Below are 56483 nucleotides of genomic sequence, written 5' to 3'. Positions count from 1 at the left end.
GCTCCGGCCAGCAAGAACGTACGTCGTTTCATCATGTGTTCCTTTTTGAGTTACCCGAGACCCTAGAACTGTGTTTTCGAGAGTCCAGAGGCTGTTCCTGCTTGTCGGCGTGAGGGCGGATGTATCCAGGGCGTGTCCGCTTGCTGGCCCGCGAAGGGGCTGGATCAACATCCTGTCGACCCAGAGGTCGCGCGTCGTGCGAAACTGCTCGATACCGATCGTCATTCCCTCGTGGCCCTTCGCGGGCTGGGCTACGTAAGTACCCATGAGGCGGTCCCACCACGGCAGGTTGAAGCCGTAGTTTGAGTTGGTTTCGCGCGGATCGACAGAATGATGCACACGTTGCATGTCGGGTGTGACGACGATCCATCTGAGCCACCGGTCGACCGGTCTCGGCAGGTTGATGTTGGCATGGTTGAAGAGGGCAGTGGCGTTGAGGATGATCTCGAACAACAAAACCGCGACGGCGGGCGGACCAAGCGCTGCCACCAGGGCGAGCTTGATCGCCATCGAGATGAGGATCTCAATCGGATGGAAGCGTAATCCAGTGGTTGCGTCGAAGTCGAGATCCGCATGGTGCATCCGGTGCAGGCGCCACAGGGCCGGGACGGCGTGGAACATGACATGTTGCAGATAGATCGCCAGATCGAGCAGCAGCATGGACAGGATCACAGCCAACCCGAAAGGAGCCTCGATAATGTTGAACAGGCCCCAGCCCCGCTCCTCGGCCAGGACCGCCAGACCGACGGCCAGGATTGGGAAAGACAACCGGAGGATCGCGGTATCGATCACGACAAGTGCCAGGTTGTTCGACCAACGGATGACACGCGGAATGTCACGCCGCCGACGCGGGGCGGCGAGTTCCCAAAGCGCCATGGCGGCCAGCACACTCAAAAACGCCGTCAGACGAATCTCCGGCTCTGCGGCTAGTATTATGTCCATCACAGTCTACGGCCCTTCTGTGTTAGGGCTTGGGTGCGGATGCGCATCTCGCACATCAGTCTTTTCTTGCGCAGCCTTTGCAGCCGCTATCTGGACTATATCAAGATCCCGCGCGTGGCGCTCGTCGAGACACTCTGTTTCGAGCTGCAGCGTGACCATGTGAAACCCATGCTGTTCCGTCAGCCGCCGATAGGCCCTGTTCAGCAAATCCGCGGCCTCGGCGGGTGACTGATGGCGGATATGGGCGGAAAACGCGTGTTTGCCGCTGGTCAGCGTCCAGGCATGCACATGGTGAACATCCAGAACCCCGTCCTGCCCGTTCAGGTCCGCTGTTACAGCGTCGAGATCCGTTCCCTCGGGCGTGCCTTCCATGAGAATGTGGACCGCTTCCTTGATTACGCCCACAGAGGCCCAGAGGAGAACCACCCCGAACGCTATGCCGAGAATCGGGTCAATCGCCAGAAAGCCGGTGAACTCGATCACAAGGGCGGTGACGATGATCAGGAGGCTGCCGACAAAGGTCTGGATGATGTGCCAGAGCGCGCCACGGGCATTCAGATCGTCCTTGCTCGATTGCCACATCAGCGCCAGAGAGACCACTTCCGTGACCAGGCCCCCGAAGGCGACCCAAAGCATGGGGCCTGTGGCCAGGTGGATCGGGTCTCCGAGCCGCATCGCGCCCATCCAGATCACCAGAAGCGCCATGCCGAGAAGAAAGCCGCCATTCACCAGCGCCCCGATGATTTCGGCGCGGTACCATCCGAAACTGCGCGTCGAATCCGCTGGACGGCGCGCAATCCGCTGCGCGGAGATGGCCACGAGAACGCCGCCAACCGCCGACAGGGTGTGAAACGCATCCGACAGGACGGCAATCGAGCCAGTCCAGAGCCCGACGGCCAGTTCAATCACGAAGTAGACGCCGGTGAGCCAGGCCGAAATCACAAGGGCCTTGCCGGAACTCGGCATGTGCCCGGCGTGAGAATGACTGGCCATATCAGCTCTCCTCCCCTTGTGTACCGGTCTTTCGCGTCGCGGCGAAGAGAACCGACAGGCCGGTAAAGCCACCGAGCGCAAGCGCGGTCCATGTGGCAGTGCGGGCATCTCCGTTCATCGCCTGGTTGCCCATGTGAGCGAGCAAAAAACTCGCTGGAATAATCCCGGCCATCGTGGCCAGCGCGAACCTCCAAAGATGCAGCTTGCTCAGACCTGCGGCGTAACTGATCATATCGAAGGACAGAAACGGCAGCAGGCGACTGCCGAAGACCAAGAAGGTCAGAGTGTTCTGCGATCCGAACAGGCCTGTGTTAATCTTCTGACCGAGATGACGCTCAACGAAGGGACGACCGAGACCGCGGGCCAGACCAAAAGCGGCAAGCGCACCGAGTTCCGCGCCAAGAACGACAAAGAGTGTCCCGAACGTGTGCCCATAAGCCGCTCCGGCGGCGAGTGCGATCGGCGCCGAGGGCAGGGGGCTTGCGACGATAGCGATTGTCATAAGCGCCACGATAACAATTGGTCCGGCAAGACCTGCCGCCTCGATCCAGCGGTCAATTTCCGCGCGATCAGGCAGGCGAATGTCAACGCCAAGGACGTCCGGGAAGGCCAATGCGACGACTCCCATCAGGAACACCGCAATAAGAAGGATGCGCATCATCATGGATCAAAACACGGCATAGAGCAGAACGAAAAACGTCGCTGCCAAAAGGTCAAAGGCCACGCAGAATGGAATATACCAGTTCGGAATCCGGGCGAGACGATAAGAATTGTGGTGTGACATGTCCCAAAGGGCGTGCAGGGCCAAGCCCAAGGGAAGGAAAGCCCAATGCCATATCAGCCCCAAAAAGGCTGCCGAGCCGAACAAAAGGGCGACGGCGAGCTCTGCCCAGAACACGCGCGCTCTGCCGTCCGCGGCGCCAAAGCCGATATAGGCACCGCCAATCAAAGCAAGCGTGATCGAAGCAAGAGCTATCGAGCTCTTTTCATCCAAAAACAGGTGAGCCGGCATTGTGAGCAAGACAAACAACACACCAACCCATACGGGAGATTTCAAGATATCCCCGTGTCGATGGTGCGATACGTGATCGCCTGTCTTTTCGAAAATCTGTGCCATGGCTTTGTACCTAGGGATTCCAGCAACTGGAAGGTCAAGGGCTATTCATCCACGCGCGCAACGCAGCGCTCACTCAACCGTTCCACGGTGAGGTCAAAGGACCGATATCAGGACGTATTTGACGCTGACGCCAAGCTCATGTCCGACGCGCGTGGCGATTTTCAGTCATCTTTCGCCTTCTGCCAGACTTGCTGGCAGGCTGAGTAAAGAAACGTCGCTGACCAGGTCAGCAACATGAAGCCCAAAAGCGATTGCAGCATCAGCAACAGTCGAAAGGGCCCGACCACCTCTATGGACGAATAGCCAAGGGTCGAGAACGAGATGCCCGTAACATAGAGAACATCCTGAAACATCGGCGGGCTGTTGCTGAACGATTGCGGCAGAACGCTTGCCACCACCATCGTGTTGAACACGGCGAGCGTCACAAGTTCCAATACGTGCAGTAACAGCAACGCGGAAAACGTCAGGATGATCCGAAAGCCGGAGCCATCCGACCGCTGCGGGGAAAACTTCAGAATGCCCGACAACGCATAATGATGGACAATTCCCATCACGATCGCCGCGCATATTCCGACAAACATGGCCATCAACTCGGTCATACACCCAAACCCGTCTTCCTATTCAAACAGGTCAATTTGACCATACATCAGGCTTTTAGCACAACGGGACCTATTGGTTCTTCACAGGTCAGGCCAACGCGGGGGGCAACCCGTTCAGGGCGACATCCACTGGAACGGTCGGCAAGTTCGATGCGATCCAGCCAGGCCCTTCGCCTGATCCCAACATCCCTTCCGAGATATCGGCGTAGCCCGAATAACCAGCTTGTCTTAACGCTCGAAGCAGCGATGCGGAGCGTCCGCCAGTGGCGCAGATCAGTCCAACAGTGCGATCACCGCTCAGTTCCTTCGCCCTGAACAATCGGTCCGGAAAACCGGACGCGTGCATGCTTATCGGCCATACACCAGCACCTACGCCGGTTTCTTGCCACTCTTCGCGCGTTCTGACATCGATGATCCGCGCCGTATCCGATAGAAGCGCGTCAAAGGCATTCTCCGCCGACCAGACAGATCGGCTCTGCGCGAGCAGCGGTGACGCCGCGACGGTCAGCACCGTCATATGAGCACCCAGAACGAAACGGCGCCGGTTCAAATCAAGAGCCATATTCGAAAACCTCATCCTTTGATCGGTTGCGATCCCAAAGGTCACATAACATACGCGCGACGCTACCCGGGAGCACGACACGGTGCAGGCACAGATTTGTATCCATCTGTAGCAAGGGACTGACCTGATACAAACGGCTACAATTCTGCCCATGAAACACGATGCAACGATGATCTAGGAAGGACGCCATGGGACCGCCACTTCATATCCTTATCGTGGACGACCACGCTCAGATTCGCGAAAGCGTCGCGCGCTTTCTGGAGAAGAATGGAATGCGCACGACCGTCGCCAGGGATGCCGTGGAGATGGATGCCAAGCTGGCCACCGGTCACTTCGACCTCCTCGTGCTCGATGTCATGATGCCGGGCGAGGACGGTTTGTCGGTTTGCCGCAGACTTGCGCCAGAGGGTGATCTTCCTATCATCATGCTGACGGCGCTTGGTGAGGAAACGGATCGGATCGTGGGGCTGGAAATCGGTGCGGACGATTATCTCGCCAAGCCGTTCAATCCACGAGAACTGCTCGCCCGCATCAAGTCGGTTCTTCGGAGAAGCAACCGCGACGAACCTGTGGCCGGAAGCCTCGCTGGGAGGAAAGTCTCTTTTGCACACTGGATACTGGATACCGACCGGCAGGTGCTGATTGACGAGTCCACCACCGAGACCCCATTGACGACCTCCGAGTTCAAATTGCTGGCGGTCCTGCTGGAACGCGCGAGGATGGTGCTTAGCCGTGACCAGTTGCTTGACCTGACCGCTGGGCGGACGGCAGGCCCGATGGATCGCACCATCGACAATCAGATCAGCCGCCTCCGCCGCAAAATCGAGCCGGATGTACTTAGGCCCAGTGTCATCAAAACGGTGCGGAACGGCGGATACTGTCTGGCTGCCGATGTCGAGGATGCGCCGTGATGCGCCGTGCGATGAGGTCTCTGAGCGGCCAGTTGATCCTGCTTGTGGTCGCGGCACTTGTCGTGGCCCAGGCGATCAGCCTGTTCCTGTTCGCTGACGAGCGCAGCCTTGCGATTCGTGCCGCATTGGGGTTCGAGGCGGCGGGTCGCGCAGCAAATGTCGCGCGGTTGATCGAGGAGGCTCCGTTGGATCTGCAGGACTCGATCCTTCGCGCGGCAAATTCGCCTCTGATCCGGTTCGATCTGTCGGACGCTCCGATCGTGGATCACACCGGTCATTCGGACGGCGGTATCGTGGAAGCGCGCATACGCGCCCTGATGGACGACAGCTACAGCCGGGATATTCGCGTTGAATTGCACGAGGTCGAGGGCGAGTTGCGGCCTCTTCCCAATCTCTCGGACGAGATGACGGAAATGCATCTCGCGATGATGCGCGGAGAGTTGACAGCGGTTGAAATGAATCTGTCGATCGCCATCAAGAGAGCGCGTTGGCTGAATGTCGGAACGCGGTTCGAGCGTCCGCCAATCCAATGGCCTTTCTATTCGATGCTGACCTTTGGAATTTCCGCCGGACTGCTTCTGGTGGCGATCTTCTGGTTTGTCATGACGCGCCTGACGCGTCCTTTGCGGCACCTCTCCAAGGCCGCGGACCATCTTGGCCGGGGCGAAGATGTGGGCGAATTGGCGGTCACAGGGCCGACCGAGGTCAGAGATCTGACCGTCGCCTTCAACCGCATGCAACGACGGCTGACCCGGTTTGTCAGCGATCGTACACGTATGCTCGCAGCCCTTGGCCACGATTTACGCTCGCCGTTGACTGCTATGCGTGTCCGCGCGGAGCTGGTTGACGAAGAAGAGACGCGGGACAGCCTCATCGCATCGGTCGAAGAGATGCAGAGTATGGTCGAAGCGACGCTCACCTTTGCACGCGGCCTTACCGGATCCGAGGGTGCTGAAGTGGTCGATCTGCGCAATTTTCTGGACAGCTTGTGCAGCGATATGGCGGCACACTGCACCTTTGCCCCGAGTGATGATGTTGCCGTGCGGCTTCGACCCAACGCGTTCCGAAGGGCACTGAGGAACTTGCTTGAGAACGCCGTTCGCTACGGTGGTGCCGCAAAAGTCAGCTGGGCGACCCACGGTTCGAACCTCGTACTCAACATCGATGACAATGGGCCCGGCATTCCCGTCGACCAGTTGGAAAAGGTCTTCGATCCCTTCTATCGCCTCGAGCAATCGAGGTCTTTGGAAACGGGCGGTTATGGGCTTGGGCTCTCAATCGCGAGGACAATCGTCCAATCCCATGGCGGCGATATCCAGCTGGTCAACCATAACAGCGCGGGTTTGCGCGCTGTTGTCACCATCCCACTGGATGAAAGCGAACTAATCGAAGGAGAAACAGATGAAACTGAAAACGCTCATTCCAACGTTACTGGCCAGCTTGCCCGCCAGCATGGCGCGAGCTGATGGTCCAGGCTCCTGGACAGGTCACATGTGGGGCGGAGGCTATGGCTTTATGGGCGGCTTCATGATGCTCGCCTTCTGGGGCGCCGTGATCGCATTGATCGTGTTTCTGGTGCTCAGGCTGCGGGACAATGGCACCCGTCCCCCGGACTCGGACGCGCAGGAAGCGCTCCGGCGCCGCTTTGCGAATGGGGAAATCGACGAAGAAGAGTTCCGTCGCCGCAAAGCAACGCTCGACGAATAGACCCCGCCGCGGACGCCAAAGCCGTCCGACGCGACGCCCACCGACGCTGAATAGGAAAGAACGCCATGGTCCCGGAAATTGGTCACTTCGTACTGGCCCTCGCGCTGGCCCTCGCACTTGTTCAAAGCGTTCTGCCGATTGCAGGTGCGTCGCGTGGAAACGCCGTCTGGATGAAATCCGCCCAGGCGACGGCAATAGGACAAGTGCTGTTTGTGGCCATAGCCTTCGCAGCGCTGATGCAGGCCTTCATCGTCAGCGACTTCACCGTCAGGAACGTCGTCGAGAATTCCCATTCGCTCAAGCCGATGCTCTACAAGGTGGCCGGGACCTGGGGCAGCCATGAGGGTTCGCTGCTGCTCTGGATCCTGATCCTCGCGGTGTTCGGCGCGGGCGTCGCCTGGTTCGGATCGAACATCCCCGCCGAGACCAAGGCGCGCACCTTGTCGGTGCAGGCGTGGATCAGTGTCGGCTTCCTGTCCTTCCTGCTGCTGACGTCGAACCCGTTCGAGCGGGTGTTTCCGCCGCCGCTCGACGGCAATGACCTCAACCCGTTGCTTCAGGACATGGGTCTCGCCATGCACCCGCCGCTCTTGTATTTCGGGTATGTCGGCTTCTCCATCGTGTTTTCCTTTGCCGTTGCGGCTCTTTTGGAGGGTCGCGTCGATCCGGCGTGGGCCAGATGGGTCCGCCCGTGGACATTGGCCGCGTGGGTCAGCCTTACGGCCGGTATCGCTCTTGGATCGTGGTGGGCCTATTATGAACTGGGCTGGGGTGGCTGGTGGTTCTGGGACCCGGTCGAGAATGTAAGCTTCATGCCCTGGCTTCTTGGCACCGCGCTGCTGCATTCGGCCATCGTCACGGAAAAGCGCGATGCGTTCAAAAGCTGGACCATCCTGCTTGCCATCCTGACCTTCTCGCTTTCGCTGCTCGGGACGTTCATCGTCCGGTCCGGCCTGCTCACATCCGTGCATGCGTTCGCCGTCGATCCAGAGCGCGGAGTTTACATTCTGGGTTTACTCGCGGTGTCCATCGGTGGGTCGCTGGCGCTCTACGCCTGGCGGGCGCCCGAAATGGAGCCGGGTGGTTTGTTTCGCCCGATCAGCCGCGAAGCCGGGCTGCTCGTGAACAACCTCATTCTGGCCGCCGCTACGGGAACCGTTCTGTTCGGGACGCTTTATCCGCTGATCCTCGAGGCTATCACGGGGGACAAGATCTCGGTGGGTCCACCTTTCTTCAATGCGGCTTTCATTCCGATGATGCTGGCGCTGGTCGTGTTCATGGGTCTTGGTCCATTCCTGTCGTGGAAGCGGGCTGATATCGCCGGGTTGCTCGATCGCATTCGGTTCGTGGTCGTTCTGGCGTTCATCGCAGCTTTGGCCGCATGGTATCTTCTGAACGGTGGGCCGATCATGGCCTATCTTGCCATCCTTGGCGCAGCGTGGCTGCTTTTTGCAACCCTACGGGAATGGGCGCTACGCATCCGCCTGTTCGAGGTTCCCCTTGCAGAGAGCGCGAGACGCGCGCGCAACCTGCCACGTGCGTCACACGGCATGACGCTCGCCCATGCCGGCGTCGCTGTGTTGATGATGGGGATGATCGGCTCGACCGGATGGAAGAGTGAGGAGATCGTCTTTGCCGCCCCCGGGACCGAAGTCACGATCGCGGGGTTCGACATCACCTTCGAAGGGGCCACACAGGTTCAAGGGCCGAACTACATCGCGGATCGCGGCACCCTTGTGGTCCGTCGGGATGGCGAATTGGTCACGACACTGTTCCCGGAACGCCGGTATTACCCGGTCGCGGAAAGCCAGACGACGGAGTCGGCCATCCGCTCTACATTGGCGGGTGATCTCTATACGTCGATTGCAACGCCAGCCTCCGATCAAGTGAACAACGCCGGAGCATGGACCCTTCGGATCCTCTATGAACCGCTCGTCAACCTGATCTGGATCGGCTCGATCCTGCTGGTGATCGGTGGCTGTTTGTCCTTGTCGGATCGCCGTTTGAGGGTCGGGGCGCCGCGCCGCGCCAAACAGCCAGCCAGCGATGCTGTTCCTGCCGAGTAGGAGAGAAGATGAAACGTCTCATTGCCGGGCTGCCGTTTATTGCGGCGGTCATATTCGGGGGTTTTTTTCTCTGGGGGCTCAATCCCGACCGGGATCCCAACGAGATCCCTTCCGTCCTGATCTCGCAACCGGCCCCGGCGTTCGACCTCGATCCCGTGCCGGGGTTGGAGACACCCGGCCTGGCCCGAAGCGATCTTGTAGGCAACGAACGACCGGTCGTGGTCAATGTCTTTGCGTCCTGGTGCGTGCCCTGCCGCGCGGAACATGCCGTGTTGACACGCTTTGTCGAACGCGAGGGCATGCGGTTGTTCGGCATCAACTACAAAGACAAACCAGAAGATGCCGTGAAGTGGCTCAATGACCTCGGCAATCCCTACGAACGGATCGGGTCCGACCTTTCAGGCCGGACAGGGATCGAATGGGGCCTTTCAGGCGTGCCGGAAACCTTCATCGTCGATGGCGATGGTACTGTTCTGTTTCGCTATGTCGGGCCGGTCGTGGGTCCGGACGCCGTCGAACGGTTCACGCAAGCCCTGAAGCAGGCAGGCGCACTGCCAAAGGGAGCAGCATCATGAGACAGTTGATTTTCGCGTTTTGCATCGGGCTCCTTCCCTTTGCCGCCAATGCGGTCGAACCAGACGAAATGCTGGCCGACCCGGTATTGGAACAGCGTGCGCGGGAGATTTCCAAGGATCTGCGATGCGTCGTCTGTCAAAACCAGGACATCGACAGTTCGAACGCGGGTGTGGCGCGGGACTTGCGTCTGCTCGTACGCGAGCGACTGGTCACCGGAGACAGCGACGCGGAGGTGATCGAATACATTCGGGCGCGGTACGGGGATTACGTGCTGCTCAAACCGCCTCTGGAGCCTGCGACCTACGCGCTTTGGTTTGCGCCGATCGCTTTCGTTCTGATCGGGGTTTTCGTTGGTGGCGGGGTACTGATGAGTCGGCGAAAGCAAGAGGCTTTTGAAGATTTGGGCGCGGAGGATGAGAACACCGTGTCCGAGATTCTCAGACAAAACGAAGCGGGGGATGCGTCATGATCTGGGGTATTTTCGGTCTTCTGACGCTGGTCGCGATCGGAATAGTCCTCTACCCGCTGCTGCTGTCCAAATCGAACACTCTCACCAGAGGAGATGCGGTACCGGCCATCCTCGCCGATCAGATGCAGGAAATCGAACGAGACATGGACCGCGGTTTGATTTCTGAACAAGAAGCTCAAGCAGCCAGACTCGAGATCAAGAAACGGATCCTCGCGACGACCCGCAATTTGGAAGCAAAAGCCGGATCGTCCCGTAGTGGTGGCAGAGGCACTCTTGTTGTCGCGGCGGTCCTCGCGCCGGTTATTGCCGCGGGCTACTATCTGACAATGGGATCGCCGGAGGTGCCTTCAATGGCCTTCGCTGCCCGTGCAGAGGAGCGCGCACAGACTGATGAAGTGACGGCGCTGGCAATACAACTTCGCGAAAGGCTTATATCCGATCCGACCGGCGGCCCCAGCGAAGGGTGGATGCTGTTGGGCCAGACCTATCAGCGCATGGGCAGAACAGTTGATGCTGTCGAAGCATTCGAAGTTGTCGCCAAACGGGAGGATGCCACCTCCGCGACATTCTCCATGCTGGCGGAGGCTGTCGCGGTTGCCAATGATGGCGTTGTTATTCCACGGGCGAAATTGGCCATTGATCGCGCTTTGGAACTTGACCCATCCAATCCTGCGGCAACCTATTTCGAGTCTCTCTACCATCTTCAAAAAGAAGAGACGCGTAAGGCCTACGATCTGCTCGTTTCCCGGCTGAACCAGGAAAAGACGTTCGTGCCCTGGATGGAAACATACGTTTTGCAGATCAACCGGATTGCAGCGGCAGCTGACCTCCCGGTCGTCAATCTACCCAGCGGGCCGACATCCCCACCCGGCCCGAGTGCGGCAGATGTCGCGGCGGCGTCGGAGATGAATGACGCGGACCGCGCGGAGTTCATCCGATCGATGGTCTCGCGGCTGGCCGAGCGTCTTGAGGATGAACCGGACGATCTGGATGGTTGGATGCGGCTGGCAAACGCCTATACGGTCCTTGAGGAGCCCGATCGCGCCGTTGAGGCCTACCGCAAGGCTGAAGCGCTGTTGGAGCAGCAGCCCGCCAGTGATCCTCGGCGTGCGGCGGTCCGTGCCGCGCTTGAGCGGCTCGGCGGCTGACTGCTGGTCGGTGTCCCGCCCGGGCAGGTCACTCCTGTCCGGCAACCTTTGCGGAAACATCCCGACCGCTGGCTTGCGCCAAGGCGTCCATCACGTCTTCGGTTGTTAGCAATTCGGACAGCACAATGCCGTTCGGTGCCGATGGTCCGTAGACGGCATTGAAGGGGATGCCGTATCTGCCGAAACTCTCAAGGTAGCGGGAAATGCGCGTGTCCGGGCGTGTCCAATCTGCCTGCATCGCCGTGACTCCAGGCGCTTCAAGCGCGCTCCGGACTGGCTCCCGGTCGATGACAAGTGTCTTGTTCGCTTTGCAAGTCAGGCACCAGTCAGCGGTCACATCGACAAAAACGACCTCTCCTGCGGACACGCGTTTCGCTATGTCCGAACGATCAAATGCGATCCAAGCCATTGCCAACTGCGGCGTCGAACGCGCAGGTGCTGATTGCTGCAAGAGAGGACCTGCGGCAATGGCCAGGACAAGGCTGGCTATGGCAATAGACCACCTGAACTGGGACTGCACATTCGGGAGAGATAGTATCAGAACGGCGAGACCGGACAACGCCGCGACCGCGATGACAGACACAAGCCCGGCGACACCGTCGAGCACCCAGAACAGCCACACGGCGGTTGCAAGCAACAAGACCCCCATGACGCTTTTGATGATCAGCATCCATCGACCAGGCTTAGGCATGAATGCGACCAGACGCGGGAACGCGGCGATGACGAGATAGGGCAGGGCGAGGCCGAACCCGAGGCTCGAAAAGACTATGAGGATGTCCAAGCCACGCCCGGCCAAAGCAAAGGCCACAGCGGTGCCGAGGAACGGTGCCGAACAAGGCGTCGCCATGACGGCACCGAACATGCCAGTGAAAAAGTCGGCGGAATACCCGTTGCGTCCACCGGCCCCTGCAAGCCGCGTTTGAATGCCGTGTGGAAGGGCGAACTCGAACGCTCCGAACAGATTTGCCGAAAAGACGAGCAGGACAGCGATCATCACCGCAAGAAACAGCGGGCTTTGAAACTGCAGACCCCACCCGACGCTGAGGCCTGCCGTCTGGAGCGCCCAGAGGACGAGCGCCAGACCCCACATGAACGTCATGATGCCGGCGCTGGCAGCGACGAAACCGAACCGGACACGGGTTGTGTCGTGATCGGTGTGTTTGAGCACAGACGACACCTTGATGGACAGCACCGGCAGCACGCAGGGCATCACATTCAGGATCAATCCGCCCAGCAGCGCGATCGCGGCAATCCAGATCAGTTCCATCATGTCCGGTGTCGTGGCGGCCAGCTCAAAGGGTGGTGCTATTCCTTGCGCCACGCGATCCGCGATGATCGTGAAGGCCCGGTTCTCGCCGTCGGTGACGGTAATCGACGGAGCCACTGTCACATCCGTATTCGACGAGAGGATCGGCAAGCGCGCCCAAAGCAAACGATCCTCTTCTCCCAAACGGATATCGGGTTTGCCAAGCGCAACACCCATACCCAGTTCGGGAAACACATCCGGCGACTGGAGTGGTTCATCGACGCGAAGGCTGACGATCAACTCCGTGAGGTCTTCGTCGATGAAGGCATTTGCCTCGCTGACGCCGCTCGTCTTGGCCCCTTCGGGGACGCGCTCGGAAAACGTACCGATCAGCCCAGCCGAAGTGCTGTCGATGACGTTGCCCCGTCCGAGGCGAAGTGACAGGTCAAACTCTTCCGGGACACAGACATTGGAGCACACCAGCAGTTTGACCTGCGCGGAAAGAGTCACAGGTGCGCCGGGATCTTCGAGCGTTATGCGCAGCGGAAAGACGACTTCACCCGCATAACCAAAATTTTCGATGCCGAAGGCGGTGAAGCGCGTCGGGGCGGGCCACATGAATTCGACATCTGCGACGTTTTCGGAACCGCTCCATTCGACCGAAGGCGGTATTCCCACCTCGCCCGCCGACCGCCAATAGGTCTTCCAGTTTTCGTTCAGTTGAAGGTGAAGCCCGGCTGACAGAGTCTGTGTGTTCTCGGGAACGCCGTCCTGTACACTAATGAGATGCGCGGTGAGTGGCGCGCTCTGGTATTCAGCAGAGGTTGCTGCCGCGACACTTCCAGAGACAAGGGCCAGGAGCACGAAGGGAATAAGCAAAACCCGTCGCAGGATCAAAAGGCAATCGATCAAGATACCTGCTTCCTTCCCTTATTTTTACCGCAGATTTCGCCAAGACGGCGGAGGTCGCCTCAACGGAAACCTACGGCAAAACCCTGACGACCATCCGCGCAGTCAACTCGCGCGACGCCAGTCGCAGAAGTTGAAAGATACCGACACCCATCCGGCAGAAGGTCTGACGCTTGCTTCGTGGACACGATAGCGCCGCGATCCGGGCAGTCTTCTAGACTTCCTGCACATCCCCCAAGCAAGAAACCCGACAACAGCAACGCGCCTACGCGTACCTTCCCGCGTACATCACGGCCTGTCGCGGACCACGACTGGAATCGCGGAGGTCATGGGCTCGGTCGTTTCCTCGATAGTATCCTTTGCCTTGTCGGAATGGCACGATTTCCCCATGAATTTGTGCATCGCAAGATGCGCCCCCACGCACAGCAGGAGCGGGGCGAAAGCCGCTGCATTGCCCCACATGCCCGCCAATGTGCCGCCGGCAAGAAAAAATCCCGCAACGGGCAGCAGCATGACGGCGCAACACGCCATCATTCCGTAATGCATGAGCCTGTCCGTGATCGGCTTTTTTCTGTGGTTCTGGTGGTCCATGACACCCTCTTTGTCTCGTTTCCCGCGTCATTTGCGGCCCTCCAGCAGGGTAAGGTCAAGGATACAAATGGATACACTTCTCGCGGCCTTGTCAGGTTGCCAGATGCCGGGTCTCGCGTAAAAGACGTGTGACAAAACCGAGGCTGGGAGTGTGTCATGACGTCTTTGCCGAATAACAAGATTAACCGACGACGCCTATTTGGTTTGGCGGCGGTTGCTTTGGCTGCCCCAAGCGTGGTTCGGGCCGAAGTCATTCGCCGCAATATCTCTTCTTTCCGAGTTCACGAGTGGCAAGACCATTTCGATACGCTTGGAAAGGGTATCATTATCTCGGACACGGAAACACGGGCTCTGCAGCATTGGACAGCAGATGGGTCAATGCGGATCTATCCGACATCCGTTCCTCTGACCGATGAACTCACAAAACGCGGTTATACCGAAGTCGTGGAAAAGCGCAAAAACCCCAGCTGGGCGCCGACGCCCTCCATGCGGGAACGCAATCCAGAATGGCCGGCACGTGTCGAGGGAGGCGATCCTGCCAACCCTCTGGGTACCCGCGCATTGTATCTGTCCTGGCAATACTACCGTATCCACGGAACACAGGACACGCGAAAAATCGGCCGTCGGTCATCAAATGGCTGCATCGGTTTGTTCAACGAACAGGTTGAAGAGCTTTACGAGCGGGTGCCCGTCGGCACTCAAGTCAAACTCATCTGACCCAAGAGACAAGGCGGAAGATACAGGCATGGACAAATTGACCGCGCTTATTGGAGCCGTAGTTATAGCTGGCGGGGGAGTTGCAACTTGGCAGTTCATTTCTGCGGAAGATACAGCGATGGGTCATTCCATGACGCCTCCTGACACGAGTAGCATAGAAGCAGGCGACCCAATCGTTCAGGTCCAACTGCCGGCAGAATTCTCGGAGCAAGCCACGATTGGGAAAACCATATTCGAGGCTAAGTGTTCCGAGTGCCATGGAGCAAACGCAGCGGGACAAAACGGGATTGCCCCGCCTCTTGTGCACAAGATTTACGAGCCGAGCCACCATTCAGACATGGCCTTTGTTCTGGCCGCTCAAAATGGCGTGCGTGCGCATCACTGGAAATTCGGTAATATGCCCAAGATCGAGGGGCTGACCCAAGGAGACGTCAAGATGGTGGCTGCCTATGTCCGAGAACTACAGCGGGCCAACGGGATCAACTGATGCGTTGGTCGAAGACGAACAGATGGATCCTGTCGATCGTTTTTGGCCTGTTCCTTGTGGTTCTCGGTGTCCCTGAGGCACCAGCGTTCCATGATAGAGCGTCTTTGGCGCAAGAATCACACAGTCATGAAAATGTGGGGCCATCTACGAGCGAGACCTCTGGTCACTGTCATCCGGGACTCGACTGTTCTGTTCCGGCAGCGTTGTTGTTCCCAGAAACGGTGGTTTACGAGCCTCATTTTATGAACGCCGTCATGCAAGACGGCGCGACCCAACGAACCGAATTGCGCCCCGACAGCGATCCTCCACCCCCACGGAAGTGGGTCTGATTTCACACCCCTCTTAGAGCAGACCCATTAAAGGATCGAAGACATGAAAAAGACGACTATCGCAGCGGCAGTGTTGATTGCAGGAACCGCGGTCGCGGCATTTGCGCATAGCGGTGCCACGGGCATCGTAAAGGAACGCATGGATGCCATGGCCGCCATGGGAAAGGCAGTCAAAACCGTAGCCCCGATGATGCGGGGCGAAACGGCCTATGACGCAGAAATAGTGGGCGATGCAGCGCGCCTGTTCCAGCAGCACGCCGGTGAGAGCATGACAAAGCTGTTCCCAGAGGGCACAGGTGGCATGCCCTCGGAAGCCAAAGACGAAGTGTGGACCGATTGGGACCGCTTCGCAGCACTGGCAAATCAGCTGGAAGAATACTCTGAAGGCCTGAAACGCGCAGCCGACAATGGGCTAGGCGGCATGGGCGGCAATACCTCCACGGATGGCGCCTCGATGATGGGCGGCGGATCCATGATGGGAAGCGATACAACCATGATGGGCGGGAGCACGATGATGGGCAGCGGCGGCATGATGGATGCTGCCGCCATTGCCGAAATGCCCGCCGACGCGGCATTCGCGATGACGACACAGGTCTGTTCCGCATGCCATGAACGCTTCCGGGCGGAAGAAGACTAACCATGCGCCGGTTTTTGAAACTCGTCACCGGGGTCGCCGTGCTGGGCGCGGCCGGCCTCGGCGTGGTGATTGCATGGCCTGTCGGCAGTGCAGTGACTCCGATTGCAACAGAGGGCAATGTCGACCGGGGCGCATATTTGGCGCGCGCCAGTGGGTGCATTGCCTGTCATACCAATTTTGAAGCGGGCGGCGCACCACTTGCCGGAGGGGCGCCGCTCGAAACCCCGTTCGGAACGTTCTATCCGCCCAACCTGACGACCGACCCCGAACATGGCATGGGCGAATGGACGGCAGAACAGTTCGCAAAAGCCGTGCGGCAGGGGATCGGCCCCGATGGAACGCCCTACTATCCATCTTTCCCATATACGTTCTATGCGGATTTTTCTGACCAGGATATCGCTGACCTCTGGGCGGCGTTTCAAACCGTGCCGCCCGTGGACGAACCTGCACCAGAAAACGATGTCAGCTTCCCATTCGATCAACGATGGGGGCTGAAGCTCTGGCGAGCGGCGTTCTTCTACGATCCGGATACCGAACCGGTTGAAGGGCGAAGCGGCGCATGGAATCGCGGACGGGAATTGGTGCGCGGTGCGGCACATTGCGGAGCCTGCCATACGCCGCGCAATCTTGCAGGAGGTCGCGATATCGGTGCTTCCTTTGCAGGCAACGCCCAGCTTCCCGGTGGCAGCAAGGCACCCGCGATACGGCCAAAAGACCTGGCCAAAAATGACTGGACGGTTTCAAACCTCGCTTATGCGCTCCAGACCGGCATCATCCCTTCGGGCGATGCTTTCGGCGGCAGCATGGCGGAAGTGGTTCGCGAGGGAACTCGGTTTCTGACACCTGCCGATCGCGAAGCGATGGCGCTTTTCCTGCTGAACAAGGACACGGTCGAGGCGGAGAACCCCGCGTCGAACTAACACCACGCGGGGGCAACAAGCCCCCGCTTTCTCGAGGATCGAAATGAGACAAACACGTCGGGATTTCTTGCGCCATGCAACACTGGCGGCCTGCGCGGCGGCCATCCCGCGGTCGGCTTTTGCCGCAACCCCGTTCGAGGACGTGGTTGCCAAGGTTGCACGTCAACAGCTTCTTCCGGACACCTACCCGGAAACAGAGATCTGGGGCTATGACGGCCTTGTTCCGGCCCCGGAAATCCGGGTCGCTCAAGGCGATCGGGTGCGCCGCAGGTTCCGCAACGAGGTACCCGATCCCAGTTCGGTTCACTGGCACGGAATCCGGATCGATAACGCGATGGATGGCGTTTCAGGGCTGACCCAAGAGCCCGTGGCACCTGGTGAAACCTTTGACTACGACTTCGTCGTACCGGACGCCGGGACCTATTGGTACCACGCGCATAATCGCTCATACGAGCAGGTCGCGCGTGGTTTGCGCGGTGCTTTGATCGTCGAAGAGGCCAATGGACCGGACATCGACCGCGAGGAAGTCATCGTTCTGGAGGACTGGTTGCTCGATCCCGAAAGCGGGCAGCTTTTCGACAATTTCGAGCAGCCTATGATGATGAGCCACGGTGGACGCATCGGCAACTTTATCACGACCAATGGGCGCTATGACCTGACCTTGTCCGCGAAGCGCAACGAACGCATTCGCTTGCGGATCATCAACGCAGCAAGCGCGCGGATTTTCCCGCTGACGCTCTCGGGGTTGAGTGGCTGGAGGGTGGCCGTCGATGGAATGCCAATCGGCCAACCCCAGCAGATTGACGGCGAGTTGATCCTCGGCCCGGCACAGCGCGTCGACTTAATTGTCGATGTGACCGAAGACGAAGGCGGCGTGGCCCATTTGCTGCGCATCGGCGATGACGATCAACCGACCCCGCTCGTGAGTTTTCCGATCGACGGCACAGCCAGTTCAGTACCAAGAGGCAAGCCACTGCCGTTGCCGCCGAACCCCGCAGCAAACGCCCCGGACCTTGCCGATGCGCGAGATTTGCGACTGGTCATGTCCGGCGGTGCAATGGGGCGGATGCAGTCCGCGTTGCTCGGTGGGGAACGTCTTGGATTCCGTCAGCTTGCCCAAGCGGGCAAATTCTGGGCCCTGAATGATGTCGCCGATATGACCGACACGCCACTGGCCGATCTATCCCTGAACGAGCCGGTGCGCTTGAAGATCGAGAACCAGACCGTGTTCCCACATGCGATGCACCTGCACGGGATGCATTTCCGTGAGCTGCGCCCCGACGGCGCGTTCGGGCCGATGCGGGACACGATCCTGTTGGCCGGCAACGAGTCCCGGGAGATCGCCTTTACGGCAGACAATCCCGGCAAGTGGCTGTTCCATTGCCACATGCTCAGCCACGCCGCGTCCGGCATGACAACCTGGATACGGGTCACATGAGGTATCTCGTTTGGTCCGTTCCGATCACTGTCGCAGCAGCCGCCTTCACGTATTGGCTCTCGACCAGTGCATCCTCGGATGTCGGCAGCGCGTCCAAGGCGGAGAGCTACGACATCGAAGAAGGCGCGTTGCTCTACGCAGAAAACTGCGCGTCTTGTCATGGCGCGGATCTGGAAGGCCAGCCGGAATGGCGAACGCCGGGCGCGGATGGGCGCCTGCCAGCACCACCGCATGATGAGACGGGTCACACCTGGCATCATCCTGACAGCCTGCTCTTCGATTACACAAAACTGGGGGGTGCAACGCTTCTGGCGCGTCAGGGCGTCGAATTCGACAGTGGCATGCCCGGTTTCGCAGACGTGCTGACCGACCAGCGAATTCACAACATCCTGGCCTTCATCCGGTCCACCTGGCCAGATCGCATCCGCGAAGTCCAGGCCGCGCGGACAGAAGCCGACGAACAACGGGGAGAGAACTAAAATGCGTTTCAGACAAGCCTTCACGACGGTCGCGATAGCTGCCTTGCTTCCGCTACCGGCACTCGCCGACGAACTGTCAGAGTCCCGGGTCAAGGAACTTGTGCTGGAAGCAATCCGCGAGAACCCGGAGATTGTCATGGAGGCCGTCGCCATCCTTGAACAAAGGCAGGCGCAAGCGCTGGAGCTCAGTCAGGCCCAAGTTCTGAATGACCAGCGCGATCTGATCGAGAACGATCCGAATGCGCCGGTTCTCGGCAACGCGGAAGGGGACGTCACCGTTGTGGAATTTTTCGACTACAACTGTCCTTATTGTCGGCGGGTCAAACCCGAGGTGCGGGCTTTGATCGAAGACGATCCAAACATTCGCCTCGTCTATCGTGAATGGCCCATTCTCGGAGACGGATCGGTGTTCGCCGCGAAAGCGGCCTTGGCAGCGCGCAAGCAGGACAAATACGAAGAGTTTCACTGGGCGATGATGGGGCTGGAAGGCCGCGCGGAAGAGGCCTCCGTGCTGCGCGTTGCCGAGGAGATCGGCCTGGATATCGCACAGTTGCGCAAGGACATGGAGGCCCCCGAGGTCGAAGAGCACATTGCGACATCCATGCAACTGACCCAAGCTCTGGGCTTTAACGGCACGCCGTCTTTCGTGATCGGTGACGCGCTGGTCCCGGGCTTCGTCGAAAAGGCGCAGCTTGTCGACTTGGTCGAGGAAGCCCGCAAAGTCGAAGACTGAAATTCTGTGCCCGGACCGCCCTTGGGTGGTCCAGGCACTGCATCAAGCGGCCGCAGGTTCCACGTTGTAGCCCGCATCCCGAATGATCGCTAGGACTTGATCGGCTGGTAACACGCTGGCGACACGCACATGTCGGGCAGAAAGGTCACATTCTACGCCTGCATTCGGATCTGCGCTCTTCACCGCGCTTTCGATTGCTGCGGTGCAATGTCCACAGCTCATGTCCGGAACGCTGAACTTCATCGGAACCACTCCTTGATCTGATTTCTGTCGGTGACATGGGGCTTCCCCCCGCTGGAAGGTCAAGTGAAGAAATTTATTTGGCGCCCTCCCATTGACCCTCCAGTAACTGGAAGCCTCATATTCCACTTCGAATGGAAAAACAGGTGACACATATGCCCGAACCCAAACAGATCAGCCTGCCGATCGAAGGCATGTCATGTGCGTCCTGCGTTGGCAGGGTCGACCGCGCATTGAATGCAATCGACGGCGTAGAGGATGTGTCGGTGAATCTTGCATCCGAAACCGCGCGTATGAGCGTGGACGCGCTCAAGCGCGTTCCGGAAATCATCGAAACCCTTCGCGAGCTGGGCTACCCCGCGCGGACGGCCAAGGCCGAACTCACGATTGCAGCCATGTCCTGTGCCTCTTGCGTCGGGCGGGTCGACAAGGCGCTTTCCGCGGTGCCTGGAGTGGTCGAGGTGAACGTCAACCTCGCCTCCGAGACGGCGACGGTGGTTTACGTCGAAGGTCTTGTCACGACATCCGATCTGGTAAATGCAAGCGGCGCGGCAGGGTATCCAGCAACCGTGGCAACGGCCCAAGCCGGTGACGACAGGGTTGCGCGCAAGGAGGAAGAGGCTCAGGCGCTTGCCAAACGGGTCACCTTTGCAGCCATCCTCGCCTTGCCGGTCTTTTTGATCGAGATGGGTGGCCACGTCATTCCGGCCGTTCATATGCTTATCGAGACCACGATTGGTCAGCAGACGAGTTGGCTTCTTCAATTCGTTCTCACGACAATCGTTCTCTTCGGCCCGGGCCGGACGTTTTACACCAAGGGTTTCCCGGCCTTGTTCCGGGGTGCCCCCGACATGAACAGCCTCGTCGCGGTCGGCACCGGGGCGGCTTACCTTTATTCCGTGGTTGCGACATTCGTACCGTCGGTCCTGCCTGACACGCTGCGCACCGTCTATTTCGAGGCGGCAGCGGTCATCGTCGTTCTGATCCTTCTGGGGCGGTTTCTTGAAGCGCGCGCCAAGGGGAGAACGGGCGCGGCCATCCAGAAGCTATTAGGGCTTCAGGCGCGGACTGCACGCGTGATGCGGGACGGAGAAAGCGTCGAGATCGAGATCGATGCGCTGGTTCAGGGTGACATCGTCATCGTGCGCCCTGGTGAACGCATCGCGGTCGATGGCGAGGTCATCGAGGGGACCAGCCGCGTCGACGAAAGCATGCTGACAGGCGAGCCGATCCCCGCTGAAAAAGGTGCCGGAGATACGGTGACCGGCGGGACGGTCAACGGCGCCGGAAGCCTGCAGTTCCTCGCCACGCGGGTCGGCGCCGACACGACCCTGGCGCAGATTATTCGCATGGTCGAAGAGGCCCAGGGCGCCAAACTGCCGATCCAGGGATTGGTCGACCGGATCACCTTGTGGTTCGTGCCTGCCGTGATGGCGATCGCGGCGGCGACCGTGCTGGTCTGGCTGTTTTTCGGGCCTGATCCGGCCCTGACGATGGCGCTGGTCGCCGGTGTGTCGGTGCTCATCATCGCGTGCCCCTGCGCGATGGGGCTTGCGACGCCGACCTCGATCATGGTCGGGACGGGACGTGCTGCGGAAATGGGCGTCCTGTTCCGCAAGGGCGACGCCTTGCAGCTACTTGATTCCGTTGATGTGGTCGCCCTCGACAAGACAGGCACGGTGACCGAGGGGCGACCCGCACTGACTGACCTTGTGCTGGCGGAAGGGTTCGATCGTTCAACAACGCTCTCGAAGATCGCCGCCGTGGAGTCGCTCTCCGAGCATCCTGTCGCGGACGCCATCGTCCGCGCCGCCCGGGGCGACGGCGCCCCGCTTGTGGGGGCCGAAGGTTTCCAGTCGGTCACCGGTTACGGCGTGCGCGCCTTGGTCGAAGGCGCGGAGGTGTTGGTTGGGGCCGACCGCTACATGACGCGGGAAGGCATTGACATCTCGGCATTGGCACCAGAGGAAACGAAGATCGCGAGCAAGGGTCGGACGGCGCTTTACGCTGCCATAGATGGACGTATCGCCGCCGTGATCGGCGTCGCCGATCCGGTCAAACCGGCAAGCCGCGCAGCCATCGCAGCGCTGCACGAAAAGGGTCTTGCGGTTGCGATGATCACCGGGGACAAACGCGAAACCGCCGAAGCCATCGCCCGCGAAACCGGCATCGACCATGTCGTCGCCGGCGTTCTGCCAGACGGCAAGGTCGCGGCGCTCAACAGTTTGCGCGAGGGCGGCAAGCGCATCGCCTTTGTCGGCGACGGGATCAACGACGCCCCGGCGCTGGCGCATGCCGATGTGGGCATCGCCATTGGAACCGGCACCGATGTGGCCATCGAATCTGCGGATGTCGTCCTGATGTCGGGCGATTTGCGCGGCGTGGTGAACGCCTTCGAAGTATCGCGGCGGACCATGCGCAACATCCGGCAGAACCTGTTCTGGGCCTTTGCCTACAACGTGGCACTTATTCCGGTCGCTGCCGGGGTGCTCTATCCGGCCTTTGGGTTGCTCCTGTCACCAATCCTTGCGGCGGGTGCGATGGCGTTGTCCTCGGTGTTTGTCCTGACCAATGCCCTGCGGCTGCGGCGCATCGCGCCTGCGATGGACGAGCAGCGCGCAATCCCGGCAGAGATGGCAGCCGCCACTCCTGCTCCAGCAGAATAACGGAGGTCCGACATGAACATCGGAGACGTTGCCCGACAATCGGGTGTGCCCGCCAAGACGATCCGCTACTACGAGGACATCGGTCTGATCCGCCCGAACCGTAGCGAGAACGGCTATCGCGCGTTCACCGAGAACCATGTTCACAAGCTGGCGTTTCTGGGTCGCGCACGGGCCTTGGGGTTCACCATCGAAGATTGCAGGACGCTCCTGTCGCTCTACGAGGATGAAAACCGCGAAAGCATGCAAGTGAAGGCGGTTGCGGAAGACCATCTGCGCCAGATCGAGGAAAAGATCGCGAAACTGCAATCCATGCGCGCGACGCTCGCCGAACTGGTGGAAAAATGTGCCGGGGATCACCGGCCCGACTGCCCCATCATCGAGGATCTGTCGCCGGAGCGGTTGGCCAAGTGACAGGCAAGAAGGGGCTGTACCTCAGAACCAGATCGCGCGGACCGGCATCCAGATACCCATGAAGATCATCATCAGGTTTTCCGTCAGCGAAATGAACCCCAGCGGGACGGAACTGTCACCGCCGACGCAGGCGCATTTCAGCTCTCTCTTGTCGATATAAACAGCCTTGAACACGCTGACAGCGCCTACCGTGCCGATAAACAGGGCGACAGGCGCCGAGAGCCACAGCAGCGCGCCGGCAGTCATCAGGACACCTGCCAACGCTTCGCCGAACGGGTAGACCTTGCCGTATCGCACCCATTTGCGCGCCAGCAGATCGTAGTTGAGGAACATCGTCGAAAACCCTTCGACATCCTGCAATTTCTGGATCGCGAGAATGGTCATGGACAGCGAAATGAACCATTCGAACCCCCGCAAGGTAAGGACCGACCCGTACTGGTGCCAAGACAGGCCCAATGCCAACAGCGCGGCAACGGAAAAGATCGCGATGACCGGCTGGTAGGTCGTGTCGCTTTGCTCTTCCTCGGGTGGGTCAATGTCGAAAAACACCCTGAGATCATCGTAACCGCCGATCCGTTCGTCCCCGATGAAAGTCTGCGGCGTCGTCTCGACCCCGTGCTTCTCCATGAAAGCATCGGTGTCTTCACGGGTGTCAAGCGGATGGTCTTCCACCTCGAAGCCTTGCCGCTCCAGCAGGTCTTTCGATTTCAGACCGTAGGGGCAGACATGGCCCGGCATGACCATGCGATAAAGCTGCGCGGATTTACTGTCTGTGTCGCGGGGCATGTCCTTTCCTCCTTATCCGCTGCACGTAAGTTGACCACGGAACCCGGCTTCGTAGTCGGTTCCCGCGCTGACGATCAGATCGGTCAGGTCACCGTTCGTCTCTGCGATCTCGGCCGACAGCGGGCCTTCAGAAAATGCATTTTCGCCCTGCGCATTCAGGCGCACCAGATCACCGCTGATCTTCATTGCGGCGGCAGACCCTTCGCCGGTTTCACCAGTCACCAGTACAGCCGGACTGTCCGAGGTGTAAGCAAAGCGGCAATTTCCGCCATTCGGGAACACCGCAGCGATTTCGTCTTCCGTCAGAAACTCAGGATCGACCTTCGACACGACCTCCGTTTGAAGCGCCTGTTGCGCATCCACAACCTGCGCCGGCGTTTCGCTTCGCGTGGCCGATGCTTCGCCGTTTGCTCCAATGTCAGCAATAAGGTAGCGCATTTCGGCGATTTCCTTGTCCTGCGCATAGATAATGTCGTCTGCGAGCCCCCGGACGCGCGGGTCGGTGATCTCGGCACGAGTCGACGTCATGATGGCGATCGAGTGGTGCGGGATCATGGCGCGCATGTAGGACCTGTCCTGCACCGTGAATTGCCCGCGAACCAGCCAGAGGCTCGCCGCGAAAAGGACTATTGCGCCAACGAAAATCGCGATGTTGGCTTTGGTGTTCTGATACATGGACAACATGTACGCCAACATGATCACGGCCATGGTCGCCCCCATCAGGATGGCCATGTAAAGGCGTGTCTCCGAAAAGAAGATATGGCCCCAAAGATAGGTGTTCAGGTACATCAGAACGAACATGACCACGGTCGATGTTCCGATCATCATAAAGAATCGTGAGTAGTGCATTTCCAGTCACCTCCTTGCAGTTCTCTGTAAAACAACAACATTCCAGCGCTGGAGAGTTCCAAAAGCACGAATTTTCGTAGTTTCAAGGCAACAAAGGCGCGTCGTTTGCCCCGGTTCACGGCTTCTTTTCTTTGCCCCTGACGCGCACTGAATTTTCATGGGTCCGAGGAGATCGCGCCATGCAGAATTTCACGAGACGAGAATTGATTTGTGCCGGAGCGATGGGTTGCTTTCTGCCCACAACTGCCTGGGCCCACAAAGTCAAATTGCCCGAACGGTTCGAACCACAATTGGTAAACACCCGTCGTGGTGACTGGGTTAAAGGCGATGTCCACGTCGTTCCCGACGATTTTTTCCTTTATTTCATGCTCGAGGACGGGATGGCGATCCGCTACGGGGTCGGGGTAGGGCGCAAAGGTTTGTACGAACCCGGAGAGTTCACGGTAGCGCGCAAGGCCAAATGGCCATGGTGGCGGCCAACGAACGCCATGATCCGGCGCGAGCCACGCAAATACGCAAAGTACAAGGATGGACTGAAAGGCGGGCCAAACAACCCGCTCGGGGCCCGCGCGCTCTATCTCTACGATGCCGAGGGACGCGATACCTATCTTCGCATTCATGGAACGAACGCCCCGGAGACAATTGGGTCTGCCGTGTCGAATGGATGCGCGCGGTTGACGAATGAACATGTGAAGAATCTGTACGAACGCGTTGAAATCGGCGCCCGCGTCTTCCTGTATCCCAAAGTGACAACGGCGTGAGGAGTGTTCTGTCGCCTTGAAGTTCCTCTTCCGGAAATGGCACAAGTGCGGCAGTTGGCGAAAGCCAGTCTATCATTCATGAGGTGACGGAATTGTCTTTGAGCCGGAGGTCTTTCCTTGGCGGGATGACCGTTGCGCTGGCTGGTACCCGCTTGCCAGCAGCGACACACGAGTTGATCCTCGCGCCCCAATCGATCAAGGCGCACCTTGCTGGGTACGACGTGTCGATGTTGGGCTTCAACGGTGGTCTGCCGGGCCCAGAAGTCAGAATGCGACAAGGACAAACCGCCCGCATTACCCTCGATAACCGATTGGAGGAGGGCGCTCTCGTTCACTGGCATGGGTTGCGGGTTCCAAATCGGATGGATGGTGTCAACGTCCTCACTCAGGATGTGGTCATTCCGGGCGACTCGTATCGTTATCAATTCGGCGTCCCGGATGCCGGCACGTATTGGTATCACTCGCATTACCTGTCTTACGATCAGGTCAGCCGCGGTCTTTTCGGCGCCTTCATCGTCGAGGAGCAAAATGCGCCGGCTGTCGACCATGACATCGTTGTTCAGTTCTTCGATGTCTTGCTGGATCAGTCCGGGCAGTACGACGAAGCGTTCAACCCGGCCCATTTCGCAACCGAGGGCCGTATCGGCAATACGGTCACGGCACTTGTTTTCAATGGAACCGGCAAGACTGTGAAACGAGGCGACCGTCTGCGACTGCGTCTCATAAATCCCTCTATCGACAGGGTGTACCGTGTCGGCCTGGATGGTTTGATAGGCAAGATCGTTGCACTGGATGGCATGCCTCTGGCGCATCCTCGGACGCTCGAACCGATCCTTCTCGCTCCGGGGCAAAGATGCGATGTGATTGGTGATGCGACCGGGCCTATTAGATTCGACGACAGCTTTGGAGAACAGACGTTGAGCCTTGGCGAAATCGCTGTTTCCGGTTCCCGTGAGCCCGCGAAAGCGCCCATCACCGCATTGCCCGCCAACCGAATGCCCGCCCCGAAAGACCCCGGCCAAACCGCGGAGCTGGTGCTCCAGGGAGGTGCGGGAAGCGCGTCCCACAACGGCACAGGGACATGGGCGCTCAATGACGTATCCGGCCTGCCTCGAAGGCCTTTCCTATCCGCCGCGCAGGGGACGACCGCGCGCATTTCGATCCGCAACGAAACCGGGTTCCCACACGTCATGCATCTGCATGGCCACCATTTCTGGGAACTCGATGCGGCGGGTGAAGCCGGTCCATACCGGGACTCGACCTATCTGGATACCGGCGAGACGCGGGATATTCTCGTCGTCCTGGACAATCCGGGATCGTGGATGCTGCATTGCCACATGTTGAGCCACCAGGCCGACGGTATGGCAACGTGGATCAGAGTCGGCTGAGGGTCGCGACGGATACATACCGTTACAAATCTCTGAATGATAACAGCCCTTCTGCCGTTTACGTAACCTGACAAGCGAGAAACAGGTCCATCGATTGCCAACGGGAGCGTTCATTGACCCTGACACCAAAATCTCTCGGCATGACTGCGGCGGCAGGATCAGCCGCCTTGCTGTTAGGGGCCTTCGTTTTCCAGGCTCTTGGCTACGCGCCTTGCGCAATGTGCATCTGGCAACGCTACCCACACGCAATCGCCATTGGAATGGGCGCTCTGTTGCTCTTTGCTCTGCCGATTTTGCCAATCCTGATAATCGGTGCCCTGTCGGAACTCAGCACATCCGCGTTGGGAGTGTTTCATACCGGTGTCGAGCGCGGCTGGTGGGAGGGACCGACTTCTTGCACGGGATCCGGCCTCGATGTTTCCCAAATGTCGGTATCGGAATTGCTGCCCTCTGCCAGTTCAAATGCGTCCAATCTTGTTCTGTGCAGTGAGGTTGTCTGGGAATTTCTGACGTTGTCCATGGCGAGTTGGAACGCGATCCTAAGCGGTGTCCTTGCTTGCCTCTGGTTGGTCGCGATCGCAAGACATCAAAAGGTTCGGTGGCATGGGGTCGCGGACGTTTCTTGAATCGTCCCGCATTCATCGAAAACAAACAAAGGGCTTCGCTTCATGGTTACAAGACGACACTTCCTTGCACTTTCCGGCTCGCTGTTTTCAGCTTCTCTGAGTTCGCCAGCATTCGCTAAGACCTGGCCGTCAACAGCCGAAAAAGCAGCTTGGGATGCGCAGATCACGCCCGCCAACTATGACCCGGCAACAACCAACCCATGGGGGCTGCATCCCAGGCTGCTGCCGCAACGCGTTTTGGCGAATGACGGTTTGCGCCCGGGTGACATTCACGTCGATGCGATCGCGCGCTATCTGTACCATATCGAGGAAGGTGGCACCGCGATGCGATACGGGGTGGCGATTGCCAAGGGCGATCTCTATGAACCCGGCACCTATACGATCCGCCGAAAGGTCGAATGGCCGCACTGGACGCCAACGCAGTCAATGATCGAACGCGATCCGGAGGCTTACGAGCGGTTTGCCGACGGTATGGAGCCCGGCCCCAACAATGCCTTGGGCAGCAGGGCTTTGTATCTATTCGTCGGAGATCGGGATACGTACCTTCGAATTCACGGAACGCCGAGCCCTCGCAGCATTGGCGGCCGGGCCAGTTCGGGATGCGTGCGCATGGTGATGGCCCACATCAATGATCTCTATCCGAATGTCGCTGTCGGATCGACGGCGTTCCTTTACTCGGCCGAAGACAGCGTTACCGCTCGAAGCTAACCTATTGCATCTTTGGCTCACACGCCGAGGACTGCGTCGTGCAGGGACATCTTCCAATGAATTGTTGGACGAACACTCACGGCTGTGTCGCAAGTGAACTTTCGAACTGTGCGATCGCTACGGATTTGTCGTCCTCATCGTTCTCGAACAGCTTTGTGGTTCGCACGCCCGGCAACTTGCCAAAATCCGCCATCAGGCGCTTTGGAAAAAATGTGCGTCCGATGGATTCAAATCCTGGTAATTGTCTGAGTACCGCGGAGGTACTGGCACTACAAAAACCGGAAGCGGCTGGGCCGCTGGCAATTGCAAGGCGCAAAGCCTGCTCCGCGACTTCGGGAGACACATCGATCTCTTGTATGACGACATGGTAGGTCTCGCGAGCATGAGCCCGCGCATAAAAATCGGCCACTTGTGGAGTAATGCCATAAAGCACATCTCCCCGTTCCGGTACAGCGCTCAGCCGGACCGTTCCTGCCGGATCGAAGATAACACGCTGCGACCCATTAATCATGACGCTGCTATGCGCACCCGCCCCGGACCTGTTGTTGATCATGGTGTACAACGTCAGCGCGGCCGGTCCATCGTGACGGTAGGATGCGCTACTGATGACTTCGGCTGAAGCATCCGGGCGCATGTCGTTTCCTGCGCCGCACCCCGCCAAAATTACCAAGGTTAGAACTGAGAAAATGCGGTTCAAAAAGAGCACCCTGCAGCCTCCTGCCATGGGTTGAATAATTGAATTTTCGGGATATTCAGGTCCTCTACCACTCTCGACACCAACTCTTCCGGATTTCACGTCCACCGAAACACGGGTTCGGTGTCGGTTGGTACGCGACTCCTCGACAGGTTTTTCTCTGGATATCGCAAGTCTCAGATTAAGAGGAGCGTTCGCCCCGAATTGATTTGTCGCAATTTGTAACAGACCCCGCCTTTGTGACCTCGCGATACAAAACACCGGCTCGCGTGGCATTCCGCATCTGCAGGTGCATCCCATATGGTGGCTATCGTAACACTGACACGAGGTGATCGACATGAAACGCAATACTCTACTCGCTGCAATGACTCTGGCTGCAACCGCCTTTGGTGGCGTCGCCTTGGCGGATGCCAACCATGGGCACAGTGGTCAACCTGGTGCCCAAAGTGGGGCAGGCATGATGCAGAACGGTGGTCCGGGCATGATGGGGAACATGGGCGGAATGATGGACATGATGCAGCGCATGCACGGAAACATGATGGGCGCAGGCATGGGCAGTGGTATGATGGGCGCAGGCATGGCTGGCGGCATGATGCAAATGTTCGACACCGATGGAGACGGCACAACGACGCCGGAAGAAATGCGCACGCAGCTGCAGGCCAAGCTTTCCGAGTTTGACAGCGACGGGGATGGAAACCTCTCGATTACCGAGTTTGAAGCTCTCCACAGCGCGATGATCCGCGAAATGATGGTGGATCGTTTTCAACACCTCGATGCCGATGGCGACGGCGCGGTGACGCCGGAAGAGATGGCCGCTCCGGCCGATAGGATGGAGCGGATGCAGATGATGCGGTCGAACATGGCAGATGCGCCTGCGCGGCCGGGCAACGGTCAGGGCATGGGCAACGGCTCCATGATGCAGGACAACTGAGCCAACGGGTGCCGGTTTTTTCCGGCACCCGTCCTCAAAACGCCAAAACCGTTCTCGGCCGGGACATTGAACCGAACCGCGACCTGAACCGTTTAGCCTCGTTATGCCAAAAAATAGAGACACGGAAAGGAAAATTCCCATGGCCTATACCTATGATCGCGTCCTGAAAGACACCAATATCGATGACGCAGAGATGCGTGTTCGGGATGCTTTGGCAGACAAGGGCTTCGGCGTTCTGACTGAGATTGACGTCAAAGCGACGATGAAAAAGAAACTTGATGCGGACATGCCGCCTTACCGCATTCTCGGGGCCTGTAATCCGGGCATGGCGCACAAAGCCATCGAGATCGAGCCTCGCATCGGTGCGATGCTTCCCTGCAATGTCATCCTGCGGCAAGTGGACGGCGACACCGAGGTCAGCGCGGTCGATCCTGTCGCTTCGATGCAGGCGGTGCAGAACCAAGACCTGGACGCGGTCGCCGGCGAAGTCCGCGATCTACTCCGGGACGCCCTCGACGCCGCGTGATGGCGGGATGGGCGTTGGATGCCCTGTCGCAGATCGAGCGCCTTTAGCGGTGCTCGATCAATGCCATCTAATCCCCACGTAAATTCCTGATGAGGAACTCACCCAGTGCTGCCAGCGGGATTGCCATTTCCGGATATTGGAACCGACCTCATCTCCTTCGACATCGGGGGGGTCACATTCGCACTCCGCTGGTACGCGCTAGCCTATATCTTCGGTATCCTGATTGGCTGGCGCATTTGTTTGAGTGCGATAAGCCGTCCCGCGCTCTGGACATCAGTTGGACCGCCGCTTGACCGGACGCAGATCGAAGATCTTCTGACGTGGATCATCATCGGCGTGATTGCTGGTGGTCGCCTAGGCTTTGTACTGTTCTACCAGCCTGCATATTATCTCGCAAATCCCTTGGAAATTCTGATGGTCTGGCAAGGCGGCATGTCCTTCCACGGGGGGTTCGCGGGCGTTGTCATCGCTGCCTTGCTGTTCTGCCTTCGACAGAACGCGTCTTTGCTCAGCACTGGCGACTTGCTGGCTTTGGCGGCACCGCCAGGCTTGTTTCTTGGGAGGCTGGCGAACTTCACCAACAATGAGTTGTGGGGGCGGCCGACGGACGTTCCCTGGGCGGTGATCTTTCCCGGCGAAGTCGCGCAGGCCTGCCCAGGGATTAGTGGCCTCTGCGCCCGACACCCGTCCCAGCTGTACGAGGCGCTATTGGAGGGGCTCATTCTTGGAATGCTGCTCATTTATCTCGCTTGGGGCCGGGGCTGGCTGAAAATGCCCGGTGCCTTGGCTGGCGTGTTTCTGACCGGCTATGGTCTTGCCCGAAGTTTCGTCGAGATGTTCCGGCAACCGGACCAACAATTTGTGACGGCGGACAACCCGATCGGCCATGCGCTTCATTTTGGTGAGTGGGGTTTGACCATGGGCCAGTTGCTCTCCATGCCAATGGCGCTGGTCGGGCTGGCGTTGATCGTGTTCGCCCGGCGGGAACGGGGCCGGACAGCGCCACCCCGCAGAGCCGCAATGTAATCGCCGTACTGATCTCTCTTGACCCTCCTGTGGATGGAAGCCCCAAGCAAGAGAAGCATTCTCGGAAAGGACCGCAAAATGAGCACCCCCGACAGTTCTGAAACCACAGCAGCTTCCTCGGTATTCGTTTGCCCCATGCACCCTGAGGTGCGGCAGTTTGAGCCCGGCAAATGTCCGAAATGCGGGATGCATCTCGTGCCGGAATCGGAGCTCGAGCTTCATTCCGCACATGATCATCACGACCACCACGCGGGTGCCGCGCCGGCGGATGGCCGATATGATCTGGTTCCCACTGGACATGATGGTCCCATTTACACCTGCCCGATGCACCCTCAGGTGCGGCAGCCTGATCCGGGCGCGTGTCCGATCTGTGGTATGGGATTGGAACTGGAATCCGGTGTGCCCGGCGATGAAGGTCCAAATCCCGAACTGGTGGATTTCACACGGCGGTTCTGGGCCGGCACAGTCCTGACGATCCCGCTCCTTGTCCTCACGATGGGGCCATTCGTCGGTTTCCCCGCAGTCCGGACGTTTTTTGGCGAAAGCACTACACAATGGATCGAATTGATCCTGGCAACGCCAGTGGTCTTGTGGTGCGGCTGGCCGTTTCTGGAACGCGGATGGATTTCCTTCCGCACATTGAACCTCAACATGTTTTCCCTGATCGGCATGGGCGTTCTAGCCGCCTGGCTCTTCAGCGTCGTTGCCGTTTTCGCACCGGACATATTCCCTGATGGGTTCCGAGACTCCGAAGGCCATGTCGGCGTCTACTTCGAGGCGGCGGCGGTGATCGTGACGCTCGTGCTGCTCGGTCAGGTGATGGAATTGCGCGCCCGTGAAGGAACCGGCAAGGCGATCCGTGCGCTACTCGATATGGCCGCCAAGACCGCGCGGGTCATGCGGGACGATGGCTCCGAAGAGGAGATCCCGCTCGAGGACGTACAGGTCGGCGACCGGCTGCGCGTACGGCCCGGTGACAAGGTGCCTGTCGATGGCGTGGTTCTGGACGGCCGGTCCTCGATCGACGAAAGCATGATCTCCGGTGAACCTGTGCCGGTCGAGAAGACCGAAGGCGACCCGGTGACCGGTGCGACGATCAACGGCACTGGCAGCCTGGTGATGGAGGCGACGCGTGTTGGGTCCGACACGATGCTGGCTCAAATTGTCGAGATGGTGTCGAACGCGCAGCGCTCGCGCGCCCCGATCCAGAAATATGCCGACAAGGTGGCGGGATATTTCGTTCCGGCCGTCATCGGTATCGCGGCCCTGTCCTTCATCGCCTGGGCGATCTGGGGACCCGCGCCTGCGCTTTCCTACGCATTGATTTCGGCGGTGGCGGTTCTGATCATCGCTTGTCCTTGTGCGCTTGGCCTGGCGACACCGATGTCGATCATGACAGCGACAGGACGGGGCGCTCAGGCAGGGGTGCTGATCAAGAACGCCGAGGCGTTGGAGCGGTTCGAGAAAGTCGATACCCTGATCGTCGATAAGACCGGCACGTTGACGATGGGCAAACCGCGGCTTGTCGACGTACTCCCGCAACCCGGCCACGACGAAGCCGAGGTCTTGCGTCTCGCCGCATCGCTTGAGCGCGGATCGGAGCACCCCTTGGCCGAAGCGATCGTCAGGGGTGCGGAGGAGCGAGATGTCAAAATGGACGAGGCGCGGGACTTCGAGGCGGTCACTGGCAAGGGCGTCAAGGGGGTCGTTGACGGCAAAGCGGTCGCGCTCGGCAATCTGGCGATGATCCGCGAATTGGGGCTCGAGGCGGACGAGTTGACCGCCAAGGCCAATGCCCGCCGCGACGAGGGTGAGACGGTGATGTTCGTGGTGCTGGACGGCGACATTGCCGGTCTTGTCGCTGTCGCCGACCCGGTGAAGGAAACAACCCCTGCCGCCATCCAGGACCTGCATGAACTTGGGTTCCGGGTCATCATGGCGACCGGCGACAACGAGCGCACAGCCAAGGCGATCGGTGCCCGGCTCGGCATCGACGAGATCCGGGCCGACGTACTGCCCGAGGACAAGGCGCGGATCATCAAGGAATTGCAGGCCGAAGGTCACAAGGTGGCAATGGCCGGGGACGGCGTCAATGACGCGCCGGCTCTTGCACAGGCCGATGTCGGCATCGCCATGGGCACTGGTGCAGATGTGGCCATCGAAAGTGCCGGCATCACTCTCGTCAAGGGCAACCTCGATGGTATCGTGCGCGCGCGGCGGCTCGCCCGGGCCACCATGCGCAACATCCGTCAAAACCTGTTCTTCGCGCTGATCTACAATGCCTCCGGCGTGCCGGTCGCAGCGGGAGTTCTGTTTCCCTTCTTTGGCATCCTCATCAGCCCGATGTTTGCTGCCTTCGCCATGAGCGCATCATCGATCTCGGTGGTGCTCAATTCGCTGCGTCTTCGCGGCGTTCGTATTTAGTAGCGCAACAGCGTTCGGACGAACCAAAATTAGAAGGGGACAATTTATGCAGAGCGAACAAGACACGTACCGCGAAGGGTCCATCAGTCTGGGCGGAGCCATTGCGATGGGAACAGGCGTGATGATTGGCGCCGGGATCTTTGCGTTGACGGGGCAAATCGCGCAGCTCGCCGGCCCTCTGTTCCCGCTTGCATTCATCGCCGGCGCGGTCGTCACAAGCTTCAGCGCCTACAGCTACATCAGGATGTCGAACAAATGGCCGTCCTCCGGTGGCATCGCCATGATTCTGCAGAAGTGCTATGGCACCGGAGCTGTCGCAGGCGGCGCCGCGCTGCTGATGGCGCTCAGCATGGTGATCGCGGAAAGCCTCGTCGCCCGGACCTTCGCCACCTATGTCTTGCGCCCTTTCGACATCGAAGGTGGCCCACTGGTCCCCGCTCTGGCCGTGGCCGTGATCGTTTTCGCCTTTCTGGTGAACATCGCCGGAAACCGCTCGGTCGGGCTGTTCTCGCTGATCATGGCAGCAATCAAGATCGGAGGCATAGCTCTGTTCGGCATCGCGGCCCTGTGGTCCAGTGGTTTTGCGTTCGCCGCGGCCTCCGAGACGCCTCAATCCTACGGTATAACTGGTTTCATAGCATCCACGGCGCTGGCTATCCTGGCCTTCAAAGGGTTCACGACGATCACCAACAGCGGGGCCGAGATCACCGAACCCAACCGCAACGTTGGCCGAGCAATCATGTTCTCGATCGGGATCTGCGTCGTCATTTACCTGTTGGTCGCCTTCGGGGTTGGTTCGAGTCTGACGATCGAGGAGATCATCTCCGCGCGTGACTATTCACTGGCACAAGCGGCGCAGCCCGCCCTTGGACAAACCGGCTTCATACTCACAGTAGTCCTGGCTGCTGTCGCAACCGCGTCAGGCGTTCTGGCCAGCGTCTTTGCGGTGTCGCGTATGCTGGCGATGCTGACCGACATGGAAATGATTCCGCACAGCCACTTTGGTATGTCCGGCCCAATCCAACGCCACACGCTGGTCTATACCGTTGTCATCGCTTCAGCGCTGGCCGTGCTTTTCGACCTGGGCCGGATCGCATCCCTCGGCGCCTTCTTCTACCTTGTAATGGACATGATCATACACTGGGGCGTGTTCCGCTATCGTCGAACAGATGTGGGCGCCTCCGGTATCGTGCTTTTGAGTGCCCTGTCGCTCGATGCGATTGTACTGGCAGCTTTCACCGTGATGAAGCTTCAAAGCGACCTGATGATCGTTCTCTACGCCGCTGTCGGGATGATCGCCGTGTTCGCCTTCGAGCGCGTTTACTTGTCGAAGTGGATGGCACCGCAAGCTGCACACGCCCACGGTGATTAGCCTGCCGTCACCTGGCCTGAAGAGCTGCGATGGCTTGTGCGCCGATCGTGATCAGCCCGACCGAAAAGGCAAACGCAGCCAAGGCAAGCAACATCACGCCCGTGTTCATGGGTAAGCGACGAACAACCGGTCCAAGAAATTCCGACCGCCCGAGAGCCGAGACGTAGAGCGGCAACGCGCTTATCATAGTCGCATAGAGGTAAACGCCGGAGATGTTCTCGAAAAACGCCGAACGCGCAAGAGTCGGGGATACAACCGCCAAAGCGGTTGAACGATTGCCGCCGAATGACCCGAACCAGTCGGCAGATAGAACGTATATAAGCACGTGGAGACCTGGAAAGAGAAGGGCTCTGAGCAAGACATCGACCAGCACGAAAAACGCCGTGTCTCTTGAGCCCGCCTTTGGTTGCGTCGTCATGGCGAACAGGAAAAAACTGACATAGTTGACGGCAAAAACCACGGGCAAACCGTTGGTCGTAACCTGCCTTAGAAAGCGCATTACTGCCGGTCCGCCGGCAGCAAGAGCCGGAGCAAAGCCCGGAGCCAGTAAGACATAGAGCAACAGGACCGGCAGTAATGCAGCGAAGCTGAACAGCAGGACATTTCTAACAAACTGAGCCGCGGGCATACTGATAGAGAAAAATCTATCCATTGAAATAGCCTGCCATGTGGGCACCACTAGGTCGATGATACGTTATCGATCCCTCCCAAGCGGACGGAAGCGACAAGCCGGTTGCGGGCATTCCCAGAGATCGCTTACTCGGCCCGTTTGACGCAAATCGGGTTTCCCTCGATCGTCCTGAGCGGCAATCGCGTTGTTTCAACCGGACTCGCGTGCATGTACCAGTAGCAGTTGTCCTCGGGCCGCAGATAGGCGGTCGCGAGGTCTTGGTTCGGTGCTGCCAGTTCCAGGATATTTTCCGGTAACGGCGGGCGTGACGACGCGTTTTGTGAATTCGAGAAAGACTCCGAGCAAGCCCCAAGGGCCAAGACGGTTGTGAGAAGAAGTGCGCTTCGTGTGTACATAAATTGATGATCCTTCTGGCTGGTTTGTTTTGGCCGCTCTGGTATCGGCTTCCCTCTTTCACAGATTTGCGAACCATCTTGATTAGACAGTCCCTCCGTCAAATCGCTAACGCTCAGAAATGTGTGGCCCAGCGAGGATGGCTTTCGTCGATCACCAGAGCATGGCTGTGCCTGCGATGCCCCTTCAAGTGGGGATGATCAAGTGGCAGGTTGTCGTGCGTGTGTTCAAGCTCCACGGGATCGCTCGCTGGCCAGAGTTTCAGAGCGGCGAGCATGCCAGTGGCCGCGAGAAGCGCCAGACCGATCAGCGCAGGAACGACACGATGCGATGGTGCTGCTGGGCGAGACGCTGGACATTTCCGAGGCGCGCAAATGGGTGCTTGATCACCGTATCACCCGCAATGACGTGGGCGTCGGGATGCGGGATGATCTGCGCGGCTGGATGGAAGCCCTGCCCGGAACCGATCTTGCGCGGTTTCTGGTAGGCGGCATCACGGTGGACAATCTGCCGTTCACGCCCTCCGGCATGTTCGGCAGTTATCTCGGCCCGCACGGTTTCGTGCTGCCGCCGCTACCGAATTTCATCTTTACACGCGACAATTCGGCCTGGGTCTATGGCGGCGTCAGCCTGAACCCGATGCATTTTGCGGCACGGCGACCCGAAACGCTGCTGATGGCGGCAGTCTACCGGTTCCATCCGACATTCGCGGGTCGGGTAAGGGTCCTGTTCGGCGATCCGACGCGCGAGTTCGGCACCGCCACGCTGGAAGGCGGTGACATCATGCCCATCGGCCACGGTGTCCTCATGGTCGGCATGGGCGAACGATCGACGCCACAGGCGGTGGGCCAACTGGCCGAGGCGTTGTTCGAGGGTGGCGACGTGACGCGCGTCATCGCCTGCCAGATGCCCAGTTCGCGCAGCGATGCATCTGGACACCGTTTTCACTCATTGCGGCGGCGATGTCGTGACCACGTTCAAGGAAGTGGCGGATGCCATTACCTGCTATGACCTGCGCCCGGGTGCCGGCAAGGCGGCGCTCGATATCCGTCGCGACGCCCGCCACCTGTTCGAGATCACGGCGGAGATCCTAGGCTACAAGAAACTGCATCTGGTGCCCACCGGCGGGGCCGACGCCGCGGAGCAATCGCGCGAACAGTGGAATGACGGCAACAATGTGCTGGCGCTGCGCCCCGGCGTCGTCATCGGCTATGACCGCAACGACGACACAAACGCCGCGCTGAAGGGGGCCGGGATCGAGGTTCTGGCCATCCCGGGTGCCGAACTTGGCCGGGGCAGGGGCGGCAGCCACTGCATGAGCTGCCCAACCATCCGCGACGCAATCTGAGCACCCCGACGACAAGGAAATCCCATGTCCTACAATCTTCGAAACCGCCATTTCCTGACGCTGCGCGATTTCAGTTCTCAGGAGATCGCCTTTCTTCTGAAACTCTCGGCCGATCTCAAGGCCGCCAAGTATGGCGGCTATGAGGTCCCGCGCCTGACCGGCAAGGAAATCGCCCTGATCTTCGAGAAGGACAGCACGCGCACCCGCGTGGGGTTCGAGGTCGCGGCCCACGATCAGGGCGCGCATGTCACCTATCTTGGTCCTTCGGGGTCGCATCTTGGCAGGAAGGAAACCGTCAAGGACACCGCCCGCGTTCTGGGGCGCGTCTATGACGCGATCGAATATCGCGGTTTCGGCCAGCCCATTGTCGAAACGCTGGCGCAATATGCCGGTGTGCCGGTCTACAACGGGCTGACGGACGAGTTCCACCCGACGCAGATTCTCGCCGATTTCCTGACCATGCAGGAACATTCCGACAAGCCGCTGCGCGAGATCGCCTATTGCTTCATGGGCGATGCGGGCAACAACATGGGTGACAGCCTGCTGATTGGCGGCGCCAAGATGGGCATGGACGTGCGTTTGTGTGCGCCGGAAAACCTCTGGCCAACGGAAGCAATACGCAGCGAGGCCACAGAAATTGCTGATCGAACCGGTGCTCGGCTAATGCTGACCGATGCGGTAGACGACGCGACGCAGGGCGTCGACTTCATTTACACTGATGTTTGGGTCTCAATGGGCGAACCAAAAGAAAAATGGGCTGAGCGAATAGATCTGCTCAAACCTTACCGGGTGACAAAGCAGGTAATGGCGCAAACCGGCAATCCGAGGACCAAGTTCATGCATTGCCTACCGGCGTTCCACAATGCCGAGACCGAGCTTGGTGCCGAAATCGCCAGCCAATTCGGCATCACGGCGATGGAAGTCACCGAAGAGGTTTTCGAAAGCCCGGCCTCCATTGTCTTCGATCAGGCCGAGAATCGGCTGCACACCATCAAGACGGTGCTCGTCGCCACGCTTGGAACGTAAGGCCATGCTGGTTGTCGCAGCCCTCGGGGGGAATGCGCTGTTGCAGCGCGGCGAACCTCTGACCGCAGAGGCCCAACGCGCCAACGTCGCCACTGCGGCGGCATCGCTGGCACGGATCATCGAGGCCGGCCACCAACTGGTTGTCACTCATGGAAACGGGCCGCAAATCGGCCTGTTGGCACTTCAGGGTGCCGCCTATAAACCCGATGAGGTGTTCCCGCTGGATGTGCTGGGGGCGGAAACTGACGGCATGATCGGCTATCTCATAGAGCAGGAGCTCGAGAACGCCCTAGGCCACGACCGCCCGGTCGCGACACTGCTGACCCAGGTCGAGGTCGACCCCAAGGACCCTGCCTTCGCCAGACCGACCAAGTTCATCGGCCCGGTCTATGACAAGGCCGAAGCCGAACGGCTTGCGCAGGCGCGGAGTTGGAGCATCGCCGCGGATGGTGCGCACTGGCGGCGTGTTGTGCCCTCACCCATGCCGATGGACATTCCGGATTTGCGGGTGCTCCAGCTCCTGCTCGAGCAGGACGTGACGCTGATCTGTGCAGGTGGCGGCGGCATTCCGGTCGTCCGTCGGCCGGACGGATCGCTGATCGGGATCGAGGCGGTGATCGACAAGGATCACGCCACAGCCCTTCTGGCGCACAAGCTGAACGCCGACGCGCTGTTGCTGCTGACGGATGTCGAGGCCGTGTTTCGCGATTTCGGCACCGAGGCGCAATCTGCCATCGACAGGATAACGCCGGAAGACGCCGGGCATCTCGATCTGCCCGACGGGTCGATGGCACCCAAGGTGGCCGCCGCCGCGACTTTCGTATCCGATCGCGCGCGTTTCGCCTCCGTGGGCCGCCTGGAGGATGCGCTTGCCATGCTGGAAGGCCGCGCGGGAACGATGATCGCCGAGGCGGACTGAGCGCGAACACAGCACCACCGGCGGGGTGGCGAGCGGCTGGGGCAGCCGCGCCCCGAGCCAACACCGACACCGGTCGACCGGAAGGTCAGGCGGTTCGGTCCACCCTCTGCGCCGTGTTCCCTGCCGGCGGTCTGAAAGCCCACCAGATCAGCCCCAACCCGATCAGGACCATCGGAAAAGACAACGCCTGCCCCATGGTCAGACCCCAGTCTCCGAAATGCAGGGCATGTCCGACCGGGTTTCCCTCGCTCACGAACTGCATGTCCGGTTGCCTGAAGAACTCGACGAAGGCCCTGGACAGGCCATAGCCAGCAAGAAACATCCCCGTAAGGGCGCCGGGCCTTTTCAGCCAACCTTTTCGCCACGCCAGAACCAGCAGCAGGATGCCCAACACCAAGCCTTCGAGAAGCGCCTCGTAGAGCTGCGAGGGATGCCTTGCGCACAGCCCTTCGACCCCCGGGCAGGACTGGGCCATATCGCCGGGAAAGGTCACGCCCCAGGGCATCTGCGTCGGACGCCCCCAAAGCTCGTTATTGGTGAAATTGGCGAGGCGCCCCAGAAAGAGGCCCGGAGGCGTCGCTAGGGCCAAGAGGTCCGTGGTTCCAAGAATCGGGGTCTTTTCGCGGATGCAGAACACGGTCGCCGCGATCGCCACGCCAAGAAAGCCGCCATGGAACGACATGCCGCCCTGCCAGACCATCAGGATTTCCAAAGGGTTTTGAAAGTAGTATTGCGGCTGGTAGAACAGGACGAAGCCGAGGCGCCCGCCAAGGATCACCCCCAGTATCATCCATGTCAGAAAGTCCTCGAGCTGCTTCGCGGTCATTGGCGGCCCCGACTCCGGCCACAGCGCAGCCCGCCTGACCGCGCGGACGCAAAGCCGCCAACCAATGAGAATGCCCACGATATAGGCCAACGCATACCAGCGCAGCGCCAGGTGAAAGCCACCGATATCGACCGAAAAAAGTTCGGTGCCGATATCCGGGAACGGGATGGCAGCGGTCAGCATGTCTTGTCCTTATAGGTTTCAGCGTGAGAGTCATGGTGGGCATCGCCGTCCCGCAGGTGGCGCAGGTAGAACCGTTCAAAGGCGAAGACAGCTGCCATCAACACGAGGGAGATGAATACGATCAGCGGGTCGCTTTGCCATTTCAGCACCGCGAAGGCCGACAGTACGACGATATCCAGGGTAATCGCTGTCACCAGGACGGCCCCCGCGGCGCCGATCTCGTGCCGGAGATGGCGGAACACGCCCCAGTGGATGATGATGTCCATGACAAGGTAGAAAAACGCCCCCAGAGACGCGATCCGGCTGAGGTCGAAAAATACGGTCAGGAAGCCCGCGATCACCACCGTGTAGATAAGGGTGTGATCGCGAATCGCACCCTTCATTCCGAAATGGCTATGGGGAATCAGCTTCATGTCGGTCAGCATGGCCAGCATGCGTGACACCGCGAAGATGCTCGCGATCAGCCCTGAGGATGTGGCGACGATCGCCAGAAGAACCGTCAGGTAAAAGCCCGTCCGGCCCAGGGTCGGCCCTGCGGCCTCGGCCAGCGCATAGTCCTTGGCCGCGATGATCTCCTCCAGGGTCAGGCTGGAGCCGACGGCGAAGGCGACCAGAAGGTAGACGATCACACAGATGCCGATGGAGGCGATGATCGCCCGGCCGACATTGCGGCATGGGTCGGTCACTTCCGCCCCGCTGTTGGTGATTGTGGTGAACCCCTTGAAGGCCAGGATCGACAGGGCTACGGAGGCGACGAAACCGCCGATCTGTGTCGATTGACCGTCCGTCGCCGCCTCGAACGAGACGCCACCCGCCCAGAGCGCGGCCGCGCCGAACAACGCGATGCCGCCGACCTTCAGGATGGCCATGACGATGGAGAACAGGCCAACGGATCGGTTGCCTGCCGCGTTGATGAAGTAGGAAAAGACGATCAGCCCTACGCCGAGGGCCGGCAAGGCCCATCCCGTTCGCTCGAGCCCCATGCCTTCCAGCAGGTAGGTGGCGAAGGTCCGTGCCACCAAGCTTTCGTTGATGACCATTGACAACGCCATCAGAAGCGCGGCGGCCGCGGCGATGGTCGTGCGGCCATAGGCCTTTTGAAGGATCATCGCAATGCCGCCGGCCGAGGGGTAGGCATTTGACATCTTGACATAGGTGTAGGCACTGAACGCGGTGACGAGCGCACCCGCGATGAACGACAGTGGAAAGAGCGGCCCGGCAAGCTGCGCGATCTGCCCGGTCAGCGCGAAGATGCCCGCTCCGATCATCACGCCCGTGCCCATCGCAATCGCGCCAGCCAGTGTGATGCTGTTCGCCTTGTATTCCGACTTCATTTCAATGCCTCCGCCTGATCATAGGTATCGCCGGATCGGGCCGACGGCCTCGCGCCGCGCGCGCGCCAGCACATGTCACAAACCGGATCACCGGCCGAGAGCGTCCTGGGCCTGCGGTAGTGTCCCCGCCGGCCGTCGCCGGCGATGATATCCGCGCCGGGCCAGTCATAGAGGCACCAGCTCTGTCGGAACGCCTCCAGCAGTTCGGGGTCCGCGCGGCGCGTCGCCACCTTGCGCGCGAAACTCTGCGGAGGACAATGGGTGAAATGCGTTTGCAGATCGTCACCCTTCCGGAAGACGCGCGTTTCGTAGCCGGGTGCGCCGACCGGGCGGAACGGAAAAACCAGCAGGGTTCGAATCGTCCAGCGCAGCCTGCGTCCGGGATTGCGGCTGACGACCCGCGCAGGTAGCGATGACAGGCGCAGCATGCGGCTGTAGAGATCCCAACCGATATCGGCCACGACCGAATGCGCGCAATCCGTTCCGACCCCGTGCCGTCGCAGCGCCGCATCGGCGGCGAGGGTATAGACGGCGAGTTCGACCATCAGACGGCTTCCGCTGTTGGGGAGGGCGTGCAGCCCGGCGATCTCCCGCATCTCTTCAACGACCCGGTCCAAAGTCTCGAGAAACCTGTCCCTGTCCTGCCGCAGCCAGCGCATCGTGCCGCCGTCCTCGTCGTAAAGCGTCCGGTTCGCCAGATGCCAGCGACAGGTCCGGCGCAGTTCCCGCCTCAGGCACCAGCGCACCGTCCTCCAGTGGAACGGCGCGGGTTGCTGCGGTGATGTGCGCGGGTCAGTCATGCGCTGCCTCCTTACGGCGCTGCTCCCTGATTGCCACGACGACAAGCGGGGTCAGGGTCAGCACGCCCAGTCCGACGGCCGCCCAGGCGGCCCGCCCGGGCTCGCCGCTGACCGCTTCGTTGCCGAAATGGGCCAGGATGAAACTGGCCGGGATGATTCCGGCGAGGGTCGCGAGGGCGAACCGCCAGAAGTGGAGGCAGCTCAGCCCGGCGGCGTAGCTCACGATATCGAACGAGATGAAGGGCATCAGCCGACTGGCGAACACCGTGAACGTCAGCGCGTTCTGCGAGCCCAGCCACCCCCTGTCCACGCTGTCGCCGAGCCACCTGGTCAAAACGTCCCGGCCGAGGAGCCTCGCCAGCGCGAAAGCCACCATCGCGCCCAGCTCGGCCCCGATGACGATGTAAATGGTGCCGATCGTATGGCCATATGCCGCACCCGCCGCGAGGGCGATGGGGGCGCTCGGTATCGGCGTCGCGACGATGGCGACCGTCATCAGCAGGATGATGACGGTGGGCCCCCATGCACCTGCGGCATTCACCCAGGCCGAGACCCGTTCGCCGCTCAGGCTTTCGACGAGCCCGGAGAGTGGGCCGAGAAACAGCGCCGCGACGGCCGCAATGAGTACGGTCGCCACGGCGATCTTCACGATGGTTCGGACGGGGATGCCATGCGCCAACAAACGGGCCTCATTCCAGATAAAGTACAAGAAAGAACGCGGCGGCGAGCAGGTCGAAGACGACGCAGAAGGGGATGTACCATTTCGGCACGGGCGCGCCGAACGCCCCGTTGTGGTGCAGCAGGTCCCAGACGGCATGCGCCGCCAGCCCGAGCGGCAGCGCGAGCGGGGACCACAGCAAGCCGGCCAGCGCCACGATGGCGTAGAAGATGGCGACGCCAAGCTCCATCCAGAAGATCCGTGTGGCACCGTCGGACGCGCCGAAGCCGATATAGGTCCCCCCGATCAGGGCCAAGGTCAGGGCCGCGATCGCCACCGAGACGTCCTCGCTCACCAGCAGGTGCACCGGCGCGAAGGCGAGGAACAGCCCTGCCCCGACGGCGCTCGGCCCCAGCGTTCGGACAAGGGTCCAGGTCCGGGTTTCGTCGGTTGTCATCTTGCGGGTACCCCATTTTAACTGGTCGATTCGGCGGTTCCATTTAACCATAGAGATTCCAGCCGCTGGAAGGTCAAGGTCTGATGCCGACGCGCCGTCAGGCGGCGTTGACCACTGCTCGCATAATGTCACGAACTTCACCCGCGACCCCGTGCAGCGCATTGCTTTCGATGGCCTGCATGGATGCCACCGGGTCGATGGCACTGATCTCGGTGCCGCCTTCGACGTCTCGAAGGACGACATTGCAGGGCAGCATCGCGCCAACGCGCGGCTCGATTTCGATGGCCTTGTACGCCATGTCCGGGTTGCAGGCCCCGAGGATGCGATAGGGCGCCATGTCGGCACCAATCTTGTTCTTCATCGTCGCCTTGACGTCGATCTCGGTCAAGACGCCGAAGCCTTTCTCGGCCAGCGCCTCACGGACTCGGGATTCCGCTTCGTCGATATCGGCGCCTTGCAGAGTGCGATCATAGGTATAGCTCATTGCGATTGCCTTTTCGCTCGCTTGGACAGGTATTTAACCAGTGCCAAGACCCCCAGCACAGCCAATACGAAGATGAGCAGCATTCACAGGCCGCCCATTCCAAAACCCATCATGTCGATTTCCTGTTTCGGGAGTGGCGACAGCACCGGCCCGGGGGCCGGCGCCGCTATCCTCAGTTGCTGCCGGTGCCGCCGGAATTGCCCATGCCGGAGCCCATGCCGGAGCCCATGCCCTGGCCGCTGCCAGCTTGGCCCTGCTGCATCTGGCCCATGCCGGAACGCATCTTCTTCATGCGCTCCATCTTCTTGGCCGGGGCGGTCATTTCATCGCCGGTGATGGCGCCGTCTCCATCCGCGTCCAGATGCTGAAACCGGTCGACCATCTTCTCGCGGATCATCGCGCTGTGCAGCGCCTCGAACTCGGCGATGGACAGCGTGCCGTCACCATCGCTATCATATTCGGACAGTTTGGCCTGCAGCTGTTCCCGCATCTCCTGCGGCGTCACGTTGCCGTCACCATCGGCGTCGAGCATCGGCATCATGCCGCCGCCGTGGCCGCCCATCATGCCGCCATCCATCATGTCGCCATGCATGCGGTGCATCTTCATCATCATCTTCATCATGCCGGGCATGTCGCCCATCCCGGGCATATCGCCCATCATGCCGGAGCCGTCGCCCTGCATCATCATTCCACCTCCGGCGGGTTTGGGTTTGGAACCATGACCATGGTCGTTTTGCGCATAAGCGGCCCCACCGAGCGCGGTTGCAGCTACCACCGACAGGGCGAGAAATGAGTGTCGAAACATGGTGATCTCCTTTATTGCTGAATCACCACCCCGAGGTATGATTTACAAAGGCCCGTGTCAGCTGGTGCCTCCAGACTTTGGTGTAACGTTTTGTATCGAAATGCTGGGCAGAAGTTCCTCACACGGATTCGATTCGCGCTTCCAAAGACAACTCTGGCACTCGAATCCGAATGACCAAACTGGCTTTTCTTGAACCCCCACAATTGCCGGGCCTCGCCTTCACCGAGCGCCAGTGAGAACGTGCACAGCGGGCCAACATCATAGAGCTGACCAATCGCCTGCTTAAACGGCTTAGCGATCTGGTAGGTAGCGAGGGGCGTGGCAGCGGCCTTACTCGTCAAGCTCCACAGCGCTTGTCACTCTGCGCACTGACAGGGGTGGGCCGCTATATCGGGCCGATCACGGGTCATCATCCGCGTCAGCAGAAACCCGGCCAAAAGCAACAGCGCGCCACCATAGATCATGCCCTTGGCCGGGACCTCGGCAAAGACCAGAAAACCCAGTGTACTCGCGACGACAGGTGAGACGATGATGTCGACGAGGGAATAGACGTTCGCATTTAACGTCTTTAGGACGATAGAGATTCCGAAATAGGCAAATCCCGTAGATACCAACCCAAGCGCCAGCGCCCATACACCAGCCGGTACGATGATGCCCAGCCTCTCGTTCTCCGCCATGCCCAGTACATCGCCGGTGCCGTAGATCAACAGCGCCGGCGACAAGACAAAGGCGGCCGTCAACATCGACCACGCGATGTCGTTGCCCGTCTCTGATTTGCCCTCATATCGCATGTAGGTGATCATCGCCGCATAGATCGCGCCATCCGTCAGCGCGACGAGATTGCCGATCATGTACCCGCCTGCCAGGGGTTTGGCGAGTACGATACCGACAATCGCAATACCGAATATGAGGATATGGCCAAAGCCGGCCCTCTCGCCGAGGAAGAACGCCGAGAATATGAAGGTGAAGAAGGGCGCTACGCTCCAGAAAATGACCGCATTGGCAATCGGCACCAGCGTCATGGCGTAATTGAATACACTGATCTGCGTCGCAATAAGAACACCGATGACAGCGGTGTCCTTCAGATTTCCCAAAGGCAGCCGGATCGGTCGACCTGTGGCGACTGGCAGCGTAAGCATCAAGAAAACAGCCGCTGTCAGGATCGCGTAAAAATTCAAAGTTTGAATGGGTATTCTGCCATCGGTCAACTTGACGAAGACACCGATCGTCGCCTCGGACAAGGTGATCAGAAGTAGAAGCAATACGGTTTTCATATCCGGTATCCGATATGGTGAGAAGCGTGGCTGAAGATCCCGCAGCGCCCAAATAGATTTGGCAATCGCGCGTCCCGGCAGCCGCAGGTGCGTGTCGGGGGCAGTCAGACGTGATTGGGCCTCACGTCCGAGGTTATGTCGATGGTTTCAGCGCCACTTTCGTCAAGGCAGCGGTCTTCGACCTGTAACGTGACGAAAAAGAAACCAAAACGCTCTCGCAACATACTATGGGCGGCCTTTAGAACCTGCTGCGGATCAATCCCTTGCCGGGCACGCAAATGAGCCGAAAAGACATATCTGCCGCTGGTCAGCGCCCAGGCGTGGACGTGATGTGCGTCCGCGACACCATCTACCGCCTCCAGGTTTCGCGTGACCTCGCCAAGGCTTACATCGCTGGGGGTGCCCTCCATGAGTAAGTGCATGGAATCCCGCAGGATCCCCCAGCTTGCCCAAACCAGCACGAACCCGAAAGCCATGCCGAGAATTGGATCAATGAGCAGAAAACCCGTGAATTTTATGACCAACGCAGTGATGATGATCAACAGACTCCCAACGAATGTCTGAATGATATGCCAGAGCGCACCCTTGACGTTCAGATCGCTGCGGCTCTGCTTCCATATCAACCCGAGCGATATGAACTCGGTCACAAGACCTCCAGCCGCTGCCCAAAGCATTGGACCGGTCGGCAGATCAATAGGAGACCCTAGCCGCATTGCAGCCATCACGATCACAACGACTGCCATGGCAAGGAGGAAACCGCCATTGACCAGCGCGCCGATGATTTCTGCGCGATACCAGCCAAAACTGCGATTCTCATCTGCCGGACGATGGGCGAGCCGCGCCGCAACTATGGCCACAAGAACGCCACCCACAGCAGAGAAGGTGTGGAACGCATCCGAGATCACCGCGATGGAGCCGGTCCAAAGGCCGATTGCCATCTCAATGACGAAATATACACCCGTTAACCAAGCTGAAATTGCCATGCCGCGACCGCTCTGCGGCATGTGACCTGCGTGTCCCTGTGCGCTCATAATGGCCTCCTTTCCAGTTTGGTTATTTTGCTTCTATGCATCTTCTGTGAAGAAGGACATCTTCAGGCCGCCCCAGCCTACAACCGGAGCGGCCAATTTTCAGAACATCAGACGCGTACCAATCACAATCGAGAATGCATCCGTATCGTCGCCATTGGCGCGCAGAATATCCTTGGTATCGCCAAACGAGGCTTCATAGTTCACGCCGATGTAGGGAGAGAACGCGCGGTCGATGACATCGTAGCTGAGCCGTGCACCGATCTCGACTACCGCACCGCCCGCGCCGCGTTCGCGCGCAAGATCATCCTTGAGAGGCAGATCAACCTCGATGCTCGGCGTGAGGATCAGGCGATTGGTCAATAGCGCCTCATACTCTGCCTCGAAACGGAAGAAGGGGTGATCAGAGATGAAGAAATCGGCATCGATCTCGAACCACTGCGGTGCAAGTCCCTTCACGCCCACCACGCCAGCGTAGCGGTCGGGAGCACCGTTCGGAGTGTCCGCATAAGCCCCCAGAACGGCGTCGAAGAACGTCGAGATCGGGAACTGCAGACGAATCTGGTTTTCTAGCTTCTCGAAATCATCCGATGTTAGTCCAAGCTCCGCCTCGCTTCGCCAGACGAATTTCAGCTCATCTGTTCCCGCGAGGGCATCAAAATCCCAGACAAAGGCATCCTCGCCATCCATCGAGCGATACTCGAACTGCTCAGCTTGAAAGCCCCAGATCAGAGGCTCAGCGTGTGCAATCTGAGCCAGGGGCAGAAGGAGGCCGGCTAGTCCGGCCAGTTTGAAACGTTTCATCATGATTTTCCTTGTATTGACTGGCTCAGGCCGGGCGCCCTCTGACCACGACTTTGCGGAACATACCCCCGTCGGCGTGGTAGGAGAGGTGGCAATGGAAGGCCCATTGTCCGGGAGCATCGACCTCAACTTCCATATCGACCGTGGTGCCGGGCTGAACGCTCACCGTGTGCTTGATAGGATTGCGCGAACCCTGACCGGTATCAACGATCGACCACATCCCGTGAAGGTGCATCGGATGCGCCATCATCGTTTCGTTGATGAACCGGATACGCACGCGTTCGCCATAGTTGAGCACGATAGGATCAGCGTCCTCGTATTTTACATCGTTGATCGACCAGATGTACCGTTCCATATTTCCGGTTAGACGCAGTTCAATGGTGCGCGACGGAGCACGGTTCCGATAGAGCGGCCGTGCGGCGCGCAAATCCTTGTAAGACAAGAACTTTCCGCCATTATAGGCTTTGGGCGTCAGCCCGCTGCCGGGTGCGTAGAACGGATCGCCTCCTTCTGACATCGCCATGCCAGAATGATCCATCCCTTTCATGCCAGGTTTGCTTGAACCGGACATCTGCGAGTGGTCCATACCTTTCATCGCAGGTTGCGTCGACATCTCCATCTTGGAATGGTCCATGCCTTTCATGGTCGAATGGTCCACTGCCTGCGCTGCTGGAGCGGTCGCGGAACCCATGTTGGAATGATCCATGTCCTGCATGGCCGAATGGTCCATACCAGTCATGTCTTGCATGCCACCCACGTTCTGCATGACGTGGTTACCCATATCCATGCCCCCCATCATCCCGCTCATGTCGGCCATGGTGAGCAAAGGCTTGGGTCGGAGAGGTGGCACCGCCCCGGCATAACCCTCCTTTGGTGACAGCGTCCCGCGAACCAGGGCGGTGCGGCCCATCGACTCGGCAATGATGCTATAGACCTTGTTTTCCCGCGGCTGGACGATGACGTCATATGTCTCCGCCACGGCAACACGCAACTCGTCCACCGTAACCGGTTTGACGTCGTTGCCGTCGGCCTGGACCACGGTCATCTTCAGGCCCGGGATTCGCATGTCGAAATAGGTCATGGCCGAGGAATTGACGATCCGCAGGCGGACCTTCTCACCGGGCCGGAACAGCCCAGTCCAGTTCTGCGAGGTGCTCCGCCCGTTGATCAGGGCAGTAAATCCCTGCACATCCTCAATATCTGTCGGCATCATCCGCATCCGGCCCCACATTCCGCGATCCTTGAGCGCAGCTTTCAAACTGTCCTGACGCGAGTCCTCGATCAGGGTCTGCAAGGTGCGTTGCGAGCGATTGTAGTAATCCGGCATCCTCTTGAGATTCCGCATAATCCGGCTGCCCGGATGCGGGTGCTTGTCGGCCAGTTGCACGACATAATCACGATCCGCCCGAATCCGTTCACCGTCGCGCGGCTCGATTACGATGGCCCCGTAGGCACCATCGGGTTCCTGAAAGCCCGAGTGGCTGTGGAACCAGTAAGTTCCCGCTTGCTGGATCGGAAACCGGTAGGTGAAGGTTTCACCCGGAGCGATACCGTTGAAGCTGATACCGGGGACGCCGTCCTGCTGGAAGGGCAGGATCAGCCCATGCCAATGAATTGAGGTGCTCTCGCGGAGGTTGTTGGTCACGTTTATGGTGACTTCCTCGCCTTCCTTGAACCGCAGGATCGTTGGAATCTGGCTCTTGTTGTAACCGACGCCCATTTTCCGAAAGTTCCCAGTATCTATCCGAACCCGGTCGACAGTGATATCATAGGTCCCTTTCGATGTGATCTTTGGCGATCCGTGCGCGCGCAATACCGTCGGCACGGCAAGCGCGGCAGCCGCAGTCAAACCGAACTGACGCCGGGACAGACCTTTTGCCAGATGTTCCGACGAACTGAGCGCTGTATCGGAAAGCGCACACTGTTTTGCTTTGAAGAGTCGCATACTCTTCTCCTTTGTGATGATTGAGTCGAAGGTTCGCCCGATCAAGGCAGACCTCGAGTAGTTTCCGAGGAGTGATCCCGCGAGTACCCGAGGTGTTTCAGGACCACCCCAACAGGGGAGCCCGTCACACGTTCACGCCGTTTCTTATTTGGGCGAGACCGGAAACCTTAGCCGTAAGATGCAGGGATGAGAATCGAAGCCCGTTCAGACTCGCGGAGGGGGCGAAGACGCTTCCGGCTTCAAGCTTTCTGCGTCGACCGCGCGAGACCCATGATAAACGGGAACAACAAGGAGCTTCGGTTCGGGTAGCGCATGATCGACGTTAGAAAAAGTGACGCAATGCACCATCATACCAGGGCAACCGGGGATAGTATCGTCCGCCACAAGATGTGCGTCACAATCACGAACGTCCATCGCGGCAACGTGGCTCCAATCTTCTTGCGGCAAATCGTCTTCAGACACGACAAACGTCATGGCCGCTAGCATCAAGACGATGAGCGACAAGATATGAGCCATCCGTGTCAGTCTGAAAAACCGCATAAGTCCCGAATCCTTTCGTGACTTAAAAAAGCGCGATTGCCATCAAAGATCAAGGATACATTTCGCTACATTAATTAGGCTCCTAAGACGTCGATTTTTCTTGACCTTCGAGATCTAAAACGTAGCCTCCCTTCGAAAATTATGGGGTGTTTTGAGGTCGAATATGCGACATTCAACAATGGGTTTTCCTGAAAGGTCCCGGTTCCTTCTAACATCAAAGGTCAAGTGTGACGACGGTCACTGCCCCGTTTTGCAAGAGCCATTGATCGAGAAAATTGACCAGCTAATCCCATCCCATGGCGAAAGTTCTTCATTCGAATATCGTGAGGTACGGAGCGCCGTCGATACGGCTGCCCCAACCATCTTTAAAATGGACGCTGAAATATGAGCAGACTTGGCTCGATCATCACCGGAGTTCTGGCCGTCGGGAGCGGTGCGCTTGTACGGCAGGTCATGCGTCCTGCACCAAGTCAGACGGGGCATTCCACGACGCCGCCCAACACGTCGGGTATTGCTGAAGGGGCGCCCATCTTCGAGGTGAAACTGCCGGAAAACTTGGCGTCCCTCGGGCAAATGAGAAAGCGCGCTTCCAATACGAAATGTGCGTCCTGCCACGGGACGAACGCAGCGGGTCGTGAAGGGAAAGGCCCGCCTCTGGTACACAAGATCTACAAACCCAGCCACCATTCGGACATGGCCTTCGTGATGGCGGGCAAGAATGGTGTCAGGGCGCATCACTGGCGCTTTGGGACCATGCCGCCGGTTGACGGTGTAACGGATACTGACATGAAGGCGATCACGGCCTATGTGCGCGCGCTTCAGAAGAAAAACGGGATATTCTGATGACATTGACGCGGAGCTTGGGCGTAATCCTTATCGCGTGTCTCATGGTTTTTTCGGCTTCCGTCGTTCTTTCAAGTGAGACAAGTGAGTACTTCGGGGCATCCGGTGCCGATCATGTGCGGTATGCACAGGAAAGCAGCGCTTCCGTGCGTCATGAACATGGCGACGCCGACCGGTCAGAGGACTGTCATCCGGGCATGGCCTGTTCGTTATCGGCAATCGGCACCCAACGGAAAGATATCACCCAGACACAATGTGCTTCTCACGTGAAGCCGGTCACGGTCGCACGCGTGGCGGACCGGTTCACGCCGCTATCTGATCCGCCGCCCCCGCGACAGGCGATTTGATTTCAGACACTCAACTCTACACTCGGCCGACACAAGGAACCCGATATGAAACCTTATCTTACACCTATCGCAAGCATCGCATTGCTCCTGACAACCTCAGCCGCCTTTGCAGGGCCCGGCCACGGCGACGGTCACGATGATAACCATGCAGCCATGATGGGGCAGCCCGGCGACGCGGCAAAGGCAGACCGCGTCATCAACGTCAGCATGACCGAGATGGCGTTCGAGCCGTCGAGCATTGAGGTCATGGAAGGGGAGACCATTACCTTCGTGGTCAGCAACGACGGCGAAATCGTGCATGAGTTCAATCTCGGCACGGAAAAAATGTGGCAGGGCCACTTGGACGAGATGATGAAGATGATGGACACCGGCATGATGACGGTCGACAAGATCAACCACGACAAGATGATGCAGGCCGGCATGATGCATGACGATGCTAACAGCGCTCTTCTGGAGCCAGGTCAAACGGCCAAAGTAACCTGGACCTTCGGCGAAAAGACTGAATTGGGCTTTGCGTGCAACGTGCCCGGACACCGTGAATCCGGTATGGTCGGTGAAATCAGCTTTATGCAGCACTGAGTCATTGACTCGTCTCACAGCGATTGAGTCGATAGCAAAGTCTTCAGAGAAGGGCGCTCATGGCGCCCTTTTTTGTATTTTCAGTTCCCTAGACCAACATGATATCGCTTCATGGCCATCGCCCGAGCTTTGAAAATCGACCGCCCATTTTCAACGACCTGACAGTTTCGTCCACTAGGCCTCCTAGGTCTGCACGAGGTACCCGGTGTCGTTCTGCCTGAAGACGACCATCCGGCCTTACGGCCCACTGCGTTTAACACGGCAGGGCGCAGTTGTGACTTTCGGATGCGCGCTGCTTATCTTGCTGGCTTGCTTCCTTGACGCGGTGCGCCCAGGTCACAAGCCCGATGCTTGAGAAAACAAGCACAAAGCCGACCAGGTGGATCGGGTAAAACTTATCCCCAAGCCAGAGGTATGACAGAGCCAGCGCAGACGCTGGCATCGCACTCATATAGCCCGACGCCGTGCTTGCAGACACTTGGCTCAACCCGCGAAACCAGATCAACGTTCCGATTGCGAGCGGGCCCATGCCCCAGACGACTATCGCGATCCATGCGTTCAGCGAAGGTTCGGCAAAGTCGAAGCTCGTGGCCTGGTAGAGTCCAGGCCCGGCAAAGAGCAGCACGGCCACCCAGACGATGAGCGGCAAGGCGACGACGGGGCTCAATTCCCTGATCATCTGCTTTCCCAGAATCGAATAGAGCGTCTGGCTGGCCACTGCGCAGAAGACCAGCACGCTGCCGAGAACGAGAGTCCAACCCGATGCCTGGATCGACTGGCCCGACACGTTGATCACGAGCACACCGGCGACGGCCAGCGTAATGGCCAAGAGCTTGCGCCAACCCAGGCTGTCACCCATGAAAACCACCGCTGCCGTGGCCATCGCCGCCGGACTCAGGCTCATCACGACCGAACCGACCACACCGTTCACGCGTTGCATGCCGTAGAGCAGGAACAGTGTGAAAGCAACGATGCCCACGCCGCCGATCACAACGATCTTGATCCAGTTCTGCCGGGATATTTGGGGCAGTTGTTTCCGGTAGATGAAGAGGAAGGGCGTCAATGCCAGAGCAGCTATTGTCAGACGGAGAAAGGGCCCGAGGAAGACGGGGAAGGCTTCTGACACGATCTTGGCGGACGGGGTGCCGGTGCCGAACAGCGCCATGCCGAAGAAGAGTTGAGCATAAACCAGCAACTGGCGTTTGAAACTCGCGTCCGTCATCTGTGCTCCTACACTCGCCGCAAAGTTTGGCTCCATGGACCATTTCGAAAATTCAGAGAATTCCCTTTAAGTATGGCCCGAGGGCTGCATTGGCCGAAATTGGCGCTCGTCAGGCCTTCCCCCACCAGACGAGCAAGGCAGCAAAAGCGGTCATCGCGGTAACATAAAAAGCAAATATTACAAATGCAAACAATACGGACCCAGATCGCCCCGGAAATGCCTTGGCAAGCTGGCCCAACCCCTCCGAATTCTCGACAGCCGTGACATAGAGCGGCAGCGCGCTCACCAGCGTGGCGTAGAGATAGACGCCCGAGATGTTCTCAAAAAGGAACGAACGCACCAGCGTCGGCGCAACGACCCGCAGGGCCGTCGCACGGCTCCCCCCAAAGGATCCGAACCAATCAGCTGACAAGAAATAGATCAAGGCATGCAGCCCGACAAAACCGAGCACACGCACGGGCAGGTCTGCAAGAACGATGGAACTGAGTTTGTAGCTGCGACCCGGAGTTGCAACAATCCACGCAAAGAGAAAGAAACTCACGTAGTTCAACAAGAAGACAACCGGAAGACGGTTCGTCACGACCTGCCGCAAGAACCTGCTGAGCGGCGGACCACCACCCAGCAGAAGAGTGCCGAAGCCGGGGGGCAGTATCACGTAAGCCAGAAGCACCGGGATCAGGCCGAGGAGGCTGAAAACGAGTGCATTTCGCGCGAAACGCAGGGCCGGCATGTTGATGGCGAAATGTTTCCGCATGAACCGCAATCTGACACGCTTGTTGAATGAAGGTCGATAGCACGATTGTGGTGTAGGAAATGGATTAGCAGCCAGCCTAATTAATGCTCGATGCTTTTTCGCCTTTGGGTCGAACAGGATAGATACCTGTGCGCCTAGCGCGCCCCGGTAAAAAATTTCGTGAAAGTGTAGGAGCGTTAAGGGCTAGGGCCAAAGACAAAGAATGGTGCTTTGGGGCGAGTCACCGATGCCAGCCCATGCCGTCGGGTACGAACAACCATGCGTTCGGGTTCTACTTGGCCCAACGTCCAATTTTTTGGGCTACGAAACCCTGAACCAGATGGAATAACGATGACCGACGAGAGAATGGCGCTGTTCGTCTGACCAAAAAGCAGGCCGAAAGGGATCTGGTGCGCGAGATGCTGGCCTATGCGGCCGCCCGGATCATGGAGGTGGAAGTGGAACTGCGCACCGGCGCCGCGAACGGCACGCGGTCACCGCTGCGCGAGGTTCAGCGTATTGGATACCGGGAATGGGACAGGGATGTGCTTGTCGGCACCGCGGCGTCAGGCAAATAGTTCAGGGCACTCACGGGCGCATTTATTAGTCAGGATAATGTAGACCAGATGCAGCGTTGCGAGACCCGCCAGCAGGCAGAAAAACGAAATATATGCGAATTGCAGGAAGGCGATATCGACCACGATCACCGCCCCCAGCGTCAGGGCGAAATGGCGCATGTGTTTGTAATGCGACAGCGCTGGCGGGAGGGTGATAAGGGTCACATAGATTGTATTGGTCAGCCAGCGTGGCATCATGAAATCCAGCCACATGGATTTTTCATAGGCCAGAGACTGATTGTTGACCTCGACCACCACCATGTCACTGTTTAGCCCGTGCGGTATGTAAAGCAGCAGTCCGAAAGCCAGCCCGATCAACGCCATGAGGCGGAACAACCGCTTTCGGGGGCTGTCGTCCGGTTCAAGCACGTAGACCGAGAAGGGGACCCAGATCGGCCACATGAACCAGGTGAAAAAGATGAACCCCATTGCCCCCCACAAAACCGTCAGGGGATCGTTTCCGTTCATGCCGACCCAGACAAAACCCTCGGTAAACTGCTGCAGTCCGGCGAAAAGCGGCATCAGGGCAAGCGGGAGATAGCGTTTGTTGCGCCGCCAAGCCACAATTGAAATGGCCGTGCCGCCGCCAACAAGAAAAACACTGGCGGCAAAGCTGACTTGAGCGGACAGGCACATTTGACTTCCCTCTGTCCTGTTTGTTCGGATCGTCAATCATGCAACGCTAAATCACCGGCCATCCAATTGGAAGAAACCAATTGGAGACCTGTGTTCTTGAAGTCCCAAGCCCGGAATTTTCGGAGAGCTGTAATGATCCGCAGCTCAAAGCGTCTGTGCATAACGGCAGCATGGCCGCTGGCGTTAGTTTGATTGTGCCGTTCTGCTTAAACCCTTAACACTTTAGAGAGTCGAGCACCCGAAGGAGGTAACACGGATGAGCGAGCTTTCCCAATACGCGATCCTTTTCGGGCTGAGTGTCGGTGTGTTCGGTTTCGTGCTAAGCCTTTACGGGCTCGCCCGGGCCATCGGGCGCACGCGCTCGGAACCGGGCAAGGACGTGCCCGCCACGGCCGGTACCTTGTCGCGTGATCCGGTCTGGGTCCGCTATCATGCGCGCTATGCCGGTTATGCGCTGCTGTTTCTGGCCTTCGACATGGAGATGGCGTTCATGTATCCGTGGGCGGTCGTCTACCGCGAAGAAGGGCTGATCGCATTGCTCGACATGGGCGTTTTCCTCTCAATCCTGTTCCTGGGCCTGCTCTATGGCTGGAGCCAGGGCGCGTTGAGGCGGCAATGACCATAGCCGGGGCGCGAGAGGGCGCGATGTACGGGATCAGGCGGGCGGTCGCGGCGGCCATGGCGCGCGATCTGACGGCCTTTGTGCTGCCCGGCCCGTCTGTCGCGCGGTCGATGGGGATCGACCTTGCCAATGCGCACCTGCGTGTTGTAGGCACCCCGCGCCATGCCGACGTTCTCATCGTCGTCGGCCCGATTCCGGACGGTCTGCGCGATGCCGCCGCCGTCACCTACGCGCAGATGCCGCGCCCCCGCGCGATCCTGGCACTGGGCGCAGGCGACATCGCCCCGTTGCCCGATGCGGACGTGTCGGCCCCGCTGACACGGGCCGGGCTGGCCGATCTGCGCCGCGTGATCGCCGCGGGCGCGTTTCGCGCTGACAGCGGGGAGTTTAACGCCCCCGCTCTTGAGGTGCGCGTGGAATACACTTGCCCGATGCACCCCGAAAT

The 56483-nt window shown here is 59.3% G+C and carries 59 protein-coding genes and 3 pseudogenes (2 of these 62 only partly in view); 33 read left to right on the top strand and 29 right to left on the bottom strand.

Features of this window, described 5'->3' with window-relative positions; all coding sequences use genetic code 11:
- Positions 1-35, bottom strand: partial view of a DUF411 domain-containing protein gene (locus SM763_RS20855; protein WP_012187045.1) — the 5' portion only. It extends 418 nt beyond the left edge of the window; the window shows 35 of its 453 coding nt (coding positions 1-35); the start codon lies at positions 33-35; the stop codon falls past the left edge of the window.
- On the bottom strand, positions 1-942 hold the 5' portion of the coding sequence (locus SM763_RS20850) for a sterol desaturase family protein (RefSeq protein WP_306005616.1). Its footprint begins 51 nt before the window's first position; the window shows 942 of its 993 coding nt (coding positions 1-942); the start codon lies at positions 940-942; its stop codon lies beyond the left edge, outside the window. The genes SM763_RS20855 and SM763_RS20850 overlap by 86 nt, the downstream gene beginning before the upstream one ends.
- A 6-nt stretch (positions 943-948) precedes the next feature.
- Positions 949-1935 carry a cation diffusion facilitator family transporter gene (locus tag SM763_RS20845; protein WP_368999600.1) on the bottom strand — a complete coding sequence of 329 codons (987 nt, stop codon included), beginning with the start codon at positions 1933-1935 and terminating at the stop codon, positions 949-951.
- Position 1936: 1 nt separating this feature from the next.
- Positions 1937-2599, bottom strand: coding sequence for a TVP38/TMEM64 family protein (locus tag SM763_RS20840; protein ID WP_092813037.1), 663 nt, complete (start codon positions 2597-2599; stop codon positions 1937-1939).
- 3 nt (positions 2600-2602) lie between these two features.
- On the bottom strand, positions 2603-3052 hold the full coding sequence (locus SM763_RS20835; protein ID WP_012187041.1) for a DUF6010 family protein: 450 nt from the start codon (positions 3050-3052) through the stop codon (positions 2603-2605).
- A gap of 161 nt (positions 3053-3213) precedes the next feature.
- Positions 3214-3651 (bottom strand): ion channel, encoded by a 438-nt coding sequence (locus tag SM763_RS20830; protein WP_012187040.1) that lies wholly within the window; start codon positions 3649-3651, stop codon positions 3214-3216.
- An 88-nt stretch (positions 3652-3739) separates the two neighbouring features.
- Entirely contained in the window at positions 3740-4213 is a 474-nt protein-coding gene (locus SM763_RS20825) for a rhodanese-like domain-containing protein (RefSeq protein WP_368999599.1), read from the bottom strand.
- 188 nt (positions 4214-4401) lie between these two features.
- On the opposite strand from SM763_RS20825, the gene SM763_RS20820 reads away from it, so the two are divergent.
- The 7 genes from SM763_RS20820 to ccmI all read left to right on the top strand — a co-directional run bounded on the left by SM763_RS20820 (position 4402) and on the right by ccmI (position 11090).
- A complete protein-coding gene (locus tag SM763_RS20820) occupies positions 4402-5124 on the top strand; it encodes a response regulator (RefSeq protein ID WP_368999598.1) in 723 nt (240 codons plus the stop codon).
- Positions 5124-6590: an ATP-binding protein gene (locus tag SM763_RS20815; protein WP_368999597.1), complete on the top strand. Its 1467-nt coding sequence runs from the start codon at positions 5124-5126 to the stop codon at positions 6588-6590. Before SM763_RS20820 ends, SM763_RS20815 begins: the two co-directional genes overlap by 1 nt.
- Positions 6526-6831: an SHOCT domain-containing protein gene (locus SM763_RS20810; protein WP_239367986.1), complete on the top strand. Its 306-nt coding sequence runs from the start codon at positions 6526-6528 to the stop codon at positions 6829-6831. Before SM763_RS20815 ends, SM763_RS20810 begins: the two co-directional genes overlap by 65 nt.
- 65 nt (positions 6832-6896) lie before the next feature.
- The gene (locus tag SM763_RS20805) at positions 6897-8897 is read left to right on the top strand and encodes a heme lyase CcmF/NrfE family subunit (RefSeq protein WP_368999596.1); all 2001 of its coding nucleotides are present in this window, start codon (positions 6897-6899) and stop codon (positions 8895-8897) included.
- An 8-nt stretch (positions 8898-8905) separates the two neighbouring features.
- The gene (locus SM763_RS20800) at positions 8906-9472 is read left to right on the top strand and encodes a DsbE family thiol:disulfide interchange protein (protein ID WP_007803389.1); all 567 of its coding nucleotides are present in this window, start codon (positions 8906-8908) and stop codon (positions 9470-9472) included.
- Entirely contained in the window at positions 9469-9942 is a 474-nt protein-coding gene (locus SM763_RS20795) for a cytochrome c-type biogenesis protein (RefSeq protein WP_368999595.1), read from the top strand. The genes SM763_RS20800 and SM763_RS20795 overlap by 4 nt, the downstream gene beginning before the upstream one ends.
- On the top strand, positions 9939-11090 hold the full coding sequence (gene ccmI / locus SM763_RS20790) for a c-type cytochrome biogenesis protein CcmI (protein WP_050686135.1): 1152 nt from the start codon (positions 9939-9941) through the stop codon (positions 11088-11090). The genes SM763_RS20795 and ccmI overlap by 4 nt, the downstream gene beginning before the upstream one ends.
- 28 nt (positions 11091-11118) lie before the next feature.
- On the opposite strand, the gene SM763_RS20785 is transcribed toward ccmI, so the two are convergent.
- Positions 11119-13248, bottom strand: a complete 2130-nt coding sequence (locus SM763_RS20785; protein ID WP_046212141.1) for a protein-disulfide reductase DsbD family protein — start codon at positions 13246-13248, stop codon at positions 11119-11121.
- Between the two features lie 285 nt (positions 13249-13533).
- Positions 13534-13836, bottom strand: coding sequence for a DUF2933 domain-containing protein (locus SM763_RS20780; protein ID WP_046212140.1), 303 nt, complete (start codon positions 13834-13836; stop codon positions 13534-13536).
- A 156-nt stretch (positions 13837-13992) separates the two neighbouring features.
- On the opposite strand from SM763_RS20780, the gene SM763_RS20775 reads away from it, so the two are divergent.
- The 7 genes from SM763_RS20775 (at position 13993) to SM763_RS20745 (ending at position 19576) form a co-directional block, all read left to right on the top strand.
- Entirely contained in the window at positions 13993-14553 is a 561-nt protein-coding gene (locus SM763_RS20775; protein ID WP_046212139.1) for a L,D-transpeptidase, read from the top strand.
- A gap of 28 nt (positions 14554-14581) precedes the next feature.
- Complete coding sequence (locus SM763_RS20770; protein WP_368999594.1) at positions 14582-15040, top strand: c-type cytochrome; 459 nt, start codon at positions 14582-14584, stop codon at positions 15038-15040.
- Positions 15041-15412: 372 nt separating this feature from the next.
- Positions 15413-16006, top strand: coding sequence for a c-type cytochrome (locus SM763_RS20765; protein WP_040182553.1), 594 nt, complete (start codon positions 15413-15415; stop codon positions 16004-16006).
- Between the two features lie 2 nt (positions 16007-16008).
- Complete coding sequence (locus SM763_RS20760; RefSeq protein ID WP_040182554.1) at positions 16009-16926, top strand: c-type cytochrome; 918 nt, start codon at positions 16009-16011, stop codon at positions 16924-16926.
- A gap of 43 nt (positions 16927-16969) precedes the next feature.
- The gene (locus SM763_RS20755; protein ID WP_058239069.1) at positions 16970-18364 is read left to right on the top strand and encodes a multicopper oxidase family protein; all 1395 of its coding nucleotides are present in this window, start codon (positions 16970-16972) and stop codon (positions 18362-18364) included.
- The gene (locus SM763_RS20750; protein WP_058239068.1) at positions 18361-18843 is read left to right on the top strand and encodes a c-type cytochrome; all 483 of its coding nucleotides are present in this window, start codon (positions 18361-18363) and stop codon (positions 18841-18843) included. Before SM763_RS20755 ends, SM763_RS20750 begins: the two co-directional genes overlap by 4 nt.
- A gap of 1 nt (position 18844) precedes the next feature.
- Positions 18845-19576, top strand: a complete 732-nt coding sequence (locus SM763_RS20745) for a DsbA family protein (protein WP_368999593.1) — start codon at positions 18845-18847, stop codon at positions 19574-19576.
- 42 nt (positions 19577-19618) lie between these two features.
- Here the strand turns inward: SM763_RS20745 and SM763_RS20740 are convergent, their stop codons facing one another.
- Entirely contained in the window at positions 19619-19819 is a 201-nt protein-coding gene (locus tag SM763_RS20740; RefSeq protein ID WP_058239067.1) for a heavy-metal-associated domain-containing protein, read from the bottom strand.
- A 152-nt stretch (positions 19820-19971) separates the two neighbouring features.
- Here SM763_RS20740 and SM763_RS20735 point away from each other — a divergent pair, with 152 nt between their 5' ends.
- Positions 19972-22482: a heavy metal translocating P-type ATPase gene (locus tag SM763_RS20735; protein WP_058239123.1), complete on the top strand. Its 2511-nt coding sequence runs from the start codon at positions 19972-19974 to the stop codon at positions 22480-22482.
- A gap of 12 nt (positions 22483-22494) precedes the next feature.
- On the top strand, positions 22495-22893 hold the full coding sequence (cueR, locus tag SM763_RS20730) for a Cu(I)-responsive transcriptional regulator (RefSeq protein ID WP_038008399.1): 399 nt from the start codon (positions 22495-22497) through the stop codon (positions 22891-22893).
- Positions 22894-22914: 21 nt separating this feature from the next.
- Here cueR and SM763_RS20725 read toward each other — a convergent pair whose 3' ends face one another.
- Together SM763_RS20725 and SM763_RS20720 are read right to left on the bottom strand one after the other, a co-directional pair.
- Positions 22915-23679, bottom strand: a complete 765-nt coding sequence (locus tag SM763_RS20725; protein WP_012187037.1) for a MauE/DoxX family redox-associated membrane protein — start codon at positions 23677-23679, stop codon at positions 22915-22917.
- A 12-nt stretch (positions 23680-23691) separates the two neighbouring features.
- On the bottom strand, positions 23692-24411 hold the full coding sequence (locus SM763_RS20720) for a DUF305 domain-containing protein (protein WP_338142629.1): 720 nt from the start codon (positions 24409-24411) through the stop codon (positions 23692-23694).
- 296 nt (positions 24412-24707) lie between these two features.
- Here SM763_RS20720 and SM763_RS20715 point away from each other — a divergent pair, with 296 nt between their 5' ends.
- From SM763_RS20715 to SM763_RS20700, 4 genes are all read left to right on the top strand, one after another.
- On the top strand, positions 24708-25289 hold the full coding sequence (locus SM763_RS20715) for a L,D-transpeptidase (RefSeq protein WP_082204816.1): 582 nt from the start codon (positions 24708-24710) through the stop codon (positions 25287-25289).
- Between the two features lie 125 nt (positions 25290-25414).
- Complete coding sequence (locus tag SM763_RS20710) at positions 25415-26677, top strand: multicopper oxidase family protein (RefSeq protein ID WP_007803424.1); 1263 nt, start codon at positions 25415-25417, stop codon at positions 26675-26677.
- Between the two features lie 113 nt (positions 26678-26790).
- A complete protein-coding gene (locus SM763_RS20705; protein WP_442416241.1) occupies positions 26791-27303 on the top strand; it encodes a disulfide bond formation protein B in 513 nt (170 codons plus the stop codon).
- A gap of 42 nt (positions 27304-27345) precedes the next feature.
- Positions 27346-28011, top strand: coding sequence for a L,D-transpeptidase (locus SM763_RS20700; RefSeq protein ID WP_012187180.1), 666 nt, complete (start codon positions 27346-27348; stop codon positions 28009-28011).
- 76 nt (positions 28012-28087) lie between these two features.
- Here the strand turns inward: SM763_RS20700 and SM763_RS20695 are convergent, their stop codons facing one another.
- Positions 28088-28645 (bottom strand): hypothetical protein, encoded by a 558-nt coding sequence (locus tag SM763_RS20695; protein ID WP_012187179.1) that lies wholly within the window; start codon positions 28643-28645, stop codon positions 28088-28090.
- Between the two features lie 397 nt (positions 28646-29042).
- Between SM763_RS20695 and SM763_RS20690 the strand changes: the two genes are divergently transcribed.
- The 5 genes from SM763_RS20690 to SM763_RS20670 all read left to right on the top strand — a co-directional run bounded on the left by SM763_RS20690 (position 29043) and on the right by SM763_RS20670 (position 34984).
- Positions 29043-29636, top strand: a complete 594-nt coding sequence (locus SM763_RS20690; protein WP_223229252.1) for an EF-hand domain-containing protein — start codon at positions 29043-29045, stop codon at positions 29634-29636.
- A 139-nt stretch (positions 29637-29775) separates the two neighbouring features.
- The gene (locus tag SM763_RS20685) at positions 29776-30162 is read left to right on the top strand and encodes a DUF302 domain-containing protein (RefSeq protein ID WP_050686143.1); all 387 of its coding nucleotides are present in this window, start codon (positions 29776-29778) and stop codon (positions 30160-30162) included.
- 105 nt (positions 30163-30267) lie between these two features.
- The gene (gene lgt / locus SM763_RS20680) at positions 30268-31188 is read left to right on the top strand and encodes a prolipoprotein diacylglyceryl transferase (RefSeq protein ID WP_050686145.1); all 921 of its coding nucleotides are present in this window, start codon (positions 30268-30270) and stop codon (positions 31186-31188) included.
- Between the two features lie 135 nt (positions 31189-31323).
- A complete protein-coding gene (locus SM763_RS20675; RefSeq protein WP_420837229.1) occupies positions 31324-33612 on the top strand; it encodes a copper-transporting P-type ATPase in 2289 nt (762 codons plus the stop codon).
- Between the two features lie 46 nt (positions 33613-33658).
- On the top strand, positions 33659-34984 hold the full coding sequence (locus SM763_RS20670; RefSeq protein WP_368999592.1) for an APC family permease: 1326 nt from the start codon (positions 33659-33661) through the stop codon (positions 34982-34984).
- Between the two features lie 7 nt (positions 34985-34991).
- On the opposite strand, the gene SM763_RS20665 is transcribed toward SM763_RS20670, so the two are convergent.
- Positions 34992-35636, bottom strand: coding sequence for a hypothetical protein (locus SM763_RS20665; RefSeq protein WP_368999591.1), 645 nt, complete (start codon positions 35634-35636; stop codon positions 34992-34994).
- A 104-nt stretch (positions 35637-35740) separates the two neighbouring features.
- Positions 35741-36010: a hypothetical protein gene (locus tag SM763_RS24195; protein WP_058123685.1), complete on the bottom strand. Its 270-nt coding sequence runs from the start codon at positions 36008-36010 to the stop codon at positions 35741-35743.
- Between the two features lie 328 nt (positions 36011-36338).
- On the opposite strand from SM763_RS24195, the pseudogene SM763_RS20660 reads away from it, so the two are divergent.
- From SM763_RS20660 to arcC, 3 genes and pseudogenes are all read left to right on the top strand, one after another.
- Positions 36339-37356 (top strand): annotated as a pseudogene (locus SM763_RS20660) (arginine deiminase).
- Positions 37357-37380: 24 nt separating this feature from the next.
- Positions 37381-38382: an ornithine carbamoyltransferase gene (gene argF / locus SM763_RS20655; protein WP_368999590.1), complete on the top strand. Its 1002-nt coding sequence runs from the start codon at positions 37381-37383 to the stop codon at positions 38380-38382.
- Between the two features lie 4 nt (positions 38383-38386).
- Complete coding sequence (arcC, locus tag SM763_RS20650) at positions 38387-39301, top strand: carbamate kinase (protein WP_347510499.1); 915 nt, start codon at positions 38387-38389, stop codon at positions 39299-39301.
- Between the two features lie 85 nt (positions 39302-39386).
- On the opposite strand, the gene lgt (SM763_RS20645) is transcribed toward arcC, so the two are convergent.
- The 11 genes from lgt (SM763_RS20645) to SM763_RS20595 form a co-directional block, all read right to left on the bottom strand.
- Positions 39387-40310, bottom strand: coding sequence for a prolipoprotein diacylglyceryl transferase (lgt, locus tag SM763_RS20645; protein WP_347510498.1), 924 nt, complete (start codon positions 40308-40310; stop codon positions 39387-39389).
- Positions 40304-41644 (bottom strand): APC family permease, encoded by a 1341-nt coding sequence (locus SM763_RS20640; RefSeq protein WP_347510497.1) that lies wholly within the window; start codon positions 41642-41644, stop codon positions 40304-40306. The genes lgt (SM763_RS20645) and SM763_RS20640 overlap by 7 nt, the downstream gene beginning before the upstream one ends.
- Positions 41641-42444, bottom strand: a complete 804-nt coding sequence (locus tag SM763_RS20635) for a hypothetical protein (protein ID WP_347510496.1) — start codon at positions 42442-42444, stop codon at positions 41641-41643. Before SM763_RS20635 ends, SM763_RS20640 begins: the two co-directional genes overlap by 4 nt.
- Complete coding sequence (locus SM763_RS20630; RefSeq protein ID WP_273187167.1) at positions 42437-43123, bottom strand: TVP38/TMEM64 family protein; 687 nt, start codon at positions 43121-43123, stop codon at positions 42437-42439. Before SM763_RS20630 ends, SM763_RS20635 begins: the two co-directional genes overlap by 8 nt.
- Positions 43124-43133: 10 nt before the next feature.
- Positions 43134-43559, bottom strand: coding sequence for a DUF6010 family protein (locus SM763_RS20625; protein WP_339647592.1), 426 nt, complete (start codon positions 43557-43559; stop codon positions 43134-43136).
- Positions 43560-43656: 97 nt separating this feature from the next.
- Entirely contained in the window at positions 43657-44043 is a 387-nt protein-coding gene (locus tag SM763_RS20620; RefSeq protein WP_339647591.1) for a DUF302 domain-containing protein, read from the bottom strand.
- A gap of 172 nt (positions 44044-44215) precedes the next feature.
- Positions 44216-44848 (bottom strand): EF-hand domain-containing protein, encoded by a 633-nt coding sequence (locus tag SM763_RS20615; protein ID WP_347510495.1) that lies wholly within the window; start codon positions 44846-44848, stop codon positions 44216-44218.
- A gap of 356 nt (positions 44849-45204) precedes the next feature.
- Entirely contained in the window at positions 45205-46122 is a 918-nt protein-coding gene (locus SM763_RS20610; protein ID WP_368999589.1) for a DMT family transporter, read from the bottom strand.
- A gap of 104 nt (positions 46123-46226) precedes the next feature.
- A complete protein-coding gene (locus SM763_RS20605; RefSeq protein WP_368999588.1) occupies positions 46227-47153 on the bottom strand; it encodes a cation diffusion facilitator family transporter in 927 nt (308 codons plus the stop codon).
- Positions 47154-47252: 99 nt separating this feature from the next.
- A complete protein-coding gene (locus SM763_RS20600; RefSeq protein WP_368999587.1) occupies positions 47253-47954 on the bottom strand; it encodes a copper resistance protein B in 702 nt (233 codons plus the stop codon).
- 25 nt (positions 47955-47979) lie between these two features.
- A complete protein-coding gene (locus tag SM763_RS20595; RefSeq protein WP_347510491.1) occupies positions 47980-49899 on the bottom strand; it encodes a copper resistance system multicopper oxidase in 1920 nt (639 codons plus the stop codon).
- A 924-nt stretch (positions 49900-50823) separates the two neighbouring features.
- Here SM763_RS20595 and SM763_RS20590 point away from each other — a divergent pair.
- Together SM763_RS20590 and SM763_RS20585 are read left to right on the top strand one after the other, a co-directional pair.
- On the top strand, positions 50824-51282 hold the full coding sequence (locus SM763_RS20590) for a c-type cytochrome (protein ID WP_347510490.1): 459 nt from the start codon (positions 50824-50826) through the stop codon (positions 51280-51282).
- 392 nt (positions 51283-51674) lie between these two features.
- Positions 51675-52208 (top strand): cupredoxin domain-containing protein, encoded by a 534-nt coding sequence (locus SM763_RS20585; RefSeq protein ID WP_347510489.1) that lies wholly within the window; start codon positions 51675-51677, stop codon positions 52206-52208.
- A 253-nt stretch (positions 52209-52461) separates the two neighbouring features.
- Here SM763_RS20585 and SM763_RS20580 read toward each other — a convergent pair whose 3' ends face one another.
- Positions 52462-53430 carry a DMT family transporter gene (locus tag SM763_RS20580; protein WP_290919221.1) on the bottom strand — a complete coding sequence of 323 codons (969 nt, stop codon included), beginning with the start codon at positions 53428-53430 and terminating at the stop codon, positions 52462-52464.
- A 109-nt stretch (positions 53431-53539) separates the two neighbouring features.
- Entirely contained in the window at positions 53540-54184 is a 645-nt protein-coding gene (locus SM763_RS20575) for a hypothetical protein (protein WP_368999586.1), read from the bottom strand.
- 330 nt (positions 54185-54514) lie between these two features.
- Here SM763_RS20575 and SM763_RS20570 point away from each other — a divergent pair.
- Positions 54515-54729, top strand: a pseudogene (locus tag SM763_RS20570) (IS256 family transposase); the annotation flags it as partial.
- Here SM763_RS20570 and SM763_RS20565 read toward each other — a convergent pair.
- Positions 54730-55416, bottom strand: coding sequence for a DUF6629 family protein (locus SM763_RS20565; protein ID WP_230802076.1), 687 nt, complete (start codon positions 55414-55416; stop codon positions 54730-54732). It abuts the pseudogene before it with no gap.
- 256 nt (positions 55417-55672) lie between these two features.
- On the opposite strand from SM763_RS20565, the gene SM763_RS20560 reads away from it, so the two are divergent.
- Entirely contained in the window at positions 55673-56035 is a 363-nt protein-coding gene (locus SM763_RS20560; protein ID WP_061979516.1) for an NADH-quinone oxidoreductase subunit A, read from the top strand.
- Positions 56032-56483, top strand: a pseudogene (locus tag SM763_RS20555) (hypothetical protein); the annotation flags it as partial. The gene SM763_RS20560 and the pseudogene SM763_RS20555, both read left to right, overlap by 4 nt.

It is taken from the genome of Pseudophaeobacter sp. C1-32P7 (genome assembly GCF_041008775.1).
Classification (GTDB): Bacteria; Pseudomonadota; Alphaproteobacteria; order Rhodobacterales; family Rhodobacteraceae; genus Phycobacter; species Phycobacter gallaeciensis_A.
Note: the sequence above shows the minus strand (reverse complement) of the source record. Positions and strands in the feature narration are given on the sequence as shown.

Bases quoted from the DNA above. Each gene is read 5' to 3' on its own strand.
- SM763_RS20845 (WP_368999600.1), bottom strand. From the start codon at position 1,935: ATGGCCAGTCATTCTCACGCCGGGCACATGCCGAGTTCCGGCAAGGCC.
- SM763_RS20840 (WP_092813037.1), bottom strand. From the start codon at position 2,599: ATGATGATGCGCATCCTTCTTATTGCGGTGTTCCTGATGGGAGTCGTC.
- SM763_RS20835 (WP_012187041.1), bottom strand. From the start codon at position 3,052: ATGGCACAGATTTTCGAAAAGACAGGCGATCACGTATCGCACCATCGA.
- SM763_RS20830 (WP_012187040.1), bottom strand. From the start codon at position 3,651: ATGACCGAGTTGATGGCCATGTTTGTCGGAATATGCGCGGCGATCGTG.
- SM763_RS20825 (WP_368999599.1), bottom strand. From the start codon at position 4,213: ATGGCTCTTGATTTGAACCGGCGCCGTTTCGTTCTGGGTGCTCATATG.
- SM763_RS20820 (WP_368999598.1), top strand. From the start codon at position 4,402: ATGGGACCGCCACTTCATATCCTTATCGTGGACGACCACGCTCAGATT.
- SM763_RS20815 (WP_368999597.1), top strand. From the start codon at position 5,124: ATGCGCCGTGCGATGAGGTCTCTGAGCGGCCAGTTGATCCTGCTTGTG.
- SM763_RS20810 (WP_239367986.1), top strand. From the start codon at position 6,526: ATGAAACTGAAAACGCTCATTCCAACGTTACTGGCCAGCTTGCCCGCC.
- SM763_RS20805 (WP_368999596.1), top strand. From the start codon at position 6,897: ATGGTCCCGGAAATTGGTCACTTCGTACTGGCCCTCGCGCTGGCCCTC.
- SM763_RS20800 (WP_007803389.1), top strand. From the start codon at position 8,906: ATGAAACGTCTCATTGCCGGGCTGCCGTTTATTGCGGCGGTCATATTC.
- SM763_RS20795 (WP_368999595.1), top strand. From the start codon at position 9,469: ATGAGACAGTTGATTTTCGCGTTTTGCATCGGGCTCCTTCCCTTTGCC.
- ccmI (WP_050686135.1), top strand. From the start codon at position 9,939: ATGATCTGGGGTATTTTCGGTCTTCTGACGCTGGTCGCGATCGGAATA.
- SM763_RS20780 (WP_046212140.1), bottom strand. From the start codon at position 13,836: ATGGACCACCAGAACCACAGAAAAAAGCCGATCACGGACAGGCTCATG.
- SM763_RS20775 (WP_046212139.1), top strand. From the start codon at position 13,993: ATGACGTCTTTGCCGAATAACAAGATTAACCGACGACGCCTATTTGGT.
- SM763_RS20770 (WP_368999594.1), top strand. From the start codon at position 14,582: ATGGACAAATTGACCGCGCTTATTGGAGCCGTAGTTATAGCTGGCGGG.
- SM763_RS20765 (WP_040182553.1), top strand. From the start codon at position 15,413: ATGAAAAAGACGACTATCGCAGCGGCAGTGTTGATTGCAGGAACCGCG.
- SM763_RS20760 (WP_040182554.1), top strand. From the start codon at position 16,009: ATGCGCCGGTTTTTGAAACTCGTCACCGGGGTCGCCGTGCTGGGCGCG.
- SM763_RS20755 (WP_058239069.1), top strand. From the start codon at position 16,970: ATGAGACAAACACGTCGGGATTTCTTGCGCCATGCAACACTGGCGGCC.
- SM763_RS20750 (WP_058239068.1), top strand. From the start codon at position 18,361: ATGAGGTATCTCGTTTGGTCCGTTCCGATCACTGTCGCAGCAGCCGCC.
- SM763_RS20745 (WP_368999593.1), top strand. From the start codon at position 18,845: ATGCGTTTCAGACAAGCCTTCACGACGGTCGCGATAGCTGCCTTGCTT.
- SM763_RS20740 (WP_058239067.1), bottom strand. From the start codon at position 19,819: ATGAAGTTCAGCGTTCCGGACATGAGCTGTGGACATTGCACCGCAGCA.
- SM763_RS20735 (WP_058239123.1), top strand. From the start codon at position 19,972: ATGCCCGAACCCAAACAGATCAGCCTGCCGATCGAAGGCATGTCATGT.
- cueR (WP_038008399.1), top strand. From the start codon at position 22,495: ATGAACATCGGAGACGTTGCCCGACAATCGGGTGTGCCCGCCAAGACG.
- SM763_RS20725 (WP_012187037.1), bottom strand. From the start codon at position 23,679: ATGCCCCGCGACACAGACAGTAAATCCGCGCAGCTTTATCGCATGGTC.
- SM763_RS20720 (WP_338142629.1), bottom strand. From the start codon at position 24,411: ATGGCCATCCTGATGGGGGCGACCATGGCCGTGATCATGTTGGCGTAC.
- SM763_RS20715 (WP_082204816.1), top strand. From the start codon at position 24,708: ATGCAGAATTTCACGAGACGAGAATTGATTTGTGCCGGAGCGATGGGT.
- SM763_RS20710 (WP_007803424.1), top strand. From the start codon at position 25,415: ATGACCGTTGCGCTGGCTGGTACCCGCTTGCCAGCAGCGACACACGAG.
- SM763_RS20700 (WP_012187180.1), top strand. From the start codon at position 27,346: ATGGTTACAAGACGACACTTCCTTGCACTTTCCGGCTCGCTGTTTTCA.
- SM763_RS20695 (WP_012187179.1), bottom strand. From the start codon at position 28,645: ATGCGCCCGGATGCTTCAGCCGAAGTCATCAGTAGCGCATCCTACCGT.
- SM763_RS20690 (WP_223229252.1), top strand. From the start codon at position 29,043: ATGAAACGCAATACTCTACTCGCTGCAATGACTCTGGCTGCAACCGCC.
- SM763_RS20685 (WP_050686143.1), top strand. From the start codon at position 29,776: ATGGCCTATACCTATGATCGCGTCCTGAAAGACACCAATATCGATGAC.
- SM763_RS20675 (WP_420837229.1), top strand. From the start codon at position 31,324: ATGCACCCTGAGGTGCGGCAGTTTGAGCCCGGCAAATGTCCGAAATGC.
- SM763_RS20670 (WP_368999592.1), top strand. From the start codon at position 33,659: ATGCAGAGCGAACAAGACACGTACCGCGAAGGGTCCATCAGTCTGGGC.
- SM763_RS20665 (WP_368999591.1), bottom strand. From the start codon at position 35,636: ATGGATAGATTTTTCTCTATCAGTATGCCCGCGGCTCAGTTTGTTAGA.
- SM763_RS24195 (WP_058123685.1), bottom strand. From the start codon at position 36,010: ATGTACACACGAAGCGCACTTCTTCTCACAACCGTCTTGGCCCTTGGG.
- argF (WP_368999590.1), top strand. From the start codon at position 37,381: ATGTCCTACAATCTTCGAAACCGCCATTTCCTGACGCTGCGCGATTTC.
- arcC (WP_347510499.1), top strand. From the start codon at position 38,387: ATGCTGGTTGTCGCAGCCCTCGGGGGGAATGCGCTGTTGCAGCGCGGC.
- lgt (WP_347510498.1), bottom strand. From the start codon at position 40,310: ATGCTGACCGCTGCCATCCCGTTCCCGGATATCGGCACCGAACTTTTT.
- SM763_RS20640 (WP_347510497.1), bottom strand. From the start codon at position 41,644: ATGAAGTCGGAATACAAGGCGAACAGCATCACACTGGCTGGCGCGATT.
- SM763_RS20635 (WP_347510496.1), bottom strand. From the start codon at position 42,444: ATGACTGACCCGCGCACATCACCGCAGCAACCCGCGCCGTTCCACTGG.
- SM763_RS20625 (WP_339647592.1), bottom strand. From the start codon at position 43,559: ATGACAACCGACGAAACCCGGACCTGGACCCTTGTCCGAACGCTGGGG.
- SM763_RS20620 (WP_339647591.1), bottom strand. From the start codon at position 44,043: ATGAGCTATACCTATGATCGCACTCTGCAAGGCGCCGATATCGACGAA.
- SM763_RS20615 (WP_347510495.1), bottom strand. From the start codon at position 44,848: ATGTTTCGACACTCATTTCTCGCCCTGTCGGTGGTAGCTGCAACCGCG.
- SM763_RS20610 (WP_368999589.1), bottom strand. From the start codon at position 46,122: ATGAAAACCGTATTGCTTCTACTTCTGATCACCTTGTCCGAGGCGACG.
- SM763_RS20605 (WP_368999588.1), bottom strand. From the start codon at position 47,153: ATGAGCGCACAGGGACACGCAGGTCACATGCCGCAGAGCGGTCGCGGC.
- SM763_RS20600 (WP_368999587.1), bottom strand. From the start codon at position 47,954: ATGAAACGTTTCAAACTGGCCGGACTAGCCGGCCTCCTTCTGCCCCTG.
- SM763_RS20595 (WP_347510491.1), bottom strand. From the start codon at position 49,899: ATGCGACTCTTCAAAGCAAAACAGTGTGCGCTTTCCGATACAGCGCTC.
- SM763_RS20590 (WP_347510490.1), top strand. From the start codon at position 50,824: ATGAGCAGACTTGGCTCGATCATCACCGGAGTTCTGGCCGTCGGGAGC.
- SM763_RS20585 (WP_347510489.1), top strand. From the start codon at position 51,675: ATGAAACCTTATCTTACACCTATCGCAAGCATCGCATTGCTCCTGACA.
- SM763_RS20580 (WP_290919221.1), bottom strand. From the start codon at position 53,430: ATGACGGACGCGAGTTTCAAACGCCAGTTGCTGGTTTATGCTCAACTC.
- SM763_RS20575 (WP_368999586.1), bottom strand. From the start codon at position 54,184: ATGCGGAAACATTTCGCCATCAACATGCCGGCCCTGCGTTTCGCGCGA.
- SM763_RS20565 (WP_230802076.1), bottom strand. From the start codon at position 55,416: ATGTGCCTGTCCGCTCAAGTCAGCTTTGCCGCCAGTGTTTTTCTTGTT.
- SM763_RS20560 (WP_061979516.1), top strand. From the start codon at position 55,673: ATGAGCGAGCTTTCCCAATACGCGATCCTTTTCGGGCTGAGTGTCGGT.